General features: G+C 69.9%; 41 protein-coding genes (1 of these 41 running past the window's edge). 12 read left to right on the forward strand and 29 right to left on the reverse strand.

What is annotated here, in order from left to right:
* Positions 1-95 precede the first annotated feature (95 nt).
* From AC0IYU_RS32240 to AC0IYU_RS32270, 7 genes are all read left to right on the forward strand, one after another.
* A complete protein-coding gene (locus tag AC0IYU_RS32240; protein WP_472125720.1) occupies positions 96-491 on the forward strand; it encodes a hypothetical protein in 396 nt (131 codons plus the stop codon).
* Complete coding sequence (locus tag AC0IYU_RS32245) at positions 488-1,702, forward strand: PrsW family intramembrane metalloprotease (RefSeq protein WP_472125723.1); 1,215 nt, start codon at positions 488-490, stop codon at positions 1,700-1,702. The genes AC0IYU_RS32240 and AC0IYU_RS32245 overlap by 4 nt, the downstream gene beginning before the upstream one ends.
* An 18-nt stretch (positions 1,703-1,720) precedes the next feature.
* Positions 1,721-2,941, forward strand: coding sequence for a helix-turn-helix domain-containing protein (locus AC0IYU_RS32250; protein WP_472125726.1), 1,221 nt, complete (start codon positions 1,721-1,723; stop codon positions 2,939-2,941).
* A 68-nt stretch (positions 2,942-3,009) separates the two neighbouring features.
* Positions 3,010-3,693, forward strand: a complete 684-nt coding sequence (locus tag AC0IYU_RS32255) for a Vgb family protein (protein WP_472125820.1) — start codon at positions 3,010-3,012, stop codon at positions 3,691-3,693.
* Positions 3,694-3,744: 51 nt separating this feature from the next.
* Complete coding sequence (locus tag AC0IYU_RS32260) at positions 3,745-4,536, forward strand: DUF899 domain-containing protein (protein WP_472125729.1); 792 nt, start codon at positions 3,745-3,747, stop codon at positions 4,534-4,536.
* A gap of 31 nt (positions 4,537-4,567) precedes the next feature.
* On the forward strand, positions 4,568-5,188 hold the full coding sequence (locus tag AC0IYU_RS32265) for a hypothetical protein (protein WP_472125732.1): 621 nt from the start codon (positions 4,568-4,570) through the stop codon (positions 5,186-5,188).
* Positions 5,189-5,448: 260 nt separating this feature from the next.
* Positions 5,449-8,463 carry an autotransporter outer membrane beta-barrel domain-containing protein gene (locus tag AC0IYU_RS32270; protein WP_472125735.1) on the forward strand — a complete coding sequence of 1,005 codons (3,015 nt, stop codon included), beginning with the start codon at positions 5,449-5,451 and terminating at the stop codon, positions 8,461-8,463.
* 88 nt (positions 8,464-8,551) lie between these two features.
* Here AC0IYU_RS32270 and AC0IYU_RS32275 read toward each other — a convergent pair whose 3' ends face one another.
* Both AC0IYU_RS32275 and AC0IYU_RS32280 read right to left on the reverse strand, forming a co-directional pair.
* Positions 8,552-9,133 (reverse strand): flavin reductase family protein, encoded by a 582-nt coding sequence (locus AC0IYU_RS32275; RefSeq protein ID WP_472125738.1) that lies wholly within the window; start codon positions 9,131-9,133, stop codon positions 8,552-8,554.
* Positions 9,130-10,395, reverse strand: a complete 1,266-nt coding sequence (locus AC0IYU_RS32280) for an acyl-CoA dehydrogenase family protein (protein WP_472125741.1) — start codon at positions 10,393-10,395, stop codon at positions 9,130-9,132. Before AC0IYU_RS32280 ends, AC0IYU_RS32275 begins: the two co-directional genes overlap by 4 nt.
* A gap of 256 nt (positions 10,396-10,651) precedes the next feature.
* Between AC0IYU_RS32280 and AC0IYU_RS32285 the strand changes: the two genes are divergently transcribed.
* Positions 10,652-11,302, forward strand: coding sequence for a TetR/AcrR family transcriptional regulator (locus AC0IYU_RS32285; protein WP_472125744.1), 651 nt, complete (start codon positions 10,652-10,654; stop codon positions 11,300-11,302).
* Positions 11,303-11,324: 22 nt separating this feature from the next.
* Here AC0IYU_RS32285 and metC read toward each other — a convergent pair whose 3' ends face one another.
* The 4 genes from metC to AC0IYU_RS32305 form a co-directional block, all read right to left on the reverse strand.
* Positions 11,325-12,527 carry a cystathionine beta-lyase gene (gene metC / locus AC0IYU_RS32290; protein WP_472125747.1) on the reverse strand — a complete coding sequence of 401 codons (1,203 nt, stop codon included), beginning with the start codon at positions 12,525-12,527 and terminating at the stop codon, positions 11,325-11,327.
* A 60-nt stretch (positions 12,528-12,587) separates the two neighbouring features.
* On the reverse strand, positions 12,588-13,541 hold the full coding sequence (locus AC0IYU_RS32295) for a Bug family tripartite tricarboxylate transporter substrate binding protein (protein WP_472125750.1): 954 nt from the start codon (positions 13,539-13,541) through the stop codon (positions 12,588-12,590).
* 152 nt (positions 13,542-13,693) lie between these two features.
* A complete protein-coding gene (locus AC0IYU_RS32300) occupies positions 13,694-15,274 on the reverse strand; it encodes a rhodanese-like domain-containing protein (protein ID WP_472125752.1) in 1,581 nt (526 codons plus the stop codon).
* A 90-nt stretch (positions 15,275-15,364) separates the two neighbouring features.
* Positions 15,365-15,955: a cysteine dioxygenase family protein gene (locus AC0IYU_RS32305; protein ID WP_472125755.1), complete on the reverse strand. Its 591-nt coding sequence runs from the start codon at positions 15,953-15,955 to the stop codon at positions 15,365-15,367.
* Between the two features lie 106 nt (positions 15,956-16,061).
* Here AC0IYU_RS32305 and AC0IYU_RS32310 point away from each other — a divergent pair, with 106 nt between their 5' ends.
* The gene (locus tag AC0IYU_RS32310; protein WP_472125758.1) at positions 16,062-16,940 is read left to right on the forward strand and encodes a LysR substrate-binding domain-containing protein; all 879 of its coding nucleotides are present in this window, start codon (positions 16,062-16,064) and stop codon (positions 16,938-16,940) included.
* 140 nt (positions 16,941-17,080) lie between these two features.
* On the opposite strand, the gene AC0IYU_RS32315 is transcribed toward AC0IYU_RS32310, so the two are convergent.
* The 4 genes from AC0IYU_RS32315 to AC0IYU_RS32330 all read right to left on the reverse strand — a co-directional run bounded on the left by AC0IYU_RS32315 (position 17,081) and on the right by AC0IYU_RS32330 (position 31,613).
* A complete protein-coding gene (locus AC0IYU_RS32315; protein WP_472125761.1) occupies positions 17,081-19,066 on the reverse strand; it encodes a sensor histidine kinase in 1,986 nt (661 codons plus the stop codon).
* Positions 19,032-19,718: a response regulator gene (locus AC0IYU_RS32320; RefSeq protein ID WP_472125764.1), complete on the reverse strand. Its 687-nt coding sequence runs from the start codon at positions 19,716-19,718 to the stop codon at positions 19,032-19,034. Before AC0IYU_RS32320 ends, AC0IYU_RS32315 begins: the two co-directional genes overlap by 35 nt.
* Before the next feature lie 92 nt (positions 19,719-19,810).
* Positions 19,811-29,860: a two-partner secretion domain-containing protein gene (locus AC0IYU_RS32325; RefSeq protein ID WP_472125766.1), complete on the reverse strand. Its 10,050-nt coding sequence runs from the start codon at positions 29,858-29,860 to the stop codon at positions 19,811-19,813.
* 10 nt (positions 29,861-29,870) lie between these two features.
* A complete protein-coding gene (locus AC0IYU_RS32330; RefSeq protein WP_472125768.1) occupies positions 29,871-31,613 on the reverse strand; it encodes a ShlB/FhaC/HecB family hemolysin secretion/activation protein in 1,743 nt (580 codons plus the stop codon).
* A 347-nt stretch (positions 31,614-31,960) separates the two neighbouring features.
* On the opposite strand from AC0IYU_RS32330, the gene AC0IYU_RS32335 reads away from it, so the two are divergent.
* The gene (locus AC0IYU_RS32335) at positions 31,961-32,803 is read left to right on the forward strand and encodes a dienelactone hydrolase family protein (protein WP_472125771.1); all 843 of its coding nucleotides are present in this window, start codon (positions 31,961-31,963) and stop codon (positions 32,801-32,803) included.
* Positions 32,804-32,849: 46 nt separating this feature from the next.
* Here the strand turns inward: AC0IYU_RS32335 and AC0IYU_RS32340 are convergent, their stop codons facing one another.
* Complete coding sequence (locus AC0IYU_RS32340) at positions 32,850-34,076, reverse strand: PQQ-dependent sugar dehydrogenase (protein ID WP_472125774.1); 1,227 nt, start codon at positions 34,074-34,076, stop codon at positions 32,850-32,852.
* Between the two features lie 153 nt (positions 34,077-34,229).
* On the opposite strand from AC0IYU_RS32340, the gene AC0IYU_RS32345 reads away from it, so the two are divergent.
* On the forward strand, positions 34,230-35,141 hold the full coding sequence (locus AC0IYU_RS32345; protein ID WP_472125776.1) for an SMP-30/gluconolactonase/LRE family protein: 912 nt from the start codon (positions 34,230-34,232) through the stop codon (positions 35,139-35,141).
* On the opposite strand, the gene AC0IYU_RS32350 is transcribed toward AC0IYU_RS32345, so the two are convergent.
* From AC0IYU_RS32350 to AC0IYU_RS32365, 4 genes are all read right to left on the reverse strand, one after another.
* On the reverse strand, positions 35,138-35,860 hold the full coding sequence (locus AC0IYU_RS32350; RefSeq protein ID WP_435440441.1) for an ABC transporter ATP-binding protein: 723 nt from the start codon (positions 35,858-35,860) through the stop codon (positions 35,138-35,140). The two genes, AC0IYU_RS32345 and AC0IYU_RS32350, sit on opposite strands and share 4 nt — an antisense overlap.
* A 49-nt stretch (positions 35,861-35,909) precedes the next feature.
* Positions 35,910-37,835 carry a branched-chain amino acid ABC transporter ATP-binding protein/permease gene (locus tag AC0IYU_RS32355; RefSeq protein WP_472125779.1) on the reverse strand — a complete coding sequence of 642 codons (1,926 nt, stop codon included), beginning with the start codon at positions 37,833-37,835 and terminating at the stop codon, positions 35,910-35,912.
* Between the two features lie 34 nt (positions 37,836-37,869).
* Positions 37,870-38,745 carry a branched-chain amino acid ABC transporter permease gene (locus tag AC0IYU_RS32360; protein WP_435440440.1) on the reverse strand — a complete coding sequence of 292 codons (876 nt, stop codon included), beginning with the start codon at positions 38,743-38,745 and terminating at the stop codon, positions 37,870-37,872.
* Positions 38,746-38,828: 83 nt separating this feature from the next.
* Positions 38,829-40,058 (reverse strand): ABC transporter substrate-binding protein, encoded by a 1,230-nt coding sequence (locus AC0IYU_RS32365; protein ID WP_472125782.1) that lies wholly within the window; start codon positions 40,056-40,058, stop codon positions 38,829-38,831.
* A gap of 209 nt (positions 40,059-40,267) precedes the next feature.
* On the opposite strand from AC0IYU_RS32365, the gene AC0IYU_RS32370 reads away from it, so the two are divergent.
* Positions 40,268-42,355: a TonB-dependent receptor gene (locus AC0IYU_RS32370; RefSeq protein WP_472125784.1), complete on the forward strand. Its 2,088-nt coding sequence runs from the start codon at positions 40,268-40,270 to the stop codon at positions 42,353-42,355.
* Here the strand turns inward: AC0IYU_RS32370 and lplT are convergent.
* From lplT to AC0IYU_RS32440, 14 genes are all read right to left on the reverse strand, one after another.
* Positions 42,343-43,569 carry a lysophospholipid transporter LplT gene (lplT, locus tag AC0IYU_RS32375; protein ID WP_472125786.1) on the reverse strand — a complete coding sequence of 409 codons (1,227 nt, stop codon included), beginning with the start codon at positions 43,567-43,569 and terminating at the stop codon, positions 42,343-42,345. The genes AC0IYU_RS32370 and lplT overlap by 13 nt on opposite strands.
* On the reverse strand, positions 43,566-44,348 hold the full coding sequence (locus AC0IYU_RS32380; protein WP_472125788.1) for a GNAT family N-acetyltransferase: 783 nt from the start codon (positions 44,346-44,348) through the stop codon (positions 43,566-43,568). Before AC0IYU_RS32380 ends, lplT begins: the two co-directional genes overlap by 4 nt.
* Positions 44,349-44,356: 8 nt before the next feature.
* The gene (locus AC0IYU_RS32385) at positions 44,357-45,472 is read right to left on the reverse strand and encodes a hypothetical protein (protein ID WP_472125791.1); all 1,116 of its coding nucleotides are present in this window, start codon (positions 45,470-45,472) and stop codon (positions 44,357-44,359) included.
* Positions 45,472-46,416, reverse strand: a complete 945-nt coding sequence (locus tag AC0IYU_RS32390; RefSeq protein WP_472125793.1) for a methyltransferase — start codon at positions 46,414-46,416, stop codon at positions 45,472-45,474. The genes AC0IYU_RS32385 and AC0IYU_RS32390 overlap by 1 nt, the downstream gene beginning before the upstream one ends.
* A complete protein-coding gene (locus AC0IYU_RS32395; RefSeq protein WP_472125796.1) occupies positions 46,410-47,333 on the reverse strand; it encodes an iron-containing redox enzyme family protein in 924 nt (307 codons plus the stop codon). The genes AC0IYU_RS32390 and AC0IYU_RS32395 overlap by 7 nt, the downstream gene beginning before the upstream one ends.
* Positions 47,334-47,430: 97 nt before the next feature.
* Positions 47,431-49,872 carry a catalase gene (locus AC0IYU_RS32400; RefSeq protein ID WP_472125798.1) on the reverse strand — a complete coding sequence of 814 codons (2,442 nt, stop codon included), beginning with the start codon at positions 49,870-49,872 and terminating at the stop codon, positions 47,431-47,433.
* Positions 49,873-50,031: 159 nt separating this feature from the next.
* Positions 50,032-52,029, reverse strand: coding sequence for a hybrid sensor histidine kinase/response regulator (locus AC0IYU_RS32405; protein ID WP_472125801.1), 1,998 nt, complete (start codon positions 52,027-52,029; stop codon positions 50,032-50,034).
* Entirely contained in the window at positions 52,026-52,904 is an 879-nt protein-coding gene (locus AC0IYU_RS32410) for a sensor histidine kinase (RefSeq protein ID WP_472125803.1), read from the reverse strand. Before AC0IYU_RS32410 ends, AC0IYU_RS32405 begins: the two co-directional genes overlap by 4 nt.
* Complete coding sequence (locus tag AC0IYU_RS32415) at positions 52,901-53,977, reverse strand: SpoIIE family protein phosphatase (RefSeq protein WP_472125806.1); 1,077 nt, start codon at positions 53,975-53,977, stop codon at positions 52,901-52,903. Before AC0IYU_RS32415 ends, AC0IYU_RS32410 begins: the two co-directional genes overlap by 4 nt.
* Entirely contained in the window at positions 53,968-54,372 is a 405-nt protein-coding gene (locus AC0IYU_RS32420; protein ID WP_472125809.1) for an anti-sigma regulatory factor, read from the reverse strand. The genes AC0IYU_RS32415 and AC0IYU_RS32420 overlap by 10 nt, the downstream gene beginning before the upstream one ends.
* Positions 54,362-54,736 carry an STAS domain-containing protein gene (locus AC0IYU_RS32425; RefSeq protein ID WP_435441540.1) on the reverse strand — a complete coding sequence of 125 codons (375 nt, stop codon included), beginning with the start codon at positions 54,734-54,736 and terminating at the stop codon, positions 54,362-54,364. The genes AC0IYU_RS32420 and AC0IYU_RS32425 overlap by 11 nt, the downstream gene beginning before the upstream one ends.
* 12 nt (positions 54,737-54,748) lie before the next feature.
* Positions 54,749-55,603: an STAS domain-containing protein gene (locus AC0IYU_RS32430; RefSeq protein WP_472125811.1), complete on the reverse strand. Its 855-nt coding sequence runs from the start codon at positions 55,601-55,603 to the stop codon at positions 54,749-54,751.
* Between the two features lie 258 nt (positions 55,604-55,861).
* Positions 55,862-57,058 carry a HupE/UreJ family protein gene (locus tag AC0IYU_RS32435; protein ID WP_472125814.1) on the reverse strand — a complete coding sequence of 399 codons (1,197 nt, stop codon included), beginning with the start codon at positions 57,056-57,058 and terminating at the stop codon, positions 55,862-55,864.
* Positions 57,059-57,092: 34 nt separating this feature from the next.
* Positions 57,093-57,671, reverse strand: the 3' portion of a protein-coding gene (locus AC0IYU_RS32440; protein ID WP_472125815.1) for a hypothetical protein. Its footprint extends 627 nt past the window's final position; the window shows 579 of its 1,206 coding nt (coding positions 628-1,206); its start codon lies beyond the right edge, outside the window — the gene reads right to left on this strand; it ends in the stop codon at positions 57,093-57,095.

Genomic DNA, 57,671 nt, shown 5'->3' on the forward strand with positions numbered 1-57,671 from the left:
TTTAATGATACGGCGACCACCGAGATCTACACGTGTGGCGCTTCGTCGGCAGCGTCAGATGTGTATAAGAGACAGGCGTCGGCCAGGCCCGGTTCGTGCCCGCCGACGGATGGCAGATGGACGTCTCGCGCTCCAGGGCCGGCCGGTCGCTGATGCTGTTCAAGGGCGCCCACAAGTTCCGGGTGACCACGGGCCAGTGGGAGGGCGGGCCCGACGGGCCGTTGGTGCGGCAGCAGCGGCTCATGGAGCGCGGCCAGGGCCTGACCATCGACGGCGACGTGTCCGACTTCGTCACGTCCTGGGGCCTGCAGGGCAAGACCTTCGCCTACTACGGCGCGAAGCTGGCCGGGCGCTTCTGGCAGGTGGTCGACCTGCCGCGCAAGTCGCTCGTGCAGATCGACTTCTACGGCGCCAACGACGGCCTGGAGGAAGCGCAGGCCGACGCCCGGCGCATGCTCGACTCGATGGACCTGGAGGCGCAGCCGCAGTGAACACGCCCGTCTTCGCGCATGCGCATGCGCAGGCCCTGGACCAAGGTGTCTGGCCGGTCGGCACCGACTCCTTCTTCCAGCCCCGTCGCGCGGCCTTCTGGGTGCTGGCGGCGCTGATCGTCAACGGCCTGTTCTACACGGTCCACATGTTCTCCATGGGGTTTCGCGTGGTGCCGATCACCGCCTTCCTGGGGCTGCTGGCGTGGAGCTTGTACACGCTGCTTTTCTTTCTCGCCTTTCGCACGCTGGACCTGCTGGAACAGCATCCGCCGGAGGGCTACATCCTGGCCTTTGCGTGGGGCGGCATGGGCGCGTTGTACTTTGCGGCGCCGGCCAACATCGCCATCCAGAGCCTGTGCGCCAAGCTGGTGTCGCCGGAGTTCGCGGCCGTGTGGGGCCCGGCCATCGCGGGGCCGATCACGGAAGAGTTCCTGAAGATCGCCGGCGTCATGCTGCTGGTGCTGGTGGCGCGCAACCAGTTCGAGACCTACCTGTCCGTGCTCATCGTCGGCGCCATGGCGGGCCTGGGTTTCCAGGTGATCGAGAACCTGAGCTACACCGTCAACGCCTCGATGCACTTTCCGCTCGAGAACCAGGTGTATCCGGTGCTGCTCAACCTGCTGACGCGCGGCCTGATGAGCGGGCTGTGGAGCCATGCGGCCTACACCACCATCGCCTCCTTCGGCGTCGCCTGGTACCTGCTGCACCCGGAACGCCCGAGGGCGGTGCGCATCGCCGTGGCCTTGCTGTGCTTCGCGCTCGCGTGGGCCATGCACTTCGTCTGGAACTCGCCGTTCCTGGAAGACCTGTTCGACGAAGGCTACGGCGAGATGGCCGTCCTGCTGGCCGTGAAGGGCATCCCCGTGGTGGTGGCGGCCGGCATCTTCTGGCGCGTGGCCGCGCGCGAGAACGGCGCCTACCTGCATGCCTTGGCGGCGTACTTCGTGCCGGAACGCGAGCTGATCCGCGACGACGAGTGGGTGCGCCTGGGCGACCCGCTGGCGCGCTACAAGGTGCGCCGCGAAATGGGCTGGACCTTCGGCCTTCGGGCCCGGCGCCTGAAGGCGCAGCTGCAGCGCGAGCAGATGCGGCTGATCCGCAAGGCCGCGACCTACGGGCGCGGCGCGCAGACGCTGCGCCACGAGGTCGCGGTGCGGCGCCTGCGCGCCCAGCTGGAGCCGCTCATCGCCGCGGCACCCGCGCAGGCCTGAGCCGAACGAACCGCCCGCATGGACTCGCTGATCGCCGCTTCCGCCCGCGCACTGGCCGCGGGCGATGCGCTCGGCGCGCTCAAGCGGATCGCGCTGCGCGACGATCCGCCGGCGCTGGCGTTGCGCGGCATCGCGATGGCCCAGCTCGGCGAACACCCGCGCGCCCGAGCCCTGTTGCGGCGCGCCGCCAGCGGCTTCGGCGCGCACGAAGAACTGGCGCGCGCGCGCTGCGTCGTCGCCGAGGCCGAGGTGGCGCTGGCCATGCGCGACCTCGGCGGCTCGCCGCGCGCGCTGGCCGCGGCGGCACACGCGCTCGAGGCGCGCGCCGATCACGCGAATGCGCTGCAGGCACGGCTGATCGCCGCGCGCCGGCTCCTGCTGCTCGGGCGCCTCGACGAGGCATCGGCCGCGCTGGCACTGCTCGACGCGCGCGGCCTGCCGCCTGCGTTGGCCGCGGTGGCCGAACTCAGCGCCGCCGAACTGGCGCTGCGCTCGCTGCACATCGACACCGCGCGCACGGCCCTCGCGCGCGCCCACGCCGCGGCCGAGCGCGCACGCGTGCCGGCGCTGCTGGCCGAGGTGGCGGAGGCACGGGCGGTGCTCGAGCGTCCCGCCGCGCGGCGCCTGGTCGACGGCGGCGAGCAGGCGCTGCGGCTCGACGAGGTCGCGGCCCTGCTGGCGTCCGAGGCGCTGGTGGTCGAAGCCTGCCGTCGCGGGGTGGGTGCGAGTGGCGCCTGGCAGCCGCTTGCACGACGGCCGGTGCTGTTCGCGCTGGCGCGCGCGCTGGCCGCGGCGTGGCCCGGCGATGTCGATCGCGAAACCCTGATCGCCGACGCGTTTCGCACCCGCCGGCCCGACGAAACGCACCGCGCACGGCTGCGCGTCGAGATCGGCCGGCTGCGCGCGCTCCTGAAGGCCATGGCGCGGATCGAGGCGACGCCGCGCGGCTTCGTGCTCAAGCCGCAGGGCGAACGCGCCGTGGTCCTGCTGGCGCCGCCCATCGACGGCGAGCAGGCCGCGCTGGTGGCGCTGCTCAGCGATGGCGCGGCCTGGTCGACCTCGGCGCTTGCGCTGGCCCTGGGGGCCAGCCAGCGCACGGTGCAGCGCGCGCTGGCCGAGCTCGAGGCCGAGGGGCGCGTGCGCGCGATCGGGCAGGCGCGGTCACGGCGCTGGCTGGCGCCGCCGCTGGCCGGATTCACGACGATCTTGTTACTCCCCGCCGCGCTGCCGATTGAATAGAGTTGTCTCCAGGGCGTCGATCCACGGCGCACCACCACAAGGAGCCGACGATGACCCGCAATGCAAGCATGGCCGATTCCCGGGACAGTTCCCGAGCCAAGGCCAGGCCCGACGTGCAGCCCGCCGAGATCGTGCGCGAGTACGGTCCCTTCCCCGGCAGCGACAAGGTGGCCGGCGTGACCCATGACGGCCAGCGCGTCTGGGCCGCGCTGGGGGCGCAGCTGATCGCCTTCGATCCGCACAGCGGCGAGCCCACGCGCACGCTCGACGTCGCCTGCGACGCGGGCACCGCCTTCGACGGCAAGCACCTCTACCAGATCGCCGATTCGCGCATCGACAAGATCGACCCCGCCACGGGCGAAGTGATGGCCTCGATTCCGGCGCCGGGCCACGGCTCCGACTCCGGGCTCACCTGGGCCGAGGGCAGCCTGTGGGTGGGCCAGTACCGCGACCGGAAGATCCGCCAGATCAACCCCGAGACCGGCGCGGTCGTGCGCACCATCGAGTCGAACCGCTTCGTCACCGGCGTGACCTGGGTCGACGGCGAGCTGTGGCACGGCACCTGGGAAGGCGACCAGAGCGACATCCGCCGCATCGACCCGCAAAGCGGCGCCGTGCTCGAACGCCTCGAGATGCCGAGCGGCGTGGGCGTGAGCGGGCTGGAGTCCGACGGGGCCGATCTCTTCTATTGCGGCGGCGGGAACAGCGGCAAGGTGCGCGCCGTGCGCCGCCCGAAGGCCGCGCGGGCCTGAACCGATCCGACCCGACCCGACCGCGCATTCATTCGTCACAAGGAGCCTTCCATGAACACGACCGTGACCGAAGCAAGCACCGCGAACCACGCCGTGGTGGCTGGCGATCGGTGGCTGACCGAACGCAAGGCGCTGCTCTCGCGCGAAAAGGAGCTGATGCGCCTGCACGACCAGGTGGCCCGCGAGCGCCGTGCGTTGCCGTGGGAGCGCGTCGACAAGCCCTACGTGTTCTACACGCCGCAGGGCCGGCGCACGCTCGCCGAACTGTTCGACGGCCGCCGCCAGCTGCTGGTGCAGCACTTCATGCTGGGGCCGGACTGGGCGCAGGGGTGCCCAAGCTGTTCCTTCATGGCGGACCACGCCGACGGCATGAACGTGCACCTGGCGCAGCGCGACATCAGCTTCGTCGCCGTCTCGCGCGCGCCGCTGGCTCAGATCCAGCGCTTTCGCGAACGCATGGGCTGGCGCTTCGACTGGGTCTCGTCGCACGGCAGCGACTTCAACCACGACTTCGGCGTGAGCTTCACGCCCGAAGAATTGGCCTCCGGCCAGGTGGACTACAACTACCGCATGCAGCCCTTCCCGGCGGAAGAGGCGCCCGGCGTCAGCGTGTTCTACAGGGACGACGCGGGCGATGTCTTCCACACCTACTCGACCTACGGCCGCGGCGTGGAAGTGATGATGGGTGCGTACCCGATGATGGACCTCGTGCCCCGGGGCCGCGGCGAGCGCGACGTGCCCCACAAGATGGCGTGGGTGCGCCACCACGACCGCTACGAGCCGGTGCAGGCCGCGAAATCGACCGCCGCGGGCGGTTCGTGCTGCAGCGGCGCGCACGCCTGAAGCGCTGCCGGCCCGGACACGCGAGAGCGTCATGGCAAGCCTGTGGCCTTGGCTGGCGGTCGCCGGGGCCGGTGCGCTGCACGGGCTGAACCCCGCCACCGGATGGATGTTCGCCGCCGCCTGGGGACTGCGGTCGAGCGACCGGGCGCAGGCGTTGCGGGCGCTGGTGCCCATTGCCCTCGGGCATGCCGCGTCGGTCGCGCTGGTGGCTGCCTCGGTGGCGCTCGGGCAGTCGCTGTACCGCGTGCTGCTGCAGGTTCTGGCGGGCGTGCTGCTTGCCGTCGCGGCGGCGGTGCACCCGGCGGGGCGCAAAGGCAGGCGGCGGGTTTGCGCACCCCGCGTCGGCCCCGTCGGCCATGCCGGGCTGGCGCTCTGGTCTTTCATGATGTCTACCGCGCACGGCGCCGGCCTGATGCTCGTGCCGGCATGGGTGCCGCTGTGCATGGGCGGCGCACCGGCGGCACCAGAGTTCGCCGCACCTGGCCCGCTGCTGCTGGCGCTCGCGGCGGTTGGCGTTCACACCGCTGCCATGCTCGCAGTGACGGGCCTGATCGCCACGGGAGTGTGCCGCGGCGTCGGCGCGGGGGCGGGATGGCTTCGTAATTTCCGGCGCAAGGCCTCGTCGGCACCGCCTTCAACTGGGTACTTTTGAACCCATCAAGAAACATTGGTTACTCCTTGATGCATTTCAGGGTAGGCCGCGACCCATGGCGGTCCGTGAGACGCAGCGCGCGGTCAAAACCGGCATTCCGGTGCACAAGGGGGTACCCGGTTTCAGGCATATCGCCGCTTGGTACGCGTGCTTACATTTTTGACTTGTATTTCGAAATCGACAGCGTGTGGAGGGGGGCAAGCAATTGCTGCTGCTGCATGCGGGCGCCTGCCCGATCAGGTAACGAACAAGTTGAAACCATGAACAAGATCTTTCGGACGCTTTGGAATCCAACGCTCGCTACCTGGGTCGCCGCACCCGAAACCTCGCGCGGCCATGCGCGGTCTTCCCGTTCGGGCACCGGCACGGCGGTGGCCGTGGCGGTCGTGCTCCTGTGTTCCGGGCCGGCACTGGCGGCCGGCGGCGCAGGCGGACAGCCCGTGGGCAACCCGACGCTGAACGCCGGTGCCGGCGGCAGCAACGGCACCGGCGGCAATGGCGGGCTCAACGACACCACGGTCAACGCGAGCGGCGGCGCCGGCGGGTCGTCGACGCCCACGGGCGTCACGGCCGGGTCTGCGGCCAACATCGGCACGTTCGTCGGCGCCACCGCGGGCACGGGTGGGGCGGCGGGCACCACCAGCAACGTCGTCGGCCCGGGCGCGCTGCAGGGCGACAACGGCGGTGCCGGCCAGGCGCAGACCGGCGACGCACTCAACGGCAACGGCTACGGCGGCGGCGGCGGGGGCGGCTTCCAGGGTTCGTCGATCGCCAACAGCGTCACCTCGTCCACCAACAGCTACACCGGCGGCAACGGCGGTGCGGGGGGCAACGGCTACTGGGCCGCCGGCGGCGGCGGCGCCGGCGGGTACGGCTCGATCCTGAGCGCGCCCCTGGGCAGCTACACGGCCACCGGCGCGTCCATCGGCGGCGCGGGCGGCAACGGCGGCGACGCGTTTTCGCAGGCCGGCGGCGGTGGCAGCGGCGGCGGCGGTTTTTACCTGAACACCACAACGCCAGGGCTCACTTTCACCAACACCGGCACCATCGCTGCGGGCACCGGCGGTGCCGGCGGGACCAACCTGCTGCCCAGCCAGCTCAACGCCTCGGGCGGCGGCGGCGGCGCGGGCGGCATCGGTGCCACGCTGGCCGGCAGCGCCGTCACCGTGGTCAACACCGGCCAGATCACGGGCGGCGCAGGGGGTGCCGGCGGTGCGGGCGGCGGTGGCGCGACCGGCACCGGCGCGCCGGGCGCAGGCGGCGATGGCGGCATCGGCCTGTCGTCCACCGGCACCGCGGCCACCATCACCAACACCGGCACCATCGCGGGCGGTGCCGGCGGGGCAGGCGGTGTCAACAACAACGGCGGGCCCAACGGCGCGAACGGCGTGGGGGGCGTGGGCGTGGCGGGCGCCAACCTCGCCCTCGCCAACAGCGGCACCATCACCGGCGGGCTGGGTGGCGACGGCGTGACCCGTGCCTCGGCCGTGGAATTCACCGGCGGCAGCAACAGCCTCACGCTGAACTCCGGCTCGGCGATGTCGGGCGCCATTGCCATCGACACCGGCGCCACCGCCAGCGTGATCGCCGGCGCCGACGGCCTGGTCGTGGGCAATGCCTTGCTGCTGGGCGGCACGGGCACCGTCGACACCAACGGCCGCAGCCTGAGCTGGACAGGCCCCATTTCGGGCACCAGCGGCCTGGTGAAGGCCGGCGCGGGCGTGTTGACGCTGAGCGGCGCCAACACCTATGCCGGCGCCACCAACGTCGCGGCCGGCACCTTGCGCGCCGCCGCGGCCAACACGCTCAGCAGCGCCAGCGCCTTCACGGTGGCCTCGGGCGCCACGCTGGACCTGGCCGGCAACAGTCAGGCCGTGGCGTCCGTCGCCAACAGCGGCGTCGTGTCGCTGGTGGGCAGCGCGCCCGGCACCACCCTCACGGTCAACGGCCCCTGGGCGGGCAACGGCGGCACGCTGCGCCTGGGCACGGCGCTGGGCGGCAGCGCCAGCGCGAGCGACCGGCTCATCCTGAACGGCAGCACCGCGATTGCCAGCGGCACGACCAGCGTGCAGATCGTCAACCTGGGCGGCCTGGGTGCGCTGACCACCGGCAGCGGCATCGAGATCATCAGCGCCCTGAACGGCGCCACCACCACCGCGCAAACCACCAAGAGCGCCTTCAGCCTCGCCGGCGGCCACGTTGATGCGGGCGCCTACCAGTACCGGCTGTACGCCGCCGACGCGAGCGGCGCGGGCGAGAACTGGTACCTGCGCTCCAGCACCACGGCCAACGGCGCGGTCGTGCCCACCTATCGCACCGAAGTGCCCCTGTATGCGGCGCTGCCCGAACAGCTGCGCCAGGCCAACCTGTCGATGCTGGGCAACCTGCACCAGCGCGTGGGCGACGACGGCCCGAACGGCGCCAACACCGCCTCGCCGGAGCAGGGCTACCGCCAGGCGTGGGCCCGCATCATCAGCACCGACCGCACCATCTCGCAGGCCGGCACCGTCAGCCCCACCAGCGACGGGCGCCTCACCGGCTTCCAGGCCGGCACCGACCTGTGGGCCGACCCGAACTGGCGCGTGGGTGTGTACGTCGGCCAGCTCGACGGCGACATGCGCGTGACGGGCTTCGCCAACGGCCTGCAGAACTATGCGAGCGGCTCCAACGACCTGCGCAACCAGTACCTGGGCGCCTACGCCACCTGGAAGAACGAGGGCGGCCTGTACGTCGACGGCGTGCTGCAGGCCGGGCGCCACCGCTACACCGTGTCGCCCACGCTGGGCTTCGGCAGCTCGGGCAAGGGCGACAGCCTGCTGGCCTCCGTCGAGGTCGGCCAGGCCTTCGCCATCGCGCCGAACTGGACCATCGAGCCGCAGCTGCAGCTGGTGCACCAGCGCGTGAGCCTGGACGACACCGGCATCGCCGGCGCCCTGGTGCAGCAGAACAGCCACAACGGCTGGCTGGTGCGCGCTGGGGTGCGGGTCAAGGGCGAGATCGCGACGGGCGTTGGCCTGCTGCAGCCCTATGTGCGCTTCAACGTCTATCGCAGCGGCAGCGGCACGGACATCACCCGGTTCGTCGGCCCCGCTGCGTACACCGACATCGCCACGCGCACGGGTGGCACCAGCACCGAACTGGCAGGCGGCGCCACGCTGCAGCTCACCGAAAGCACCAGCGTCTATGCGGAGCTGGGCAAGCTGTGGGCTTCGGGCGGGGACACGCGCACGAAGGGCAGCGTGCAGGCGAGCCTGGGCGTGAAGGTGCGCTGGTGATGGTGAGCATGCGCTGATCGAAGCGCCCCGGCGCTGGCCGCCGGGACCACGTGCTGCCATGCGCGCATGTGCACACATGCCGCGCTTTTCACTGCGCGGGCACCTGGATGAACCGCCCTCCCGCGTACACCAGCAAGCTGCCGGCCTGCTGCCGCGCGCTGACCACCTCGCCGAAGATCACCGTGTGCGAGGCGACGGCCGTGGCCGTCGACACCCGGCAATCGAACGCGGCTGCCCGGTTGCTCAGCACGGGTACGCCCGAATGCAGCGTCGTCCAGCCGTCGTCCCAGAAGCGGTCGGGCACGGCGTTCATGCCGGCGAAATCGCGCGCCATCTGCTCGTCCCCCGCCGACAGCACGCTCACGCCGAAGAACCCCGCGCGAATGACGGCGGCGTGCGTTCGCGATGCCTGGTTGAGGCAGACCAGCAGCGTGGGCGGCTCGGCCGACACCGAGGTGACCGCCGTGGCCGTGCAGCCCAGGAAGCGGCCCTCGTCGACGGTGGTGATCACGCATACACCGGCCGCGAGCCTTCGCATGCCCGCCTTGAAATCGTGGCCGAGTGCTTCGCGCGCCACGGGGGACGCGCGCTCGATCGTCCGGGCGAACAGCGGCCGCGTGGCATGCAGTGCCGAAGGCGGCGTGGCCGCGACCTGCGCTGCGCGGCTCACAGCGCCACCAGGGGAATGCCGCCGTCCGCCCCCAGCAGCAACCGGCCGTAGGCCTCCTTGCCCACTTCGGTCGTGACGTAGGCATGCCGACCGGCGATCTCGCTGTCGCGCCAGAGCTTGTTCATGATGTTCGGTTCCGCGAACGCGCCCGCGCCGTTGGCCGTCATCAGGATGTCGAAGGCCTCTTTCACGAGCGCGAAGATGTGCCCGGTGTCGTTGCGCACGCGCCCGCGCTGCAGCAGCGACATCACCTCGCCGCGCGCCGCCGCGCCGTCGATGTCCGCGCAGGCGCGCTGCATCAGCAGGTAGGCCAGATCGATCTTGGTGTCGGCCGAGGCCACGGCGAGCTGATGCGTGGGCGAGTTCTTCGACTGCGCATAGGTGGTGTACGCCACCGGCTTGTTCGGCAGCCGCTCCAGCGTCAGGTCCATCATGGCCCGCCCCAGGCCGAGTTGCGCGCCCACCAGCACCAGCGCCGCAACCGGCACGAACACCATGTTGGCCAGCGGCTCGGTGTCCTGGTGCGGGGTGGCGAATCTGGCCTCCATCAGGTCGGCGAAGGTCTGGATGCGATGGTCGGGCACGAAGTGATCGACCACCACGATGGTGTTGCTGCCCGAGCCCTTCATGCCGGTGACGAACCAGGTGTCCTCGATCGTCCATGCGGACGCCGGAATGAGGCCCAGCGCCGGCGTGAAGCCGCCTTCGGCACCACCCTCCGGATTTGGCAGGAACATCCCCAGCGTGCCCCAGTCGGCCGCGAACGAACCCGACGCGTAGGCCCACCGGCCGCTGACCATGTAGCCGCCTTCCACGCGCTCGGCCTTGGTCCCCGGCGTGAAGATGCCGCAGCACTTGGCGTTCGGGTTCTCGCCGAAGACCTCGTCCTGGGCGCGCTGAGAGTAGGTGGTGGCGAACCAGGTGCACACGTTGAGCAGCGCGACTGCCCACGACGTGGAACCGTCGCCGCGCCCGACCTCGGCCACCGTTTCCATCATGGTGCGCAGGTTGGTGCCGAGACCGCCATAGCGCTTGGGCACCAGCAGCCTGAATAGGCCCGCCTGCTCGATGGCCTGCATGACGGCGGGCGCGACCTGGCGGTCTTCGGACGTTCTTGCCGCGTGCTCGCGGATCAGCGGCACGAGGCGGGTGGCGCGCTCGATGATTTCGCGGTTCGGTCGCACCCATTCGTCGACGTTGACCGCCGGCTGCTTGCGGGAAACAGAGCTTGCGGCGACAGGGGGCGTGGCAGTGGTGAGCATGTGGATTCCTCGAATGACGTGATGTACCCCGGGGCAAGGCGGCATGCCCTGCCCGGCTTCGTGAAATCGATGCGCATCGATGCGTTGAATCTAGCGCCGGGCCCGCATGCCAGCCACATCCGTTTCCCTACGTGCAAATGACGATTCGTCATCCTGACGGAGTGTCCGATCGGGTGCATGCCGATGGTGCGACAGCACAACCGAACCTATATTCGGCGACCCGGATTCACCCGAAAAAAGAAGCAGGAACGCACCGATGGCGGACACCTTCGATCACCGTCCCGAAGTGGCCGAGAAGCGCCGCGCGCTCATGCGGGCGCGGATTCTCGAGGCGACGGCGCGCACATTCACCGAACGGGTGAGCGCCATTCCGGGCATCGAGGACGTGGCGCGCGAGGCGGGGATTTCGCGCGGCACTTTCTATCGCTACTTCGAGTCGCTGGACGCCGCGGTCGTGGCCGCCGGCATCGCGATGAGCGACGCTCTCATGACCGACATCCTGCCCGTCTACGACTTCCTGAGAGAACCCTGGCAGCGCTTTTCCGTCGGCTTCCGGCTGTACCTCGTGCGCTCGCTGCAGGACCCCAAGCACACCGAGTTCCTGATTCGCATGGACGTGTGGCCGCACGGCTCGCTGGTGGACCGGTACATGTCCGCCGACCTGGCCATGGGGCGCGACCGCGGGCAGTTCGAGGTGGAAAACGTCGAGGCCGCGACAGACTTTCTGAAGGGTGCTTCGGCTGGCACCATCCAGGCGGTGCGACGCGGCGTGGTCGAACCCGAGGGCTACATTGACGCGGCCGTCCACATGGGGCTGCGCAGCCTGGGGTGCGACCTTGCGATGTGCCGCAAGGGGGTGGAATTTTCTCGCGCGCACGTGGCGAGCCTGCCTGTGCGCGAAGGATGAAAGGGCGCGTCGAACCGGCCCTTCATCGCATGGCCGCGAACCCACGCGCCAGGTCGGCCATCAGGTCCACGGGCGCCTCCAGCCCGACATGCAGCCGCACCACCGCCCCGCGCCCGCTCCAGTCCGTCACGCTGCGCGCCGCGCGCATGTGGGTCCAGGCCACCAGGCTTTCGTAGCCGCCCCAGGACGAGCCGCGCCCGAACAGCGTGAGCGCATCGACGAAGCGTTCGACCGCGGCACTCTCGATGCCCGGCTGCAGTTCGATCGACAGCAGCCCGTTGGTGCCGCTGCAATCGCGCTGCCAGATCGCATGCCCCGGATGCTGCGGCAGCGCCGGACAGAACACGGTGGCCACTTCAGGCCGCTGCTCCAGCCAGTGCGCCACCTCCAGCGCGTGGCGCTCGTGCATCTGCAGCCGTGCCGACAGCGTGCGGATGCCGCGCAGCACCAGCCACGCGTCGTCGGGGCTCACCGTCATGCCGAACGCGTCGCAGCGTTCGTTCAGCGGCCGCCATGCGGCCTCTGTCGTGGCCACGGTGCCCATCATCACGTCGGAGTGGCCCGACAGGTACTTGGTCGCGGCCATGGTCGAGATGTCCGCGCCCAGCGCGAGCGGGCGGTACTGCAGGCCCGAACCCCAGGTGTTGTCGGCCGCCAGCAGCGCGCCGCGCGCATGCGCGAGTTCGGCCAGCCGGGGCAGGTCGCACATCTCGTAGACCAGCGAGCCGGGGCACTCGGCATACACCAGCCGCGTGGTCGGTTCGAACAGGTCCTCGATGCCGCTGCCGTCCGCCGCGAAGAAGGTGCTGCGAATGCCGTAGGGCTCCAGGAACGAATGCACCAGGTTGCGCGTGGGCTCGTACACGCTGTCGGACATGAGCACGTGGTCGCCCGGCTTCAGGTACGACAGCAGCACCATGCCGATGGCCGCCAGGCCCGTGGGGAACAGCCGCGTGCGGTGCGCGCCTTCGAGCTCGCTCACCGCGTCCTCGAGCGCGAAGGTGGTCGGCGTGCCGCGCGCGCCGTAGCTGAAGATGCGCTCGTCGTCGCGCCGCGCGCGTGCGTCGCGCATGGCGGCCACGCTGTCGAACAGCACGGTGCTCGCGCGCACCAGCGGCGTGTTGACGGGCGAGCCGCCGGCATACGACGGGCTCTTGCCCGTGCGCGTGAGTCGCGTGCCGGGTGCGAGGTCTGGGGGCGCGTTGTGCGGGTCGGGCGTGGTCATGGGTCGCGTGGGGTGGGTTCGCGGGGAGGGGTCAGGCCGCCATGTTGCTTCAATCCGCGGTCAATCCGCACGGGCACCGGAGAGTTTGACGATGCGCGACCAGCGTTCGATGTCCTGGCGCATCTGCGCGGCAAAGGCTTCCGGCGAATTGGCGACCACCTCGCTGCCGCCGTCCGTCACCAGCTTGGTCACCTCGGGCAGGTGCAGCGTGCGCACGATGGCTTCGTTCAGGTAGGCCACGCGTTCGGGCGGCGTGCCGGCCGGTGCGAAGAAACCGTACCAGTCCTCGAAGCGCGCGCCGGCGTAGCCCAGCTCCTCGAGCGTCGGCACCTTGGCGAACACGCCGATGCGCCGCGGGCTGGTCACGGCCAGCACGCGCAGCTTGCCGTTCTGCACCAGCCCCGACACCGAGGCGGTGGAGGTGACCAGCACGTCGACCTGGCCGCCGAGCAGGTCGGTCAGCGCGGGGCCGGCGCCCTTGTAGGGCACGTGCGTCATCTCCACGCCCTTGTCCTTCGCCAGCACCACGCCGACCAGGTGCGACAGCGTGCCGTTGCCCGGCGTCGCATAGGTCACCTTGCCGGGGCTCGCCTTGGCCTTGGCGGCCAGGTCGGCAAAGCTCTTGAGCGGCGAGTTGGCATCGACCACCAGCGCGAGCGGCGCGGCATTGATCTGCGTGATGGGAATGAAGTTCTTGACCGGGTCGAAGCCGGCCTGCGCATACAGCGTGGGGTTGACGGCCATGATCGACACCTGCGAGGTGAGCAGGGTGTAGCCGTCGGGCTTCGCGTCGGCCACGGCCTTGGCGCCGATGTTGCCGCCCGCGCCGCCCCGGTTGTCGACCACGGCGGCCTGTCCCATGATTTCGGGCAGCCGCGTGGTCACCAGGCGCGCGGTCGCGTCGTTGCCGCCGCCGGGCGGGAAGGGCGAGATGAACTTCACCGTCTGCGACGGGAAGCCGTTGCGGGCGGGCAGCGGCTGCGCGCTGGCGGGCTGCAGGGCGAGTGCGGCCATCCATGCGGCAATTGCTAGACGGGCAAGGCGAACAAGCGGTGAGGTGCGGCTGACAGACGACATGACAGGACTCCTGAAATAGGAACGGACAAGGACGAACAGAAACTGCGGTGCGTTGAACTCGGGTTGCGGGTGCGGCAGCACCCGCGCGCTCATGCGTGCGATGCGCCTGCGGGCAATCGAAACGCGGCCTTCTCCTGCGCATCGAGCTGCGCGACAAGGCCCGTCTCCCATGCCAGGTAGCGGCGCGCGGCTTCCTTGTTGCCGTCGTGCCGGTCGTGCACGAAGAACAGGTAGTCGATGCAGTCGCTGTCGGCGGGCAGCGCGGGCGTGGCCTCGACCGGCAGGCCGGCGGCGCGCCACGCGGCCATGCCGCCCTTCAGCAGCAGCGGCGCAGGGGCGCCGGCCAGCTCGGAGGCCGCCGTCCATGCCGCGAGCGCCGCGTCGTCGGCCACCAGCACCAGCTGGCGCGTCTCGTTCTTCACGTCGGCGGCCAGGCGCGGACGGATCGACCAGCGCGCCTGCGGAATGTGGCCCGCGCGAAACGGCATGCTGCCGCGCAGGTCGACCAGCGCCACGTCGTTCTTCTCCAGGCGCGCGGCCAGTGCCTGCGCGTCGATGGTGGCCAGCGCGGGGGCGGCCGGCGGCGCCGCTGGCGCCAGCGCCAGCCCGCTGGCCAGCCCGCCTTCGAGCACGCTCGCGTCATGGCCCATCTGCCGCAGCCAGCTCGCGATGGTGGGCGCGCGCACACCGTCGTCGTCCAGCAGCACCAGCCGCGCACCGCGCACGCCGAAGTACTGGTCGCCCGCCTGCATCAGCTGCCCGCCCGGCGTGTGCTGCGCCCCCGGCAGGCTGCCGGCCGCGAACTCCTCCGGCGTGCGCACGTCGCACAGGAACAGGCTGCGGCCTGCGTCGGCGGCCCACTGCTGCACCGTCTGCGCATTCACCACCGGCACGCCGAAGCGCGCGGCCAGTGCCTGCGCGGCGGGGCGCAGCTCGGCGTTGCCGCTGTCGTCTGCATAGCGGCGCGTGCCGCCGTGCTCCAGCACGTGGTCGTTCAGGTACCAGCCCTGCGTGCCGTTCTCCAGCGCGTACACCGGGTTGGGCAGCCCCAGGTTGATGAGCGTCTGCGCGCCGATGATGCTGCGCGTGCGCCCCGCGCAATTGATGACGATGGGCGTGGTGGTGTCGGGCACCAGCTGGCGCACGCGGTAGGCCAGCTCGCCGTTGGGGCAGCAGGTGGCGCTCGGGATGTTCATCTTGTGGAACTCGCTCACCGGCCGGCCATCGAGCACGACCACGCGGTCGTTGCGCGCCAGCATCTCGGCGAGCTGGTCGGCGCTGACGCGGGGCGTGTGATAGACCTCCTCGGCCAGTTCGCCGAAGGTCTTCGAGGGCAGGTTCACGCCCGCGAAGAGCACGTAGCCCGCGGCCTGCCAGGCCTGCGCGCCGCCTTGCAGCACATGCACGTCGGTGTAGCCCAGCGCGGCCAGCTGCGCGGCGGCGCGCTGCGCCACGTTGTCTTCCGCGCCTTCGTCGTAAGCCACCACACGCGTGCTGCGTCGCGGCACCAGCCGCGGCGCATCGAGCTCCAGCCGGCTGAAGGGCAGGGGAATGCCGTAGAACAGGTGCGCCTCGCCGTACTGGCCGTGCTCGCGCACGTCGAGCAGCGCAATCTCCGCGCCGTCGTGCAGCCAGGCCTTGAGGGTCTTCGGGTCGATGAAAGAGGTCATGAGAGCGAGTCGGTGGAACGAACGGTGTCCTGCGCGGCCGCGCAGCGCGCGACCCGCATGAAGAAAAAGAACGTGAAAAAGAGAAGCGGACTAGCGGCGCGTCTGCACGCCGATGCCCATGGTCTGGTACGTGCCCGCGGCCATGTCGTATGCGGTGCGCCGGTTCAGCGTTTCGAGCGCACGGCCGTACATGTGCAGGTGGCGAATGACCTGCTCGCCCTGGATCTCGACCGAGTGGATGTCCTCGGGCATCAGCGCAATGCCCGTTCCCGGTGCCACGACGACCAGCGCCGTTTCCTTCAGCGTGCCCACGCCCGGCACGCTGGCGTCGTCGGTGCGCTCGTACACGCGGTTGTGCTCGGTGCCTTCCACGGCCGCGATGCAGGCCCAGGTCGTGTGGTTGTGCGGCACGATCTTCTTGCCCGGGCGCATCACGTTCAGGTAGAGCGCATAGCTCTGGTCCGCGTCTTCGGCAATGAGGTAGCGCGCCTGGTGCTCGCCGGCCTCGGGCGGCGGGAAGTCGGCGGCGCCCCAGTAGGCGGTGTGCGCGGCCAGGCCTTCGAGCGCAGCGAGCACGGTCTTCAGGTGCTCGCGGGTCGCTTCAGCGCCGCCGATGGCTTTCTTCATCTCGCCGATGGATGCCGCGACCGCCTGCTGGCGTTGCTCGGAAGGGGTGCTCATGCGTGTTCTCCAGTGGGGTTGCCTGTTCGGTATGCATTCACTGTAGTGACGGCGGCGTGACGCAACAATCCAAGCAGCGCACGAAACACATCAATAAAATTAATGTATGGCCACCCTTGATCTTGAACTGCTGCGCTCCTTTGCCGCCGTCGTCAGCCACCAGAGCTTTGCGGCGGCGGCCGTGCACCTGGAGCGCACGCAGTCGGCCATCACGCAGCAGATGCAGCGGCTCGAAGAGCAGATCGGCCATCCGCTGTTCGCCAAGCAGGGCCGGCAGAAGCGCCTGACCGAGCACGGCGAACGCCTGCTCACCTATGCGCACCACATGCTCGCGCTGAACGACGAGGCGCTGCGCAGCCTGCGCCAGGGCCAGCTCGAAGGCAACCTGCGCATCGGCGCGCCGCACGACGTGGCCGAGACCATGCTGCCACTGCTGCTGACCGAGGTGGCGCGCACCTCGCCGCTGCTGCAGCTGGACATTCACATCGGCCGCAGCCCCTACCTGATGACCTCGCTCAAGAGCGGCGAGGTCGACATGATCATCTCCAACCGCGCCGACGCGCAGTCGCAGTTCGAAGGCGTGGTGCTGCGCAACTCGCCCACCGTGTGGCTGTGCGCCGCGAGCTACGTGCACGACCCGGCCAAGCCCGTGCCGCTCATCATGGCCGACGGCCCCAGCATCTTCCGGCGCATCGGCCACGAGGCGCTCGACGCGGCGGGCGTGGCCTGGACGCCGCGCTACACCTCGTCGAGCCTGATCGGCATCAAGGCGGCGCTGCGCGCGGGGCTCGGTGTGACCGCGCGCGGCGTGGAGCAGCTCGACGCGGGGCTGCGCGTGCTGGGCGCCGGCGACGGCATGCCGCGGCTGCCCGACCTGGCCTACCACCTGTATGTGCGCAGCCACGTGGTGAACCCGGTCACGCGCCAGGTGTTCGAGACGTTGAAGACGCAGCTCAGGTTGCCGCGCACCGACGTGCTGGCGTAGCGCCTGCGCGCTTGAGCGAGGGGCTTCTGGTTGTCAGCGGGCAGCTATCGCGTCGCGGACGGCGAGCAACGGCGGCCCGGGCCCATTGCTGGCGCTCGCCTCTCCCTCAAGACCCACGACAGCTTGCTGGACCTTCACGCCTAGGCCAGCGAAGCCGGCTCGGAGTCCGCGCCCTTCGTCAGCGGCCCTGGATGCGGCGCCTTCAAGGGAAGCCACAGTCGAAAGCGCGTCCCGCCCTGCGCTGCCTCCCACGTCACCGTCCCTCCAATGGCACGTGCCCGGCGCCGCATGTTCGAGAGTCCGTGTCCGGTGGGGCCCTCGGGCTGCGCAGAGAAGCCACGGCCGTTGTCGAGCAGGACCACCGCCACGCCGTCCGCCTCCCGCGCTGTCGCCACACGCAGCTCGGTCGCGCCGGCGTGCTGCATCACGTTCGAGATCCCCTCCTGCAGGATGCGCAGGATGTGAAGCGCACTGCGCGGATCGAGCCATTCGAGCGGCGGCACGTCGATGACTTCCCAGCGCAGGCTCAGGCTCGAATCGCGCAGCCGCGGCAGCAGCCGGTAACGCAGTGTCGCGAGCAACAGCAGCAGGTCGGCCTCGACGGGTTCGAGCGAATCGACCGTGAGCTTCAGGTCGTCGATGCATTCCCGCAGCACCAGCGCCATCTGCGGCTCGCTGAGCTTGCCGGCCTCGGCCACCTTCAACGCGCTGATCAACTGCGAGCCCATGCCATCGTGGATGTCCTGCATCAGCCGCTGGCGTTCGCGGCTCAGGGTTTCGCGCTGCTGCACTTCGCGCAACTGCGCGTAGTTGACGGCCAGTTCGGCCTCGCGTTCCCGCAGGCGTTCGGCCAGGTGCGCGTTGGCCTGTTCCACGTCGTCGACCGCGCCGACGTAGCGCCGCAGGATGATGTAGATGAACATCAGCAGGCGCGCCGTGGTCGACACCGGCCAGAGGTAGATGTCCTCCGGGCTCACGAAGTAGTTCTGCATCAGCCAGTCGTGGATGGCCACCGGCAGATCGATGATGCCGACGAACGAGGCCAGGATGCCCTCGCGCGAGCCTTGCCGCCAGGCGGCCCACGCAATGAGCAGCACGGCCGGGATGCCCGCCAGGATCGTCAGCAGGTAGGAGAGCGGCGCCAATGCATCCATGCCGGGCAGCACCTGCAGCAGCGGCATCGTCACCGTCCACGACAGCGCCAGCAGCACCAGCAGCGCGCGCCCCACCCAGCGCGGCGCGCGCGGCACCAGTGTCGCGACGAAGAAATACCAGGTCACCAGCAGCGCGTTGACCGAATTGACCGTGATCCACCCGAACCACGCCGACGGAATCGGCAGTGGTTCCAGTCCCGTGTAGTAGTGCAACCCGCGCAGTACCATGAACAGTGTGTACAGCGCGAACAGCAGGTAGATGCTCTCGCGGCGGCGCAGGAGCCAGACGGAAAAAGCGAACAGCCCCAGGCCCATCACCGCGATGCTCATGACCTCGGAGATGCCCGATTGCAGCGCGCGGCGCCATCGAAAGCGCGGCTCCAGGTCAGCCTTCGGGCCGACCCACGCCGTGGAGACCGCGCCGCCGGCGCTCCTGAGGCTGTCGATGCGGATGCGCAAGGTGCGCGGCGCGCCGGTTTCCCGGCCCTCGTCGCCAGCAGCCGGCATCCACAGCGGGAAGTTGAAGCTGTTCCATACCGTGTCGCCGGACGACGTGTAGATCAGCCGGTCGTCCGCATAGACCGCGACGCGCCCGATGGTCTGCCAGCGCGGCAGGTAGAGAAATGCGTCCTGTGCCTGCACGCCGCGCAGGTCGAGTTCGATCCAGGTGCGCAGCCACTCCTGGGCGCTGCTTGCCGGCACGACCGCACGCGGCCAGGTGTAGGGCAAGGTGACCTGCTTCCATTCGCCCGTCGGCGCAGCTGCGTCGGGCTGCCGCGGCAGCGGGTCGGAGGGAGCGTCGATGGGCTGCGTCAGTACGCGCGCCTGGGTGAAGTGCTGTGCGCGCGGCGCGTTCGCGTCCGCCAGCGCAGTGGCGACGGACGGCCCCGCGACAAACGCGGCGGCGGCCAGCAGCAGCAAGCCCGCGAAGGCTGGCCTAAGGCGCGAGAAGACCCTGGCTGCGGGCTTCATGGATGGCTTCGACCTGCGAGCGCACTTCCAGCTTGGCGTAGATGCGCCGCACGAAGCTCAGCACGGTGTTGCGCGTCACGCCCATCAACCCGGCGATCTCTTCGTAGCTGAAGCCCTTGGTGATGTACTCCAGCACTTGCCGCTCGCGTGGCGACAGCTGTGCCTGTTCTGCGGCGGGCACTTCGGCCGCAGGGCTTGCGGGGGGGCGCGCCTGCTTGAAGCGCGTGAGCAGCTGGCGCGCGATGAGCGGGCTGATCGGGCTGCCGCCGGCTTGCGCGGCGCGGATCTCTTCGACGATGTGGCGCGGCGAACTGTCCTTGAGCAAATAGCCCGTGGCGCCGGCCTCCAGGCTCTGCATCACGAGCGCCTCGTCGCCGAAAGACGTGCTGACCACCACGGCGCAGTCGGGCCACGCCACCTGCGCCGCGCGGATCACCTCGACGCCCGAGCCGTCGGGGAGGCCCAGGTCGACCACCAGCACCTGCGCGGCCGACAGGTCCAGCATCGCGCGCGCCTCGCGCACGCTGCGGGCCATGCCGTGCAGTTGCAGGCCGTCGGCGCTGCGAATCGCCGTCGCCAGCGCCTCGGCGATCTCCGGATCGTCTTCGACGAAGGCGACCTGGATCGTTGGCGAGGCGGGGGGATTCGGCATGGCGGGCGGCTTTGGGGGTGCCGGATTGTCACCGAATGTGAATCCTCGCGCTCACCGGAATGACGCGTTCGGCGCAGGCCGCCCGTGCACTTCTACTTGACCGACATCGTCAACGGCGTGTGTGCGACAGACCCGTTCGACTGCGGCACGTTCACGATCACCTGGATGTCGCCCTTGAAGCCCGCAGGCGGCGTGCCCGTGACCTTGCCGGTCTTCGCGTCGAAGCTGAGCCACGACGGCAGCGGCTTGCCATCGGTCATGGTGGCCGTGGCGCGCGTGCCCTTGGGCAGCTGGCTCGGCAGCGGCACCTGGGCGGTCACGTTCGCCGCCCCGCTCCGGGTGTTGGAGACGACCGTCATCGCGCCCAGGTTGGTCTGCTGCCTGCTCTTGTCGTTCTGCACGTCGACGTTGAAGGTGCCGGAGCCGTTGCCGCCGGTGAGTTGCTGGTTGGTGATGGTCTTCTCCGTCTCGGGCGGCAGGGGGGCGCCGGCCACGGGGGGCGTCGAGGCCGCCGGTGCGCCGGCGGGCGCGGGTGCCGCAGACGCGGTGCTGGCAGCGGTCGCGGCGGGCTTGGGCGCCGGGACCGGCGTGGTTGCCGGCGTTGTGGCTGGCGTGGTCGGCGTGGTCGGCTTGGTCGTCGTGGCCGTCGTTGTCGTCGTGGTAGCTGGCGTTGCCACCGGTGCTGCCGGTGCCGCCGGTGCTGCCGTACCGCCGTCGGTCTTCGGCCGCGTGCCCTTCTTCTCCGTGTCCTCGCTCGCGCCGGCCGCGGCGAACTGCGCGCCGAAGGCAAAGCCCTTGGTCGTGCTGACCGCGTCCTTCATGACGACATTGCCGCCAGCCTCCACCGACGTCGGTGCCACCCCGCTGGCCTGCGTACCCGTCATCGTGGTGTCGCCGCCCGAGCTGAAGCCGACCTTGCCGCCCTTGCTGTCGAAGGTGGCGCCAGTGGCGGTGTCGCTCTTGGACATCTCCACGCCGCCCGAGGCCGACGCGCCGCCGCCGACGCCCTGGGCGCCGCCGCCGACCGTGGCCGCCACCGACACCTGGACCGCGCTGCTGTCGGTCTTGCCGCTCGCGGCCTGGATGTCCAGGTTGCCGCCGGCCGCCACCTTGATGTCGCCGCCCGCGGTCACCTGCGTGCCGACCAGCGTGGTGTCGCCGCCGGATTTCAGCGTCACGCCCTGGCCGCTGGCGATGGCGGCAACCCGGTCGCGCCGGCCCGAGGTGTTCGACTGCCCGTAGTCGAGGCTGGCGCTCGCGCTGACCTGGTCGGCGCCGGCGGTCGCGGAAGCCGTTGCGCCGGCGGAACGGGTGCCGGTCTCGAAGGTGTCGCGCGCGGCATCGATCTTCAGTGCCCCGCCCGCGGCGATGTTCACCGGTCCCGAGGCCGAGATCGTCGTGCCTTCCATGCGCGTGTCGTTGCGCGTCACGATGTTGACGCCGCCCGTGCCCGCCTGGATGCTGCCTGCCACTGCCGTGTTGGTCTTGGCGCCCGACTGGTTGTAGTTGCCGTAACCGCTCGCGGTGCCGGTCGAGTTCACGAGGTCGACGCTGAACGCGCCGCCGGCGCCGGCGGCCATGCTGTCGTTGCGGGTGGCATTGCTGGCAGCCTTGAAGTCGAGCGAGCCGGCCTCGATGTTCACGCCCTTGCCCGCCTCGATCTTCGTGCCTTCGAACACGGTCTCGTTGTTCGACTTGCTGTTGACGCTGCCGCCGACCTGGATGGTGCCCCGGCGCGCGGTGCTGCTCGACGAAGCGTCGTTCGCCGTGCCCACATCGAGCGTCATCGTGATGCCCGCGCCGGCCATGGCACCCGCGCCCAGTCCGGAATTGCCCTTGCTCACCTGGTTGGCGGAGCCGGTGTCCGACGGCGCTGCGCCCGGCGCCGCCGGCGCGGCGGCGGGGGCGGCCGCGGCTGCGGTGGCGCCGGCGCCGGTTGCGGCGGTCGGCACTGCGCCCGTACCGGCGGTGCCGGCAGTCCCTGCAGTCCCGGTGGTTCCGGCTGTCCCGGCACCCGTACCGGGAACGGTCGTGCCCGGCTTGACCGTGGGTTTGGCCGGCGTATTCGCATCGGGGTCCAGCTTGGTCGTCGCCTGGCCCTTTTGCTCCGCGCGGCCCTGGGCCTGCGCGTTCGCGCTCGACTCGGCGTAGAAGCCGGTCTTGGTCTCGAAGGTCGTGCTGCCGGCGCTGCTGCTGTGCGTGTCCCGGGCGGCGCTGCTCAGGATCTTGTCGGCCGACTGGTTCAGGTCGCCCTTCACCAGGATGTCGGTCCCGACGTCGGCGATGGTGTCGCGCGCGGTGCGCATCAGGTTGCCGCCCGCTTCGATCTTCGACACGCTGGCCCGGGTGTCCGTCGTCGCGCTGTTCGACAGCACGATGTTGGTGTACGAGCCGACCTCGCCGTGCACACCCGCGGCGGCCGTCGATCCCACGGCCGTGCCGGCGCCGGTCGCCGCGCTGGTCTGCGTGTCGGCGCTGCCGCCGGCGCTGGCGTAGAAGCCGCTGGCGGTCTGCATGCTGTCGACCTTCGTCTCGCGCACGTCCTCGGCCGCCCGGGTGATGAGGTTGCCGGCCTTCAGCACCATGTCGCCGCCGGAGGCCACGCGCGAGCCTTCCACCGTCATCGTGTCGTTGACCTTGGCCTGCAGGCCCTTGCCCGCCGTGAGGTTCGAGCCGACGTGCACGACCTCGCGCGTCTTCGTGTCGACGATGGACTGCTCCATGTAGCTCACGCGGTTGTCGGTCGACGCGCCCAGGTTGGCGTCTGTACTCGCGTTGCCGCCCGGCATGCCCTGGCCCGATGCCGAGGCGTTCGCCGTGGCGCCGCCCGAGCCCTGGTTGCCGGTGCTGCTCATGAGCCCGACGTTGCTGGTGTTGACGTTGGTGTGCGAGCTTCGGGTGTCCTGCCCGGCCAGCACGTCGAGCCGGTTCGCGTTGACGACGAGGTTGCCGTCCGACGCCACGTTGGAGCCCTTGAGCGTCACCGTGCCGCTGGCGTCGATCTGCCCGTTGCCGCCGATGTGGATCACCGAGGCGAGGTTGCGCGTGTCGCTGGTGTCCGTGACCTTGATCTCGTGCGAGACCGCCGCCACGCCGGCCGAGGCATTGGCGCCGCCGCCGGCACCCGCACCCGCGTTGGCCTGCGCGGCGCCCTTGCCGGCGCCGGCTGCGGCCACCGTGCCCGCATCGGTGCTGGTGCCGGTCGAAGGCCCGCCGACGCTGCCGCCGGCCTGGTTGGAGCCGACGATCTTGCCGATGCCGGTGGTCACGTCGCGCCGGTGCGATGTATCGCTGTTGGTGCCGGCCAGCACGTTGACGTTGGTGCCCGCCACGTAGCCGTCCTTGGCGATGGCCAGCACCGAGCCCTGCAGCGTCACGTCGCGGCCGGCCACCACAGCGCCGTCGCCGCCGACTTCCATGCTGCCGCCGTTGTTGCGGGTCGAGGTGTTGTTGATGGTCGTCTTCTGCACGCCGAAGGCAGCGCCACCCACGCCGATGCCCGAGCGCTTCCTGCTGATGTCGGTGGTCGTGGTGTTGTCCCGCGAGACGATGTCGACGTTGTTGCCGGCCTGCAGCACGGCATTGCCGGCCACCTTCGCCTGGCTGCCCGCGATCGTGATGTCGCGGCCCGCGGCCATCGCAAGATCGCCGCCCACCTCCAGCTGCGATCCGACCTGCTTCACGGTGGTGACGGTGGTGGTCTTCTTGCTGGAACCGAAGATGCTCGACGAGCGCTTGACCGTGGTGTTGCTGCTCTTGTCCTGGATGGTGTCGAAGGCGATGTTGCCGCCGGCCGCCAGCACCGCGTCGCCGCCGGCCGAGACCTTGGCGCCGGTCACCAGAATGTCGCGCTTGGCGCTCAGCACCAGTGAATCGGTGGCCTCGATGGTGGCGGTCTTGCCGATCTGCGTGCTGCTGTTCTTCGCATTGCCGCTGGTCACCGCCGTGGTGCGGTTGACGATGTTGCCGGCCGTCGAGGCCAGCGCCACGTTCGCGGCCTTGATGGTGCCCGACACGTTCTGGATGTCGCCCACCGCGACCACCTTCAGCGTGTTCGACGCAACGATGGTGCCGCCGGTGTTGGTGAGCGCGGTGAGGTTCAGGTTGGCGTCCTTCACCGAGATCACGCTGCCCTGGAGCACGCTGTTCTTCGTCGCGGCCGACAGGTACACCACGGGCGCGAGCACGACCTTGCCGCTGATCTCGGTCGCCACCATCCACACCATGTCGTGCTTGAGCGATGCCTGCTGCTCCGGCGTGAGGGCCACGCCGTAGGTGAGCTTCAGGTCGGTGCTCTGCTGGGCGGCGCTGTCCATCAGGCCCTGCATCTGGGCGCCGGCGTTCTGGTAGCCGTCGAGCACGTCCTCGCCGGTGCGCGCGATCAGCTGCTGCTTGACCAGGAAGGCCTCGTAGCTCGCGTCGCCCAGGCGCAGCACGGTCTGGTCGGGGCTGAAGCCGAGCAGGCCTGCGAGGTAGTCGGAGCCGAGCGTCGTGGGCGCGACCTGGAACAGCGGGTTGCTCTGCACCAGGTAGCGCGCATCCGGATCCCGCGCGATCACGAAGAAGCCGTTGGGGTTGGTCGGCAGCGTGATGCGGATGCCCCCGAACGAGGTGCCCGAGACACCGTTGGCCGCGTTGGCGGCCAGCGTGCCGGCCGTCACCGGCCGGATGGTGGCGGTGCCGCCGGCGGCCACGGTGCCGGAGGCGGGCGCGCGGCCGCTGGCGGTGCTCGCGCCGCCGGTGGGGGCGGCGGCCTGGCCGGTGGCAACGGTGCCGCCGCTCACCGAGGTGGACGAGCCGGTGCCCACGGCGACCGCGGTCGTCGTGGGCGCCTGCTTGGTGGTCACCGCATTCGCCGGGCCGGCCGTCATCGCCTTCAGGTTCTGCGCGGTCGGCGCGGGCGTGCTCAGGCCGTTGTTGATGAGCTCGAAGCCGCTGCCGGTGAGGGTGTCGGCGTAGACACCGCCGCCCACGGCGATGCCGCTCGGGGGCGTGGCCGGCAGTATCCGGCCGTTGAACATGGCCTCTTCCTTCGTGGCCCAGGCTTTCGTCCCCGGGAAGGCACAAAGCGTCAGGCATCCGGAGAACCATTGTCCGTTGGACTGGTAGTAGTAGGTCGAGCCGTTCGAAGCGGCGGGCAACGCGAGCGCGTCATTGGTGAATGCCGCCGCCGCGCCCTGGCCCGTCAGGCTCAGGTTGTTGGCCGACAGCACCGCCCCGAGGTTGAAGAACTTGTTGAACCGCGCCACGACCGAGCCCGCGGTGATCTGCGCCTTGATGCCCGGCGTCGTCGCATAGCCCGGCGCCGACGACCACACCGTCCGATAGACGGCCGGCAGCACGTTGGGTTGGGAGATGAGCACCTCCTGGCCGTAGGTCAGGTTGGTCTGCCGCGTGTCACCGCCCAGCACCTCGTTGCGGATCGTCGTGGCCGTTAGGCTGACGGTGCCCGGCGTGCTGATGGTGCTGTTGTTGACGATGGTCTTCGCGCTCAGCGCGATGCCGGTGCCCGCGTCCATCGTGCCCAGGTACTGGGTCGTCGTGGCCGCGTTGGTGATCGTGCCGGCGGCGGCCTGGCCGTAGAGCGTGCCGCCCGCATACAGGGCGCCCTGGTTCAGCAGGTTGCCCGTGGTGGCGTTGACGGTCAGGTCGCCCAGCGCCGCGATGCCGCCGGTGCTGGTGTTCGTGATCGAGGTTCCGCTCAGGCTGAAATTGCTGGCCGAGAAGATCAGCCCGATGTTGTTGAAGCCGCCCGGGCCGGTCACGGACAGGCCGCTGTAGTTCAGCGCGCCGGTCTCCAGGCTGCCCATCGAGGCCATGATCCGGCTCGTGCTGTCCGCCTGCGTCAGCGTTTCGGTGCTGATGCCCATCGCGCCGCTGGTCTGCAGCACGGCGCCCTTGCCGAGCGTGAGGCTGTGCAGGCTGAAGTCCATCGCATTGGCGGCCAGTTGCTGGCCGTCGCCGAGCAGGAGGTTCGCGCCGACGAGCTTGAAGGTGCCCGCGGCGTAGAGCTTTCCTTCGGGTGTGTAGTCGAAAAAGTCGCCACCGGCGCGGGTGACGATCGACAGATCGCCCTCGCTCACGATGCTGCCGTTGCCGTGCACGCCGGCGACGCCGACACGCAGCCCCAGGTCGCCGGCCGATTGCAGCGTGCCGCTGTTGTCGATGCGCGCGCCCGAGAGTTCCGCGTAGCCGGAAGGCGCCGTGCCGAATGTGATCGTGCCGGAGTTGGTGATGTTGCCGACCGCGAACACGCTGCCCGATGCCGAACTGCCGTTCTGGATCGTGCCTTCGTTCTGCAGTGTGTTGCGCGACTCGAGATCCAGCCGGTCGCCCAGCATCAGGCTGGCGGCGCCGCTGTTGCGCATGCCGCCCAGCGAGTCGGCCTTGAGCGTGCCGCCGGCCTGCAGGGTGCCGGCATTGACGAAGCTGTCCGCCGCGCCGGTGTCGGCATTGGCGCTGAGGGTCAGGTTGCCGCCCGCGACGATCGTCGCGTTGCCGGCCGGGTCGCCCGCGCGCTGCGCGTTCTCGACCGTGCCCACGCCGAAGGCGGCATGGCCCACGGTCTGGATGTCGCGCGTGTTGGTCAGCGCGCCGGTGAGCGTGACGTAGGAGTACGAGCTCGCGTCCCTGGAGCCGAGCAGCCACACGCCGTCGTTGCGCAGGCTCGCGCCGGTGATCGTGGTGCCCCTGGCCGACTCGATGCGCCCGCCGGCCGCATTGCCCAGCGCCGCGCCCTGCAGGGTCAGGGTGTTGTCGCTGTAGATGGCGCCGCTGTTGTCCAGCGACTCGCTGGCGGTGCCGGCGCGGTCGGCAATGTCGACCAGCTGCTTGCCGTAGATGGTGCCGCTGTTGGCGATGGTGCCGTTCACGCGCAGCGTGACGCCGCCGTCCCGCGCGTTGACGGTGCCCTGGTTGACCAGCCCGTTGGGCTCGAAGGCCGTGCCGCTGGAGCTCAGCGCCACGCTGTTGCCGGCGATCGAGGCGCCCACGCCGTTCCTCAGGCTGCCGCTGCTCGCCAGGCTCAGCGCCTGGCCGGCCTGGATCGTGGCGCCGGCCTGGTTGTCGATCGCGCCGGCGGGTGCGTTGACGCTCAGCTTGCCGACGGCGGAGACCGTGCCGCTGTTCGTCAGGTTGCCGCTCATGCCGAGGTTGCGCTCGCTCTGCAGCGTGCCGCTGTTGTTCGTGTTCGCGCCGATGGCCAGCGCGTCGTCGACGGCGCCTGCCTGTGTGGACAGCAGCCAGGTGCCGGCGTTGTCGACGAAGTTGCCTGTCACCGTGCTGCCGTCGGTGGCCTGGATCCAGGCCTTGCCGGCATTGGTCACGCTGTTGCTGGCAATCGTCATGCGGCCGCCGGCCAGCAGGCTGCCGGTGCCAGCGTTCAGGAGCTGGTTCGCCGCGCCCGCGCCTGAACCGGCGATGGCGAGGTCTTGCGCAGCGCTGACCGTGCCTTCGTTCTGCACGGTGTTCTGGCTGCGCAGCGTGACGTTTCCTGTGTTGGCCGCGAGGGTGCCGCCGTTGTAGAGCGTGTCCCGGGTCTCGAGCGCGACGGCGCCCTGGTCGCTCACGATGTTGCCCCGGTTGGTGAGCGCGCGCGCCTGCGCGCCCAGGTCCTGCTGCGCCGCGAGGTCGCCGTTGTTGACAAGCGTGTCGCCCGCGTCGAGCGAGAGCCGGCCCGCGCGCGCCGCGACCACGCCGTCGTTGGCAAGCGTGCCGGTGCTGGCCAGCGCCACGTTGCCGTTCGTGCTGACGAGGTTGCCGCTCGCCGTGTTGGCGATGCTGCCCGCCCGCGCGCCCAGATTCAGCGCGGCCGTGACGAAGCTGTTGTTGGTCAGCGCGCCGGTCGCATCGAGCTGCACCGCGCCGTTGGTGGCGACGATCTCGCCGTCGTTGGCGAGCGCGCCGGTCGAGCCGAGGGCGACGGTGCCGCTGTCGCTGACCACATAGCCGGTGGCGGTGTTGACCAGGCCGCCGGCCTGCACCGTCAACGCCTGCTTCGCGGCAAGGTTGCCGCTGTTGGTGAGCAGGCCGCCGGCCGTGAGCGTCGCGCCGCCCGTCTCGGCCAGCACGGTGCCGGCGTTGTCGAGCGTCTTGGCGGTGGTGAGGATCACCGCGCCCTGGCCGCTGCCGATGTCGGCGCCGGCCCGGTTCGCGATGCTGTCGGCCTGGACACGGGCGGTCTGCGCGGCGCCCACGTAGCCGCTGTTGTCGAGCGTGCCGGCGAGCGTCATGCCCAGCGACCCGGCCACGGCATAGATTGCACCCGCGCCGCGGTTCGTCACGTCCGTCGCGGCGACGCTGTTGTCGCCCGCCGTGGCCTGCAGGTAGCCGCTGTTGTCGATGCTGCCTGCCTGAATGCCGAGGCCGGCGCCCCCGATGACCTTGGCGCTGTTGTCCAGCAGGCCGACGGCCAGGGTCTGCGTGCCGCCGGACTGCATCACGTTGCTGTTGGTCAGCGTCGACGCCTGCGCATTCAGCGCCTGGCCGGCGAGCATGAGGCCGGTGTTGTCGACGCTCTGGCTTGCGCCGCCCGAGGCATCGGCCAGCGAGAGATCGCGGCCGGCATGGAGCGTGCCGCTGTTGGTGAGGGCGATGCCGGCGCGCACCGCGAGGCTGCCCGCGTCGGCGGTGACGATGCCCGCGTTGTCGAGGACCCGGCCCGCGTTGATGGCGATGTCGCCGCTGATGCTTTCCACGCCGCCATTGCTGCTGGCCGCGATCCGCGTCGCGCCGGCGCTGTCGAGCCGGATGCCGTTGGTGGCCACGATGGCGGCAGTGCCCAGGCCGAGGTCGCCCACCGTCGCGCGCGCGGCCAGCGCGTTGCCGGCCTGCAGCACCACGCCGTCGCCCAGCGCGACGGTGCCCGCGCCCGCGTCGAGGTTGTTGCCGGCCTGGACACTGCTGCGCGTGAGCAGCGCGTTGCCCAGTCCGCCGGAGACGATCGCATCGCGCGTCGCGCCGAGTCGGCTGTCGCTGAGCGCCAGCGTGAGCGCGCGCGGGTCGGTGGCCGCGGTGGTCACGCGCAGGTCCTGGCCGGCGACGAGCTGGCTGCTGTCGATGGCGATCGCCCCTTGCTCGGCCGCGACCGCAATGTCGCGGTTGGCCGTGAGGCTGCCACCCGACAGCGCGATCGTCGACGCGGCCGCCCCGGTGGCGGCGATCGCGATGTCGCGCTGCGCCGAGATGCGATTCACCAGTTCGATGCGGCCCGCCGCCGTGAGCGTGAAGTCGTCGGCCGTGGCCGCCGCTTCGCCCAGCATGCGCACGCCGACACCGGCTTCGGTGGCGTCGATGCGGATGCGGTTGGCGTACATGCCGCCCAGCGCGGTGCTGTCGATGGCGTAGCTGCCGGCGCCGCCCGCAGCGCCCGCGTTGCCGGTGACGGCACGGCTGGCGTAGTCCCATTGGTTGGTGCCGGCAGTGATGCCCAGGTCGCCGGTGCGCACCGCGCCATCGATGCGCACCGTGCGTGCCACCAGGTCGAGGATCTGCTGCGCCGTCGCGTTGAGCCCGCCTCCGTTGACGAGGATGTCGCCTTGCTGGACCGAGAAGCCGCGCAGGCTGCCGTCCGCGTTGAGCGTCGGCAGCCCGGTGGTGAGCGTCACGCGGTCGGTGTTGAGGAAGCCGCAGCCCGAGCAGGTGATGCCGTAGGGATTGGCCAGCACCACGTCGGCGCGGCCGCCGAGCACTTCGGTGAAGCCGGCGAGCGTGCTGCGGTTGTTCGAGGTCACCTCGTTGAGGATGATGCGCGCCGCCGCGCCGAGGTTCGGGTTGGCCGCCACCTGCCCGTTGGCCAGCACCGAGGCCCAGGCAGCCTGCGCCGCGTTGCCGTTGTTGAGCACCAGGCCGGCGGCGTTGACGTTGAAGCTCTGGTACTGGTTGTGCGAGAGCCCGGCCGCATTGGCCGCGTTGATGTTGACCACGGTCGCGCCGTTGGGCGCGAGAAAGGCGCGCAATGCGCCGCCCGCGGGCACGGCCGAGGGCTGCGCCTGTGCGTGGGCGAGCGCCGGCAGCAGCAGGCCGGCGGCGGCGGCGCTCAGCATCGCGGTGCTCGCGCTCTTTCCCTTGCCGCGGGCAGTCTCGCAGGCCGCTGTCCACAGGCCCAGGCCTGCATTCCAGACAACGCGATAGATGTGATTCATGGCAAGCACCTCAGAGGGAATAGGAAAGACGCAAGCCGACTTGCGTGGACTCGCGGCGCATGCCGGTGGGCAACCGGATGGCGCGCGAGACGAACAGGTCCACGCTCGCGCCCGCCGCCTGCAACGACACACCGACGGTCGCGCCCGACATCGAGCCCGAGGGCACGCCCGCGGCGCGATTGCTCACGCGCCCCACGTCCAGGCCGATGTAGCCGCGTCCCACCACCGGCACGTCGCCGACTTTCTGCGCGAAGGGCACGCCGAGTTCGTTGCGCCACAGCACGCCGTTGTCGCCGCTCAGCGTGTTGACGAGCGAACCGCGCACGCTGCCCGGACCGCCGATCAGGAATTGCTGCGAGCCATAGAGCGTGTCGAAAGCCCGCTGGGCGCTGAACTGGCTGGACCAGGCGAAGGTGGTATCGGCCAGCTTGAAGCGGCGGTCGAAGCCCAGGTCGACATTGAGCTTGTCGAACTGCGCATGCGGCTGGTCGCGCGCCAGGCCCGCGGGGTCGTGCAGTGCGCCCAGGCCCTTCAGGCCATGCGCCCAGGCCAGGCGGCCATTCAGCACGCCGCCGCCCAGCGCGACAAAGCCGCTCAGGCTCAGGTCCGACATGGCGAGCTTGCGGCTGGCGACTCCCAACAGCTCGCCGCCGACGTAGCTGGTCGTGTCCTGTGTGCCGATGCGCGCGCTCGCACTGAGGCGGCTGCCGGCATTGCGCAACAGCACCCTGTCGACCGTCAGGCCGACAGTGTCGGTGCGGCCCTCGGCGAGCAGGGTGTTGCCGCTGGCTTGCGTGATGCGGTTGCCGTAGCTGGTGCGACTCAGGTCGGCGCCGACGTTCCAGTAGCCCCACGGCACCGACAGCAGCAGGGCCGTGGCCCTGGAGCGGTGGTCCGCGTCGTGAGGCACCGAGTTGCGCTGCGTGATCGCAATGAGTTCGTTCAGGCCGAGCAGGCTGTCCAGGCTCAACGTGCCCGTCAGGCTGTCGCGGCCGGTGGCCGGCGTGCCCAGGTTGTCAGCCGACAGGAACAGTCGAGCCGGCAAACGCGAGGGGTTGCGCACGACGACGACGCTTTCGCCAGGCTGCTGGCCGGGGCGCACATCGAGCGTGGCGCTGTTCGAGCCGAGGCGGTTGAGTTGATCGGTGCCCTGTTCGAGATCGCGAAGGTTCAGCAGTTCGCCGGGCGCCGCCGGAAAGGCGCCGGACAGCGAAACGCCGCCCGGACGCGTGGCGTCCAGCTCGTATTTCTCGATCCGCCCCTCCACCACGCGGATCGTCAGCGTCCCTGTGCGCAGGTCCTGCGCCGGCAGGTACGCGCGGCTGGTGATCAGGCCCTGGTCGATGTAGCTCTTGGTGATGAGGGCGAGAATGTTCTCGAGCTTCTTGGAGTCGAGACACTGGCCGGCATGGTCGGTGTCGATCTGCTGGCGCAGCGCCGCGGGAAGTTGCGTTGCACCTTCGATCGCGATGCGCTGAATGTCGCGGCAGCCGCCGAGATCGGGCACGGTGGTGCGCGGCGCCTCGGTCTGCGGCTCTGTGTTCGGACGCGCCGGCACGGCATTGCGGGCCCGGTCCTGTTCTTCGCGCAGACGGTCCTCGAGCTGGCGTTGCACGGTGTCGTTCTGCCGGAGCACTGCGGGTGGGACGCCCTGCGCCAAGGCTGCGGGCGCGGTCAGCGTGCAGACCAGTGCGGCAAGGCCGATGGCAGATGCGCGGGGGAACCCCGTCGCCGATGGCTGCGGCTTCTTCATGAGCGTCTCACAGATGAATCGAGAGCCCACTTGCAAAGGCGGACAACCAGCGCACGGGCGTGCGGGGTCGGTGGACTGCTTAGCGATAAGTTCTAAATTGTGAGAATTTGTTGACAGCGTGTATGTCGCTATCCATAGCTACACCGGACGGCAGGCATTTGCGTCGTCCGCCGTCCGCGAGCGTTCGGCCGTGGACGTTCCTGGCGTTATCAGATCTGCCGCCGCTTTGGGGCTCCCTGAATGCCTTTCAGGCGCCGGGCGTCAGGGGAAAACCTGCCTGCTTGCTAGCAGCCCCGATTCATGGCAAAAGCTGACGTTTGACGTCAATCAAATAAGGTAAACCCATCGTGTGTGATCTGAACGACCAGGAAGAGCTCAAGAAGTACACCCGCCGCGACTTCGGTGCCTTGGCCGCATCCGCCGGCCTGCTGACCGCGTTGCCCAGCGTGGCCAACGCGGTGGCCGTGGCCGAGCGCGAGGTGATCATCACCACCGCAGATGGCAGCTGCGACGCATACTTTGTCGCGCCCACATCGGGCCCGGCACCCGGCGTGCTGGTATGGCCCGACATCTTCGGCCTTCGCCCTGCTTTCAGGCAGATGGGTCGGCGGCTGGCCGAGTCGGGGTACAGCGTGCTGGTGGTGAACCCCTTCTACAGGCAGAAGAAAGCGCCCACCGCGGCGCAGGGCGGCCAGACGCCCATCGCCGAGGTGATGCCGCTGATGCAGGCCCTCACGCCGGCCATGCACCTGAGCGACGGCAAAGCCTTCGTGGCCTGGCTCGATGCCCAACGCGAGGTGGACAAGGCGCGCAAGCTGGGCACGACCGGCTATTGCATGGGCGGCCCGATCGCGGTGCGCACTGCCTCCGTGGCGCCCGGCCGCGTGGGCGCGGTCGGAACCTTCCACGGCGCCGCCATGGTGACCGCGGCGCCCGACAGCCCCCATCGCCTGGTGGCCCAGACGCAGGCGCGCTACCTGATTGCAGTGGCCGAGAACGACGACACCAAAGACCCCGAAGCCAAGGTCACGCTTCGCGCGGCGTTCGACGCCGCGAAGCTGCCAGCCGAGGTGGAGGTGTACCCGGCGGCCCACGGCTGGTGCCCGCCCGACACACAGGTCTACAACGCGGCCCAATCCGAACGCGCCTGGACGCGCCTGCTGGCCACATTCGGCACGGCGCTGGCCTGATCGCGGCAAGCCCACCCACAAGGTGGGCTTGACGACCTCGACGTGACTACTTCGGCGTGAGCCGATACAAGCCGCCCTCGTGGTCGTCCTCGATCAACCACAGCGCGCCGTCCGGCGCCTGCTCGACGTCGCGAACGCGAAAGCCCACCGTCCAGTGCTCTGCCGGCGTCGCGGTCGCGCCGCGCACCTCGATCCGGTGCAGGGCACGGCTGGCGAGACCGGGCGCGAACGCCGAGCCCTTCCACTGCGGAAACATCGCGCCGCTGTAGAACATCAGGTTGCCGGGCGCGAGGACAGGCGTCCAGTAGATTGCCGGCTTGGCCAGGTCGGGGCGCGTGTCGGGGCTTGCAATGGGCACGCCGTCGTAGTTCACCGCATAGGAGACGAGCGGCCAACCGTAGTTCTTGCCCGGCTCGATCAGGTTGAGTTCGTCGCCGCCGCGCGGCCCATGCTCGAGCTCCCAAAGGCGGCCATCGGGCGCGAACGCGAGGCCGTAGGGCGTGCGATGGCCCGAGGTCCACGTTTCGGACGGCGTCAGGTTCGGGCCGTCGAAAACATGGGTGCGCACCACAGGCGCGGTTTTGGCGGCCTCCGTGTCTCTTGGCGGATCGATCACCGGCACTGACCGTGCGCCGGTCTTGCCCTCCATCGGGTTGCCGGGTGCGGGCTTGCCGTCCAGGGTCAGCCGCAGGATCTTGCCGGCCGGTTGGTTCGGGTCTTGGGCGGGGCTGAAGCGCTGCCGGTCGCCGGCCGTGAGGAAGAGAAATTTCTGGTCCGGCGAAAAGGCCACGGCCGCGCCGACCTGGCCCCCCTTGCCCTTGATCGGGTCGTGCCAGACGACCTTCAGGTCCTCGAGCGAGGCGGTGCCGGCGCCAATCCTGAGCGTCGCGCGGGCGAGCGCCAGGCTCGAGGTGCCCGGGTCCTGCCCGGGCTCCGAATAGGTCAGGTAGATCGCCCCGTCGCTCGAATAAGACGGGGCCAGGTACACGCCGAGCAGGCCGTTCTGGCCCTGGGACAGCACCGGCGGCACGCCAGCGACTTCGAGCTTCTGCCCGGACGGGGTCGTGAGGTAGAGCCTGCCGGTCTTCTCGGTGACGAGCATGCGTCCGTCCGGCAGGAAGGCGATGCGCCATGGCAGATCGAACTGCGCGACCTTCGTGAGCTTGAACGGCGGCGATGGGGTGGGGGGCAGCGTTCCGGCGTTGATCTGCGCAACCACGGGCGCTGCACCGAGGAGCAGCCCAGGGATGAGTCCGAATTTCGGGAATTGCATGCTTCGCTCTTCAGTGGGTAGTCCGAGGAGTATCTGGCGACCTGGAAAGCAGTGCCGAGCACCGGGCCATCGCGCAGGAGGGGCAAATCCCGAGCGAGCCTGGGCGCAGCGGATGTAGATTGGTTGGCAAACACAACCAAGGAGACATCGTCGATGACCGCGCTCACCCCTTCTGCCCCTTCTGCCCCGTTTGCCACACTGGTTTCCGGCTACAGCTATTTCGAGGCGCCCCGTTGGCATGAAGGCCGGCTGTGGGTGTCCGACTTCTACACGCACCAGGTCATCGCCGTCGGCCTGGACGGCCAGGTCGAGAAAATCGCCGACGTGCCGCAACAGCCCTCGGGCCTGGGCTGGCTGCCCGACGGACGCCTGCTGATCGTGTCCATGCGCGATCGCAAGCTGCTGCGACGCGAGGCCGACGGCAGGCTGGCCGTTCACGCCGACCTGTCGGAGGTCGCGGGCGGCCACGTCAACGACATGGCGGTGGACGCGCAAGGCCGCGCCTACGTCGGCAACTTCGGCTTCGACCTGATGGGCGGTGCGCCGGTGCAGACGGCGCAGCTGGCCCGCGTCGACCCCGACGGCCGCGTGACCGTGGTCGCCAAGGACATGCACTTCGCCAACGGCGCGATGTGCACGCCGGACGGCAAGACGCTGCTCGTGAACGAAACCTTCGGCAACAGGATTTCGGCCTTCGACATCCAGCCCGACGGCATGCTGGGGCCGCGCCGCGACTGGGCCACGTTCGGCGCCCTGCCGGACGGGCACGACCTCGAATCGATCATCCCGCAGCTGAAGGTGGCACCCGACGGCGCCGCGCTCGATGCGCAGGGTGCCGCCTGGATCGCCGACGCGGTGGGCCACCGCGTGCTGCGCGTGGCCGAAGGCGGGCGTGTGCTGCAGGAAATATCGACCGGCGAGATGGGCGTCTTTGCCTGCGCGCTGGGCGGTGCGGAGGGCAGGACGCTGTTCCTGTGCGTGGCGCCCGACTTCCTGGAGCACATGAGAAAAGACGCCCGCGAGGCCGCCATCTGGCACACGCAGGTCAGCGTGCCGGGCGCCTAATGCCCGCCGCCCAGGTAGGCGGCCTTGACGGCCGGGTCGCTGCGCAGCTTCTCGGCCGGTCCATGCAGTGAGATGCGCCCGTTCTCCAGCACATAGCCGTAGTCGGCCACGCCGAGCGCGGCGGCGGCGAACTGTTCCACCAGCAGCATCGTCACGCCCTCGCTCTTGAGCCGCTCGATGATGCGGAACACCTCGGCCACCAGGATCGGCGCCAGGCCCATCGACGGTTCGTCGAGCAGCACCACCTCGGGGTTCAGCATCACGGCGCGCGCCATGGCGAGCATCTGCTGCTCGCCGCCCGACAGCGTTCCGGCCAACTGCGTGCGGCGCTCCTTCAGGCGCGGAAAGAGTTCGAGCGCGCGCTCCAGGTCGCCCGCCACGTCGCCGCGCGGGCGGCTGCCGGTCAGGCGCGGGAAGGCGCCCAGCGTGAGGTTGTCGGTGACGGTCATGGTCGCGAACACGCGCCGTCCCTCGGGCGAATGCGCCAGGCCCAGCTTGGCGATGTGGTACGACTCCAGGCCCTCGATGCGCTTGCCGTTGAGCGTGATCTCGCCGGCGGTGGGCGCGATCATTCCGGAGACGGCCCGCATGGTGGTGGTCTTGCCGGCGCCGTTGGAGCCTATGAGCGTCACGACCTTGCCCTTGGGCACGTCGATCGAGATGCCGTGCAGCACCTGCACCTTGCCGTAGCCCGCAAAGAGATTCTGAATGCTCAGCATGATGGGTTTCCTGCGCTTGCGCTTGCTGCACGTGTGATTTCGGCGCGTGTCATGCGGTGCCGCCCAGGTAGGCCTCGATCACCTTCTCGTCGGCCTGCACGCGGGCTGGCTCCCCCTCGGCGATCTTCTGCCCGAAGTCGAGCACCGAGACGGTGTCGCACATGCTCATCACCACGTCCATGTGGTGCTCGATCAGGATCACGGTCACGCCGTGCTCGCGGATCTTGCGGATGATGGCGAGCAGCTCCTTGATGTCGGGCGCGGTCAGCCCGGCGGCCGGCTCGTCGAGCAGCAGCAGCTGCGGATCGAGCGCCAGCGCACGCGCGATCTCCAGCAGGCGCTGCTTGCCGTAGGGCAGGTTGCGCGCCTCCTCGGTGGCGAGCGCCTCGAGGCCGACGAACTTCAGAAGCCCCAGCCCGCGCTGCACAGCGGCCGCGCTCTCGCGCCGGTAGCGCGGCGTGTGCACCGCCACGTCGAGCAGGTTGCTCGCAAAGCTGTGGTGCAGGCCGACCTGCACGTTCTGCAGCGCGGTCATTTCGCCGAACAGCTGCACGTTCTGGAAGGTGCGCGCAATGCCCGACAGCGCGATGTCGGCCGAGGTGCGCCCGACCAGCGAACGGCCGCCGAAGGAGATGGCGCCGGCCGTGGGCACGTAGATGCCGGTCAGCACGTTCATCATGGTGCTCTTGCCGGAGCCGTTGGGTCCGATCAGGCCGTGGATGGTGCCGCGCTTGATGCGCAGGTCGACGTTGTTGAGCGCTTTCAGGCCGCCGAACTGCATCAGCACGCCGGAGGCCTCGAGCACGTCTTCGGTGCCGCCGGCATGGGCGGCGATGGACACCGCGTCGGCCGGTGCCGCAACGACGTCGGCTGCCGCGAGCGATGCCACCGGCCGGCGCATGTTGAAGGCCTTGCGCACGAAGCCGACGATGCCGTCCTGCAGGTAGTACACGACGAACAGCATGATCACGCCGAAGATCGACAGCCGCCAGTCGGTCATGGCGTCGAGCCAGAAGGCCAGGCCCGCCAGCGCGATGCTGCCGACCACGGGAATGGCCATCTGCACGGGGGAGGCGCGCTGCCGCCGGACCGCGACCACCGCGGAGACCAGCACCAGCACGGCCAGCGCCACCGACACGTAGCGAAACAGCACCACGTCGTCCAGCAGCTTGGGCAGCAGCACGATGATGGTGGCGCCGAGCATGGCCCCGATGCGGCTCTTGCGTCCCCCCATGATCACCGCCAGCAGGAACAGCACGGTGAGCTCGAAGTTGTAGGAGTTGGGCGAGATGTACTGCTCGGAGTAGGCATAGAGGCAGCCCGCGAGCCCGGCGAAGCCGGCGCTGATGACGAAGGCGTAGACCTTGTAGCGATAGACCGACACGCCCATGCAGTCGGAGGCCACCGGGCTGCCGCGCAGCGCCTCGAAGGCACGCCCCAGGTGCGAACGCAGGATGCGGTGCACCACCACCAGCGCCAGCACCATCAGCACCGCCACCACCCAGTAGTACTCGCGGTCGTCGAGCTTGTGGCCGAACAGCGCGGGCTTCTCGAGCTTGATGCCCATCGGGCCGTTGGTCAGGAAATCCATCTCGTTGATGAGGATCTGGATGATGGTGCCGAAGGCCAGCGTGACCATGGCGAGGTAAGGCCCCGACACGCGCAGCGCCGGCAAGGCCAGCAGCGCGCCGAAGCCGGCCGTGACCAGGATGGCCACCGGCACCGTGATCCAGAACGGCATCGCAAGCTTGAACACGAGCACGCCGGCGGCATAGGCGCCCAGGCCGAACAGCCCGGCATGCCCCAGCGAGACCTGGCCGGTGTAGCCCACCACGATGTCGAGCCCGAACAGCAGGATCGCGTAGATCATGATGGTCTCGAGCAGGTGGATGTAGTACGGGTTGTCGATGCCGATCGGGAACAGCAGCAGCGCAGCCACGCCGGTGACCGCAAGAAGCAGATGGCTGGTTTTCATTTTTTCGGAATTCATGGCGAGGCGCTTGTGTTGCTCAGACCTTCTTGATGGCGGCCTTGCCGAACAGCCCCGAGGGGCGCACGGCGAGCACGATCAGCAGCAGCACCAGCCCGGGCACGTCCTTGTAGCCGGTGCTCAGGTAGAAGCCGGTGGTGGTCTCGGCAATGCCGAGAATGATCCCGCCCACCACGATGCCCATGCCGCTGGTGAGCCCGCCGATGATGGCGACCGCGAAGGCCTTCAGGCCGAGCACCGCGCCCATCGAGGCGCCGGTCAGGGTGAGCGGCGCGATCAGCACGCCGGCGAAGGCCGCCGTCATGGACGACAACGCATACGAGAAGGTGATGACCAGGCCGGTGTTGATGCCCATGAGCTTGGCGGCGTCGCGGTCGTTGAAGGTCGCGACCACGGCCTTGCCGTAGATCGAGCGGCGGTTGAACAGCTCCACCGCCAGCATCATGAGCAGCGCGCCGATGACCACCAGGATTTCCATCGGCAGCACGTTGGCGCCCAGGAAGTGCAGCGGCGACTCGGGCAGCGGCGACGGAAACTTCAGGTCGTCGCGCCCCCACACGTTCTCCGCCACGTTGGTGAAGATGATGCCCAGCGCGATGGTGGACATGATCCAGCCGAACTCGGACTTGATCTTGATGGCCGGGCGCACCGCGATGCGCTCCACCACCGTGCCCTGGAAGGCGCCGAACAGGCACACCAGCGGAATCATCAGCCAGTAGTTCAGCCCCATGTTCACCAGCGTGAGGCCGACCATGGCCCCGAGCATCAGGGCGTTGCCCTGGCCGAAGTTCAGGGTGTCCGACGTGGCGAAGGTGAGCTGGTAGCCGAACGCGATGACGGCATAGATCATGCCCAGCGCAATGCCGCTGAAGATGAGTTGGGTGAGGATTTGCATGGCGGCTCGAGGAAAGCGATGGACCAAAAAATGCGCCGCCGCGGGAACAGGCCCCGGGGCGGCGCCGGCGCTCGCGCCGGTGCTTACTTCTTCAGCAGGGCGTCGTTGGCCGCCACGTCCTTCATGCGCACGGTGCCGGCGCTCTTCTGGTCGTCGGCGCTGGCAAAGACCACGCGGCCGCCCTTGACCTCGCCGAACACTGGAATGTTGGCGGTGATGGCGTCGTGATCGGTCTTGGTGAAGGGCTTGTTGTAGGTGGTCACCACGCCTTCGACCGGCGCCTGCAGGTCTTCGAGCGCCGCCTTGATCTTCGGGCCGTCGGTGCTGCCGGCCTGCTTGATCGCGGCGGCCAGCAGGTAGATGGAGTCGTAGCCCTGCGCCGCCGACACCGGCGAATCCATGCGGTTGTTCTTGGGCTTGAACTTGGCAAGGAAGGCTTCGATGAAGGCCTTGCGCTTGGGCGTGGTCGGCTCCTGGATGAAGGTCTGCGGCATGCGCGCACCGTCGCCGCCGGGGCCGGCGTTGTCGATGAAGTTGGCCATGGCCAGCGTCCAGCTGCCGATGATCGGCACCTTCCAGCCCAGCTTGGTCATGCCGTTGGCGATCTGGGCCAGCTCGGGGCCGATGCCGTAGGTGAGCACGGCCTCGGCGCCGGCTTCCTTCGACTTGAGCAGCTGGGCAGTCATGTCGACGTCCTTGATGTTGAACTTCTCGACCGCCACGGGCGTGATGCCCTTGTTCTTGAGCGCGCGCTCCAGATCTTCGCGGCCGAGCTGGCCGTAGTTGGTGGAGTCGGCCAGGATCGCGACCTTCTTGTAGCCGCGGCGCACGATGGCTTCTTCCACGATCATCGGCGCCTGGATGCTGTCGTGCGCGGCGTTGCGAAAGACGTAGTTCTCGGGGTCCTTGTCGAACTGGTGCGTGATGACCGAGCCGGTGGCCACGTTGTTGAGCACCGGAATCTTCGCGTCCTGGAAGAAGCGCTGCGAGGCCAGCGCCACGCCGGTGTTGATGTAGCCCACGGCCGCCACCACCTTTTCCTTGTTGACGAATTCCTGGGCGATCTGCACGCCGCGTTCGTTCTTGGCTTCGTCGTCGCGTTCGATCAGCTGGATCTGGCGGCCCAGCACACCGCCGGCCTTGTTGATTTCCTCCGCGGCCAGGCGCACGCCGTCGCGCATGCTCACGCCCATCGAGGACGAGCCGCCGGTGTAGGGGCCGTCCACGCCGATCTTGATCGGATCGGCCGCGAAGGCGGCGGCCGAAAGGGCGAGAGCGCTGCTCAGGGCCAGCAGCTTGAATCGGAATTGCATGGAAAGGTCTCCAACGGTGTTGTGAAAGTCTGGGTCGGAACGACAGGGACGACGCGCAAGCACGAAGCCTGCAAAACATAGTCGATAACCCTTCAGCGCCAGAGAGTGACAACCCTAGCCGGGCCCACCACATCCGTCCGGCGGTTCCCCGCGTAAGCGCTGTACCCGCCCCGCGCGGCACCCCGACAAACGCAGGAGACACCCGCCCCATGAACCTTCCGTCCCGCACGGCCACGCGGCCCTGGCTGCTCGGCGCCCTGTTCGGCAGCGCCGCCGCCTGCGCCCAGCAGAATCATTTGCCCGAGATCCAGGTCGTCGGCCCGCGCGACACCGCCATCGGCACGGCCGACAGCGCCAGCGAAGGGGCGGTGGAGCGCGAGTCGTACCAGTCGCGGCCCAAGCTGCGGCCCGGCGACATCGTCGAGGCCGTGCCCGGCGTGGTGGCCACGCAGCACTCGGGCGACGGCAAGGCCAACCAGTACTTCCTGCGCGGCTTCAACCTCGACCACGGCACCGACTTCGCGGTGACGGTGGACGGCATGCCGGTCAACATGCCCTCGCACGGCCACGGGCAGGGCTATGCCGACCTCAACTTCCTGATGCCCGAGCTGGTGTCGGGCGTGCGCTACCGCAAGGGCCCGTACTTTGCGCAAAGCGGCGACTTCTCCCTGGCGGGCAGCGCGTCGCTCGACTACTTCAGCGCGCTGGAGGCGCCCTTTGCCGAGCTCACGGTGGGCTCGCACGACTTCAAGCGGCTGCTGGCCGCGGGCTCGCGCACGGTGGACGACCAGACCTGGCTCGGCGCCGTCGAGCTCGAAGGCAACAACGGCCCGTGGAACGTGCCCGAGAACCTGAAGAAGGCCAACGCCGTGCTGCGCTACTCGCAGGGCTCGCCCACGCGCGGCTTCAGCCTCACAGGCATGGCCTACAAGAGCAGCTGGACCTCGACCGACCAGGTGCCCGAGCGGCTCGTCGACAGTGGCGCGCTGCCGCGCTTCGGCAGCCTGAACCCCACCGACGGCGGCAAGACGCAACGCATCAGCCTGTCGGGCAAATGGTTCGACAAGGGACCCGACGGCGACACCGAGTTCAGCGCCTACGCCATCGACTACCGCTTCGACCTGTTCTCCGACTTCACCTACTTCCTGAACAACCCCGTCAACGGCGACCAGTTCGAGCAGACCGACCGCCGCCGCATCTTCGGCGCGCAGGGCTCGCATTCGATGGGCAACAAGATCGCGGGGCTCGACGGCCTGCTGAGCTTCGGCGCGCAGTGGCGCGGCGACCGCATCGCCGAGGTGGGGCTCTACGACACCGAGGCGCGCCAGCGCCTGGGCACGGTGCGCAACGACAGGGTGTCGCAGGACCTGTTCTCGGTGTACGGCCAGCAGCTGGTGAACTTCAGCGAGCGCTGGCGCGCCTACGTGGGCCTGCGCGGCGACGCGCTGCGCTACGACGTGCAGGGCCGAGAGCCGGTGTATGGGCCGCTCAACAGCGGCAAGGGGCACGACGCGCAGCTGAGCCCCAAGTTCGGCCTGGCCTTCGCGCCCACGCCGGCGCACGAGTTCTATTTCAACGCGGGCGTGGGTTTTCACAGCAACGACGTGCGCGGCGCCACCATCACCACCGACCCGCGCAGCGGCCTGCCGGCCGACCGCGTGCCCGCACTGGTGAAGGGGCGCGGCGCCGAAGTCGGCTGGCGCTTCCAGCCGAACGAAGACCTCACGGCCACGGTGGCGCTGTGGCAGCTCGGCCTGGCTTCCGAGCTGGTCTACGTCGGCGACGCCGGCACCACCGAACCCGGCCGCGCCAGCACGCGGCGCGGCATCGAGGCCACGCTGCGCTGGAAGTTCGACCGCGCCTGGCGGCTCGAGGTGGACGGCGCGCTGTCGCGTGCGCGCTTCAAGGGCGCGGCACCGCAGGGTGAAGGCAACCACGTGGACAACGCTGTCGAGCGCGTGGTCGCGGCCGGCATCACCTACATCGAGGGCCCGCTGACCGCGTCGCTGCGGCTGCGCTACATGGGGCCGCGTGCGCTGGACACGCTCGACACGGTGCGCTCGCGCGCCACCACGCTGCTGAACTTCGGCGCACGCTATGCGGTGAACCGTCAGCTCACGCTGGGCCTGGACGTGTTCAACCTGGCGGGCCGCAAGGGCAACGACATCGAGTACTACTACGCCTCGTGCACGGCCGGCGAGGTGGCCGGTGGCAGCTGCAACGGCGGCGTGAACGACCGCCATGTGCACCCCATGGAGCCACGCACGGTGCGGGTGAGCGCGCGCTACACCTTCTGAACGGCGAGCGCCTCGCGTGAGGCCCCGAGCCGGCGCGACCACAGAAAGATCGCGCCCATCGCCAGCACCAGGAAGCCGCCGAAGCCCGCGAGCGTGGGCAGCAGCGGGGCGTCGAGCCAGACCAGCGCGCCGTACACGGCGAGCATGGCCAGCGAGGCGGTGCTCTCGTTGGCGTTCTGCACCGCGATCGACTGGCCCGGATGCATGCGCAGCAGCCCGCGGCTTTGCAGCAAGGCGTTCATCGGCACCAGCAGCAGGCCGGCCAGCGCACCGATCACCACCAGCATCACGGAGGCCAGCACGGTTTGCGTGACCAGCGTCATCGCCATGACCACGGCGCCCAGCGCCACGCCCAGCGGCAGCGCGCGCATGGCGCGCTGCAACGGGAACCAGCGCGCCGCGCCCATGGCGCCGGCCACCATGCCCACCGCCACCGCAATCTGCAGCAGCGCGCCTTGCGACAGCGTGAGCCCCAGGCGCTCGGCGCCCCATCGCAGCACCAGGAACTGCAGCGTGGCCGAAGCCGCCCAGAACAGGCTGGTCACGGCCAGCGAAATGCGTGCATCGGCATCGCGCCACAGCAGCCGCAGCGAGTGCCCGAAATCGCGCACCAGCTCGCCCGGATGCGCCAGCGCCGCGCGGTTGCGCGCCGGGCTGTGCGGAATGGAGAGCGTGCACAGGGCCGCGAGCAGGTACACCGCGCCAATGGCCGGCAGTGCATGGCCCTTGTTCGCCAGCGCGCCGCCCAGTGCCACGCCGAACAGGATCGACACCACCGTGCTCGCCTCGACCCAGCCGTTGGCCCGGACCAGTTCGTCCTGCGGCAGCAGCTCCGGAAGGATGCCGTACTTGGCCGGCGAATAGGCCGCCGCGCCCAGGCCGACCAGGGCATAGGCCACCAGCGGCTGCACATGCCACACCAGCAGCGCGCAGCCGCCCAGCTTCACCAGGTTGGAGACCATCAGCACGCGGCCCTTGGGCGCGGCGTCGGCCACCGCGCCCGCGAAGGCGGCCAGCAGCACATAGGAAAGATAGAAGAACACGCGCAGGGCCGGGGTCATCCAGCCCGGCGCGTGGCGTTGCATGAGCAGGCCGATGGCAACGATCAGCAGCGCGTTGTCCCCCAGCGAGCTGAAGAACTGCGCCGCCACCACCGAGCGCAGCGCGCGCCGCGAGCGCGCCGACGCCTGCACCGGTTGCACGGGTTCGGTCACGCGGCCACGCCGAAGAAGTGCTGCCGGTAGCGCGGCGACAGCTCGCCGATGCGCAGCATCAGCGGCAGGTCGGCGGTGTTGAACGCGACGTCGAGCGCGGGCGGGCCGAGCAGCCGGGCGCCGCAGCGCAGATAGCCCTTGATGAGCGGCGGTGGTGCGGGGGGCGCGGTGTCGCCGTGGTCGTCGGGGTGAGCCTCGGCGTCCAGCGGCAGCGCGATGCGGGGCTCGACGCGCCAGCGCTCCTCGACCAGGTGCGTGCGGCACAGCCGGTGCCACAGCCGCGCCGCGCTCAGGCCCTGTTCGTCCAGGCCGATGCTGGCGCAGCCGATCATGGTGTCGAGCCGGTGCTCGACCATGTACTGCCCCAGCGCGGTCCACAGCGCCATGATCACGCTGCCCGTGCGCCACTGCGCGTCCACGCACGAGCGGCCCAGTTCCAGCGCGCGGCCGCGCAGCGGCGCGAGCGGGGACAGGTCGAACTCGGTGTCGGTGTAGAAGCCGCCCGCGCGCCGCGCCGCCTCGGGTGTCAGCACGCGGTAGGTGCCGATGAGCGGACCGGGGCCATGCACCGGGTCCACCGCGCGCACCAGCAGGTGGTCGCAGAAGGCATCGAAGCGGTCGGCATCGAGCCCGCTCGGCGTGCCCTCGGGCGGCGTCAGGCGGGCGCCCATCTCCTGCGCGAACACGCGGTAGCGCAGGCGTTGCGCGTCGCGCACGTCGTCTTCGCAAGCGGCCCAGCGGGTTTCCAGCACGGGCGTGGCAGAGGTGTCCGTGTGCATGCGGCAACTCAGTTGGAGGGCGGGTAGCGCTCGACCAGGCGGTTCTGCCGCCGGTTGAGCCGCGCGAGCGCCATCAGGCCGATGGGCCGCACGCCGGCCTTGCGCTGCGCGGCGCCGATGGCGAACAGCAGCCGCTGCTTGGCGAAGACCATGCGAAAGCCCTGCAGCACGCCGGTGTCGGGGTCCCAGGCCTCGATGGCCTCGGAGCCCGCGCCGTTGATTTCCATGATGGTGAAGCCGCGCCCTGCACCCAGTTCGCGCAGGCTGTCGTAGCGCACGTCGAAGCGCCCGAAATGAAAGTCGGGCATGTCGCGCGCGACCGCATCGATGGCGCGCACCAGCTCGGGGGTGATCAGCGCCGCGCCGTCCCGGTACAGCCCGCCGACGCGGGTCGAGCCGATGGTGGCGAGCCGCACCTGCTGCCCGGCGGCGGGCACGCTGTGGTGCGGCACGCTGCACTCGTGGCGCGGCGAGCGCGCGATGCGGCGCGCCCGCGCGTCGGCCGCCACCAGCTGGGCCACGGTGCTGCGGCCGTCGCCCGTCACCCGCGGAAAGTAGCGCAGCGCCAGGCCGATGATGCGGCCCTGGCACGTGACAGGGTCGCGTGCGTAGAAGATGCCGGCCTCGCCTTCCTGCGGCAGGTAGCGTTGCAGCACCACCGTTTCACGGAGGGGGAACGCGGCCAGGTAGGCCTGCAGCGCCGCCATGTCCTGCACCAGGCGCACGCCGTAGCCGCACAGGCCGAGGTCGGGCTTGGCGACCACGGGAAAGGCGAGGCCGCTGCGTTCCATCGCCTGCTGCAGCGCCTGCGCCGTGGCCGCGCCGTCGTTGAACACCGCGCAGTGCGCGGCCGTGACCGAGCGCGCCAGCGGTCCCATGCCGCGAAAGTACTCCAGCTTGCCTTCGCCCACCAGCCCGCCCGAGGTCAGGTGCGGGTTGGCCGCCGACGGCACCGTCGGCCCGCCGTAGCGCAGCGACAGCCACAGCCACTGCACGACCAGCGGCACGCAGATGAGCCACTTGGGCATGCGCTCCAGCACGCTGCAGTCGCGCACCGTGGCCAGGCTTGCGCCGTCCAGCGTGTCCGCACCGAGGTCGAGGTCAAGGTCGAGCCTGGCCGCCATCACGCGCGCTCCTGCGGCCGCGTCACGACCAGCCCGACAGCCGCGATGCGGTCGATGTGCGCGTACACCGAGCGTTCCAGCTCTTCGCCGAACACGTCGGGGTCGATCTCCGCATATGACCACTCGCAGCCCGAGCCTTCCAGCAGGGGCCGCATCTCGGCCAGGAACGGGTCTTCGCCGTCGACCATCGCCACGCCGGTGTACAGCAGCAGCTGCCCGCCCGGTGCCAGCCGCTTGAGCGATTCGGTCGCGATGCGCGCGCTGAGCGCCCGCCCGAGCCGGGTGCCTCCGTGGCGGTAGGCGCGCTGCGCGGCGTCGTCGAGGTAGGGCGGGTTCGACACGATGAGGTCGAAGTCGCCGTCCACGGCCGAGAGCGCGTCGCCCTGCGCCAGCGTCACCGGCACGCCGGCCGCCTCGGCGTTGACCGCCGCGTACTGCAGCGCCAGCGGGTTGATGTCGTTCATGACCACGAGCGCCGGCGTGCCCGTGGCGGCCAGCGCCCGCGCCACCGCCACGCCGCCCGCGCCGCTGCCGCAGCCCACGTCCAGCACGCGTGCGCGCTGCTGCGCCTTGCGCTCGGCGAGCGCCTGAAGAATGAAGCGCGCAAAGCGGCTGGTGTCGGGCCCGAAGAACACCGCGTTCTCTTCCACCGTCGGGTAGGCCGAATGAAAGAACAGGTCGTTGCCCAGGCTGGCGATGCGCACCGTGCTGCGCAGCAGCGTGCCCGTGCGCCGCACGAGGCCGGCGTGTTCCATGTCGGCCAGCAGGGCCGGCGGCAGCGCATTCGCTTCGAACGGCAGGTTCCAGCCGAAGACGTCCCGCAGCGTGTTGCCCGGCTCGCGTCCGCGCCGCGCGAGCACGCGCTGGTGGGTGAGCGGCGTGACGGTCGTGAATCGGTAGCCGGTGGCCGCCACCTGGCGCAGCACGGCGGCTGCGTTCAGCATGCGACGGCCTCTTCTGCGTGCGGTTCTTGCAGCTCCGCGGTGTAGCGGTCGAAACAGCGCGCGCCGCACGCGAGCCGCATCAGCGCGCCTTCGGCGATGAACTGCCCGCAGGCTGGGTCCTCGTCGACCAGCGGGTGGATCACCTCGCGCAGCCAGGCGCGCGCGTGCGACACATCCAGTGCGCCGTGCAGATCGAAGTAGGCGCGTGCCCGCCCGCTCAAGCCCAGGCGGCGCATGCCGGCGGCCACCTGCTTCACGCGCCCGGGGGCCGTGAGCTCGATCACGCCGAGCGCGCCGATGGCGTGGTACGCGTAGCGGCGCGTGGTCGCCAGGCCCACCATGGTGTTGGCCAGCGCAAGCGATTCCCACACGGTGGTGTCGATGGCCGGGTGCAGGTCGAGTTCGCGCACCATGTGCGCGAGCATCTCGCCGTGCATGGCGCTTTGCTTGCCGTGGCCCATCTCGTCCCAGAAGTTGCGCGCGCACTCCAGTTTGGGTTGCGGCGGCAGCTTGACCTGGGTGTAGGCCAGCAGGTCTTCGAAGCCCGCTTCGCCTGCGGCCTCCTGCGTGAGGAACCAGCGCATCTGCGGCAAGGTGGCCTCCCGTGCCAGCCAGTCGAACAGCGCATGCGCCTGGCCGGGGCCGGTGTGCGCGAGCGATTCGAACCAGTGGACGAAGTGGCCCGCATTGCCGGCCGACACGCAAGCCGCCGAGCGCACCGTGGCACGCAGCTCTTCGAGGAACCGGCCTTCCAGCACGCGGTGCTCGTGCTCGCGTGCAAGGTCGTCCTGCCATTGCAACGATGGCTGTCCCGGGTTCAGGCGCGTGGCGTTGAAGCGGGCCAGGCGCCGGTGGAGTTTCGCGGGCGGCGGCAGCGGCGGATGCAGGCCGGGGTCCTTGATGTCGTGTGCGGACATGGTCGGTCCTTCTCGTCCAGTGGAGCAAAAAACCGAGCGTGCGCCTTTGTGCAGCCGCTGTCCGTCAGACAGCGGCTACAAATCCCCCGTGGCGAGCTCAGACCCGGGGCGGGTCGCAGTCGCGCGAGGGGTGACGGTGCAGGCCCACGGCCGCAATGAACTCGGCCGCCACCGTCTTGGCCTGCGAGGCGTCCGACAGCAGCAGGCCCGGGTCCGCCGAGCCGTCGGGCAGGGTGAGCGGAATGCCCGCGTCGCCCAGCAATGCCTGCGATGCGCCCAGCGCCAGGATGGTCTTGCAATGGCGGTACTGGTCCTTGATGAAATCCATCGTGTGGCCATCCGCCGCGAGCGCTTCGGCCGCGGGTGCGCCGTCGGGCAGCACGAGGGCATCGAACAGGAAACCGGGGCTGTTCTCCATCGTCGCATCGGGTTCCAGCGTCTCGCCGCCGGCGGCGGTCACCGGCCCCAACCTTGCGGCGACCAGGCGCGGCACCGCGCCCGCACCGAACAGCGCGGCCTGCAGCGCCGCGATGGACGCGCCGTCCACGCCGTCGGCCACCAGCAGCGCGATCTTGCGCGAGCGAATGCCGCCGTCGCCGGGCCGTGCCATCAGCGAGAGCGCGGGCGACGCCGACACCTCGGGCGAGACCGGCGTCTGCAGTGCGCGGGGCAGGGGGTCGGGCACGGTCTTCATGCCCAGCCCGGCAGCCACCTTGGCGGCCAGCTCGGGTGAGGCGTTGACCAGGCTCGCCACGATGCGCTCGCGCACCGCCGGCACCGTCACCTTCGACAGCTCGAAGCGGAACGCGGCCGCAATGTGCGCCTGTTCCGTGGGCGTCTGGCTCTCGAAGAACAGGGCCGCCTGCGTGTAGTGGTCGGCGAACTTCTCGGGCTTGCCGCGCACCTTGTCGCTGGACTCCTGCACGTCGATGCGGCGCGCCACGCTCTGGAAGCCCTGCGCCGCCCCGGCCTGGAACGGGCAGCCGCCGGCCAGCGAGTTGGGCTCGTAGGCCACGCGGCCCCGGTGAATGGCCTGTCGGTGCATGCCGTCGCGCTGGTTGTTGTGCACCGGCGCAATGGGCGCGTTGATCGGCAGCTCATGGAAGTTGGGGCCGCCCAGGCGCGAGATCTGCGTGTCGACGTACGAGTGGATGCGCCCGGCCAGCAGCGGGTCGTTCGTGAAATCGATACCCGGCACCACGTGCGCGGTGCAGAAGGCCACCTGCTCGGTCTCGGCGAAGAAGTTGTCGGGGTTGCGGTTGAGCACCATGCGCCCGACGACCTGCACCGGCACCAGTTCCTCGGGCACCAGCTTGGTCGCGTCGAGCACGTCGAAGCTGAAGGCCGCGGCCTGCTCCTCGGTGAAGATCTGCAGGCCCAGCTCCCACTCGGGGTACTCGCCCGCGTCGATGGCTTCCCACAGGTCGCGGCGATGAAAGTCGGGGTCGGCGCCCGATATCTTCACCGCCTCGTCCCACACCAGCGAATGCGTGCCCAGCTTGGGCTGCCAGTGGAACTTCACGAACACCGACTCGCCCGCCTCGTTCACCAGCCGGAAGGTGTGCACGCCGAAGCCCTGCATCATGCGGTAGCTGCGCGGGATGGCGCGGTCGCTCATCTGCCACATCAGCATGTGGGTCGACTCGGGCATCAGGCCGGCGAAGTCCCAGAAGGTGTCGTGCGCCGAGGCGGCCTGCGGCATGCCGTGGTGCGGCTCGGGCTTCACCGCGTGAATGAGGTCGGGGAACTTGATCGCATCCTGGATGAAGAACACCGGCATGTTGTTGCCCACCAGGTCCCAGTTGCCCGCGTCGGTGTAGAACTTGACGGCGAAGCCGCGCACGTCGCGCGCGGTGTCCTTGGAGCCGCGCTCGCCGGCCACGGTGGAGAAGCGCACGAACACCGGCGTGATCTTGCCGGCCTCCTGGAAGGGGGCGGCCATGGTGTGCTTGGTGAGCGGCTCGTAGCACTCGAAGAAGCCGTGCGCGCCCGATCCGCGCGCATGCACGATGCGCTCGGGAATGCGCTCGTGGTCGAAGTGCGTGATCTTCTCGCGCAGGATGAAGTCTTCGAGCAGCACCGGGCCGCGCAGGCCGGCCTTCAGCGAATTCTGGTTGTCGGCGACCGGCACGCCCTGGTTGGTGGTGAGCACCTGGCCGGCCGAGTCGACGCGCACCCGGTCCAGCGAGCCGATGGTCGCGTTCACGCCTTCGCCCGCCACGCCGCCGAGCTTGGCCGAGCTGTTGCTTTCGCTGAGCGAGCTGCCGCCGGGCAGGCGCGAGGCTGGCTCGGCCGTGAGCCCCTTGGGCGGTGCCATGGCGTTGTCCAGGCCGTGCTCCAGCGGCTTGTTGTCGTTGGCCGGCATGGCGGCCACCAGCGCCTGCGTGTCGGCGGCACGCTGCGTGGGCAGGTCGCCCGCGACGGCGGGGCCGGGATGGGCGGGCGCGCTGTCGGTGTTGCGCGCGGCGGCCTGGGTGGCGATGGCGGCAGCGGGGGGAGTGCCGGTGGGTTTGCTGTTCTTGGGCGCGCGCGTGGCCATGTGAGGTGCTCCTGGGGGTGTGTATCGCGGGGTAGGGATGCGAACAGTAGGGAGCAGCCCGGGCGGCCCATGTAGGACCGTGCCGCGCGAACATTGAAACCGGGTAACCAGGCGTTGCCCCGCAACGAAGACGCGGCTTCGTCGCAGGACGTGGCCCGTTTACGCCGCCGCGGGCCGTCCGCCGATCAGCGCCAGCAGCGCATGCGGCTGCAGCGGCTTGCCCAGATGCGCATCGAACCCCGCCTCGGTCGCCTTGGCGTGGTCCTGCGGCCGGGTGAAGGCCGTGTGAGCCACCGAGAACAGCCGCGGCTTGCCGAGGGCCCGCTCGCGCTGGCGCACCTCGCGGATGAGGTCGTAGCCGTCGCGCCCCGGCAGGCCGATGTCGCTGATCAGCACGTCGGGCCATTTCTGCTCGAACAGCTGCAGCGCGCTGTCGAAGTCGGCGCCCATCCGCACCGTGGCGCCGGCGTCGCCCAGCACCACCGTCATGATCTCGCTCGCATCGGCGTTGTCTTCCACCACCAGCACATCGAGGCCGGCGAGGATGCGGCCGCTGGCCGCCGCGGGGCGCGTGTCCAGGGCGTCCAGCAGCACGATGGGTGCGTCGCCGGACGGCACCACGCCGAGCACCACGCGCAACGTGGCGCCCCGGCCTTCGCCTTCGCTGTGCGCCGACACACCGCCGCCGTGCAGCTCCGCCAGGTTCTTGACGATCGACAGCCCCAGCCCCAGGCCGCCGTGGAAGCGGTTGTCCGGCGAGTCGCTTTGCGAAAACCGGTCGAACAGGTGCAGGAGAAACTCGGGGCTGATGCCGCGGCCGAAGTCCTGTACCGACAGGTCGAGCACGTCGCCGTCCCGGTGCAGCTCGATGACGATGCGCCCGCCCTCCGCGGAAAACTTGATGGCGTTGGACAGCAGGTTCCACACGATCTGCTGGAACCGCGTGGCGTCCAGCCAGGCCGGTGCGTCCGCCGGCGCCTGGTCGAACACGATGGCCAGGCGCTTGGCCGCCGCCGGCGCGGCCAGCGCCTCGATGGCGGAGCTGACCAGCCCGCGCGGCTCGATCCATTCGCGGTGCAGGCGCAGCTTGCCGGAACTGATGCGCGACACGTCCAGGATGTCGGCGATCAGCCGCGTCTGCGCCTTCACGCTGCGGTCGATGGCGTTCAGGCCCTTTTCCATCTGCTCGGGCGTGCGGTTGCCCACCTTGAGCACGTGCACCCAGCCGCCGATGGCGTTGAGCGGGTTGCGCAGCTCGTGCGAGAGCACGGCCACGAAGTCGTCCTTGGTGCGGCTCTGTCGCTCGGCCGAGGCGCGCGCGGCCTGCTCGCGCTCGAGCACCTCGCGCCGGCGCCCCTCGAGCTCGAAGCGCTCCGACACGTCCAGCGCAATGCCCACGCGCAGGCCCGGGTCGATCTGCGCGGACATGGTCCATTCGAGGCGGATCCACGAGCCGTCCTGCCGCAGCAGCGGAAACTCGCCCTTCCACGGCGCCGCGGGCGAGGGCGTGCCCGGCAGGGTGTCTGCCGTGTGGGCTTGCACGAAGGCCGTCCATTCGTCCGGCGCGAAGGCGCTGACCGGCTGGCCGATCAACGCGTCGCGCGACTGCCCGAGCATGGCGACCATGGCCGGGTTGACGTCGGCGAACCGGCCCTCGGCGTTGATCAGCGCCATGCCCGTGGGCGCGTGGTCGTAGATGGCGCGAAAACGCGCTTCGCTGTTGCGCTGCTTTTCCTCGGCCATGCGCGCGCGGATCAGCGCCTGCAGCGTGGCCACCAGCACCGGGGGCTCCACCGGGTGCACCAGGTAGGCGTCGGCGCCGGCGTTCAGGCCTGCCACCTTGTCCTCGTTGCGCACGAAGGTGGCCGACAGGTGCACCACGGGCAGCGTGGAGGTCGCCGGCTTGATGCGCAGTTCGCGGCACACCTCGAAGCCGCTGAAGTCGGGCAGGTGCACATCGAGCACCACGGCGGAAATCTGGTGCGAGGCCAACGCCAGCGCCTCGCCTCCGGTGCCGGCCTCGCGCGTCTCGAAACCCGCGGCGCGGATCACGCGCGAGGTCGTGTAGCGCGTGGTGGGGTTGTCGTCCACCACCAGGATCGTGTGGCGCGACCGGTCGATCGTGGTGTTGATCAGGGGTTCGGGCGGCATGGTCATTCCGGCTGGGCCGGACCCTGGCGCTGCAGCTGCACCGGGAGCGTGACGGAAAACACCGAGCCCTTGCCGAGCTCGCTGGCCAGCTCGACGCGCCCACCCAGCAGCACCGCGAGCTGCCGGCTCAGCGAAAGGCCCAGGCCGGTGCCGCGCAGGCGCTTTTGCACCGGTGAATCCACTTGCGAGAAATCGTCGAAGACCGCGGCGTGGTGTTCGGGCGCGATGCCGATGCCCGTGTCCGAGACCGAGAAGCGGATGGCGTCGTCGCCCACGCGCATCGCGGTGACGCGCACCTCGCCGTGCGGCGTGAACTTGAGCGCGTTGGAGATGAAGTTGCGCAGGATCTGCGAGAGCTTGCGGTCGTCGGTGTAGAGCTTGGGCAGCCCCTCGGGCTCCTCGAAGATCAGCGCGGTGGCCGGGTTGTGCAGCACCGGGCGGAACATGCCGCGCAGCGCCGAGAACAGGTCGACCATTTCGAACCACGCCGGCGAGATGTCGACGCGGCCCGCCTCGATCTTGGCCAGGTCGAGCAGGTCGTCGACCATGTCGGCCAGCTCCGTCGCGGTGGTGTCGACAAAGCCGACCTGCTTTTCCTGTTCGGGCGTGAGCGGTCCGTCCACGCGGTCGCTCAGCAGGCGCGCGATGCTGCGGATCGCGTTGATCGGTGTGCGGAACTCGTGGCTCATGTAGGCCAGGAACCGGCTCTTGAGTTCGGTGGCTTTCTGGAGCTCCTGGGCCTGGGCGTCGAGCTCCGCGTACAAGGCCACCACGCCGCGGTTGGTCTCTTCGAGCTCCTCGCGCAGTTCTTCGACTTCGCGCCGGCTTGCGGCCAGCGCGTCTTCGCGGTCGTCACAGACGGCCGGGCCGTTGCTGTTCATGCGTTTTCCTTTTGGCGGATCACCACGATGGTGGCGTCGTCGCGGTGCCGCGTATGGTCGCGCAAAAGAACCGCCGCTACCAGCGCGGGGTCCCTTTGCAGCAGGGGACGGATGCGCTCGAGGCTCCAGCGACTCTCGATGCCGTCGCTGTGCAGCACCACCAGCGCATGGGCGGGCAGTTCGAGCGAGGTGACCTCGGGCTTCCGGATCTGCAGGCCCGCGGTGCCGTGCTGGGTGACGACGGACTTGTCGAACACGCCCGAGACCACGCGGCCCATGATGTTGCCGGCGCCGGTGTAGGTGACGGTGGCGCTCGCGGTGTCGATGCGCAGCGCGCACATGGCGGCGCCGCGCGTGGTCTGGAGTTCGCGGTGCACGCGCTGCACGGTCTCGCGCAAATCGGCGTCGGGTGCCGTGGCGAAGGCGTCGATCGCAGCCTGCGATGCCTTGGCCGCTTCCGGCCCGTGGCCCAGGCCGTCGGCCACCAGGAAGGTGGTTTGTGTGCCCTCCGGGCCGTGCGTTGCGGCTGCCCACGCGTCCCCGCAGACCGACTCATGGGGCGCGGGCAGTCGAATCGCCCCGATCTGCAATGCCGGCGCAGCCTCGGTCCGTGCGGCGTGCGCCGCGGACGGGCCCGCGGCCGGGCGCACGCGGGCTACGCTCACCGTGCCGTGCGGCACCGACGAATGAATGTCGAAATCGCTCGCCAGCCGGCGCACCGCGCCCAGGCCCGTGCCGGGTGTGGTGCTCGAGGAGTGGCCGTCGCGCATCGCCAGGGCGATGTCGGATATGCCGGGGCCCTCGTCGATGCAGATCATCTCGATCTCGCCGGCCTCGCCGGCCGTGCCGGTCCGTGGGCGCGCCGCGACCAGCAGCTGGCCATTCTTCGCGTGGCGAACGAGGTTGGTGCCGAGTTCGGTCACCACCAGCGCCAGGCGGCCCGCGTCGACGTCGCCCCAACCCATGTCCGCCGCGGCCTGCGCCGCGTGCCGCCGTGCTTCGCCGACGCGGCTGGCGTCGTCCATGGGAAAAGCCCTGTGCGTCCAGCCCTGGATGGTGGCGGCTACTTCCACTTGGTGATACTCACTCGGGTGCCCTGGCCCGGCGCCGACACGATGTCGAAGTCGTTCACCAGCCGCTTGCTTCCGGGCAGGCCCAGGCCCATGCCGCTGCCGCTGGTCCACCCGTCGGTGAGTGCGAGCGCCATGTCGGCAATGCCGGGCCCCTCGTCCTCGAAGTGCAGCAGCAGGCCGCGCCGCCCGTTGCGCTCGACGAATTCCCAGCGCATGCGCCCGCCGCCGCCGTGGATCAGCGTGTTGCGCGAGAGCTCGCTGGCGGCGGTGATCATTTTGGTCTGGTCGACCAGCGAGAGCTTCAGGTCCTGGCACAGGGCGCGCACCATCTGGCGGCTCGCGACGATGTTCTGCTCGGTCAGCAGCGGCAGGGTGCCGGTGAGGTCAATGGCCAAGAACATTCTCCAGCCGGGAACGCCGAAGAAGCTCCATGCCGCGCTCCACGTTGAGCGCCGTCTTCACACCGTCGAGCGACAGCCCGAGCTCGACCAGCGTGATCGCCACCGCGGGCTGCATGCCCACCACCACGGTCGTGGCCGAGAGAATGCGGGCAATGCCCGAGATGCTGGTGAGCATGCGCCCGACGAAGGAGTCGACGATCTCGAGCGCCGAGATGTCGATCATCACGCCCGAGGCGCCGGTCGTGGCGATCCGGTTGGCCAGGTCGTCCTGCAGCGTGAGGGCGGTCTGGTCCTGCATGTCGACCTGGATGGTCACCAGCAGCGTGTCGCCCATGCGGAGAATTGGAATGCGGTCCATGGTGGGTGCCGCTTACTTGTCGAGCGGGCCGCGCGTGACGCGCCAGCCGGTCTGCTGCAGCGCGAGCGCCAGCGCATCGGCCAGCGTGGCCTTGGTGCGCACGCCCTGCAGGTCGATGCCCAGGTGCACGATGGTCTGCGCAATCTGCGGGCGAATGCCGCTGATGATGCAGTCCGCGCCCATGAGGCGGATGGCCGTCACCGTCTTCAGCAGATGCTGCGCCACCAGCGTGTCGACCGTGGGCACGCCGGTGATGTCGATGATGGCCAGCTCGGAGCCGGTTTCCACGATCTTCTCCAGCAGGGCTTCCATCACCATCTGCGTGCGGCTGCTGTCGAGCACGCCGATCATCGGCACCGCGAGCACGCCGTCCCACAGCTTGACGACGGGGGTGGAGAGTTCCAGCAGCTCTTCCTGCTGGCGGCGAATGATCTCTTCTCGCGCTTGCTGGTACGTGCCCGCGGTGTGCTGCGCCAGCCTGTCGATGGTGGTCGACAGCGCCCACAGCGAACTTGCCATGGCAGCCGCGTCGGTCCCCAGGCGGCGCTGGATGGCGGCGAACAGCGGCTTCTTGAGTGCGAGCACGAACAGGCTCGTTTCGGCCACCGACTGGCCCTTGGCCGCGCGGGTCTTCGACAGCGCGCCGAGCGTTTCGCGCAGCCCGGTCCATGCGGGCGCCTCCAGGCGTGCCGGATCGCCGCCGGCCTGCAGCCCGTCGCACAGCTGGCGCAAGATGTCGAAAGCCTCGGCCTGTGCCGCGCGCCGCGCGCCGGGTTCGCTGACCTGGGCTTCCTCGAGCCAGATGTCGACGACGTTGTTTTCTTCGTCGCGCAGGGTGTCCAGCAACGCTTGGTATTCGCTCTTCATGAAGTTCCTCTTGGATTTTTGGCTGCGTCCGCGTGAAACGACCGAAGTGCGAGCACGCGCAATGTCGGCTCGCTGCAATGCGTAGCGTCCGCTGGGCAGATCGTAGCTGTTGCAAACTGTAGTTAACGAAGTTTGCAAACACAGGACGTCGCCATTTTCAGTAGGCCAAGACCTACACGACGGCGCCGCTTTAACGCGCGGGCCGGGGCGATGCAACGTCTTTTGACATGCAGCGCCGGCAGATTCGAACCTGCCGCTTCAGGAAAACGGCAGCACCTTCACGTCGAACACCCGCTCGCCCAGCCAGATGGCCGCCACCAGAACCGCCAGCGCCGAGCCGCCGCGCAGCACCAGCGGCGGGTAGCGCCGCCAGTGGCGCAGCGCCAGCAGCGCGACCAGCACCATGGCCACCACCATGAGCTGGCCCGCTTCCACGCCCAGGTTGAACTGGAGCAGGGCGACGACGAAGTCGCGCAGCGGCAGGTCGAGCTCGGCCAGCGCACCCGCGAAGCCGAAGCCGTGGATCAACCCGAACAGGAAGCTGAAGAGCTTGCGCCGCCCGCGCAGCACCGGGTGGATGTTGTCGATGGCCGCCAGCATGATGGTGATGGCGATGCCCGGCTCGATGATGCGCGGCGAGATGGTCACCACCTTCAGGCCGGCGAGCGCCAGCGTGATCGAGTGCGCGATGGTGAACATGGTGACGATGCCCAGCATCGGCCACACGGCCTCGCGCCAGCCGATGACCGGCTCCCACCCCTCGGGCCGGCGGCGCAGCACGGCGGGCAGCAGCAGGCACACCAGGAACAGGATGTGGTCGTAGCCGATCAGGATGTGGTGGATGCCGTCGCGAAAGAAGCTCGTGTCGGACGACGGAGCCGATGCACCGGCGGAAGCTGCCACGAGCGTGCCAGGCCACGCCACCGCGACCGCGCCGGCCGAGGGATCGAGCGAGCGCACCGTCGGCTGGGCGGCGCCCTCGACTTCCACGCGCAGCAGCCCGCGGTGCGTGGGGTCGACCTCGCGGAACAGCCGGTAGTCGATGTCTAGCGCGCTGCCGGTGGCGATGGCGGCGCACTGGCCGCGCAGCTGCAGCACGAGGTAGGCGCCGTCGATGCGGTCTTCGACGGCGGCGGGTCTGGCTTCGGCCAGCGTGCACCGGCCCTGCTGCAGCCGCAGGCGTGCCAGCGCATAGGCGTGGATGTCGGCCAGGCGCGTGCGCACCTCGCCCCAGCTGAGCTTGCGGTCGGCATTGGTGTCGAGGTCGAGCAGCGCATCGAGGTCGCGCAGCGCGATGTCCCAGCGCAGGTCGATCGTGTCGCCGCTGCGGTGCAGCAGCAGGTAGGCGTCGCTGGCCTTGTGGGCATGCGCCGGGGCGGCTGCGAACAGCAGCGCCAACAGCATCGGCACGGCCCACGCGGTCCACGCGACCCATGTGGCCCTTGCGGCGCACATGGCCCTTGCGGCCCGCACCGCCCGCACCGCGCGTTCAAAGCATCGCATCGACACGCGCATCCTTCAGTCCGATCTGTTGCATCAGGGCCTTCACCTCGCCGCGCGCGGCGTCGTCTTTCGCGGCCGCGGCGGCGCGGGCGAACACCAGCATGTCGATGGGTTCGCGCTGCAGCCTGACGTTCAGGCGCGCGAGTTCGAGCGCACGCCTAGGGTTGTTCTGCACGTCGAGCGCGAACATCGCTTCTTCGCGCGCATGCAGCGCGGCCGTGCCGGGGCGCAGCGCGGAGGCCTCGAAACGCTGGCGCAGCTCGTCGGCCTCGGCCCGGGGCCCCTTGTCGCGTGCGGCCGCAGCGGCAATGGCCAGCCGCAGCAGCACGGCATCGCTGCGAGCTTCCTTGGCGAGCAGGCCTGGAATCTCGGCATGCCGCCCCACGCGCTGCAGGTAGTCGCTGTAGGCCAGCAGCAGGTAGCCCGAGCGCTGCGCCGCCACCGCCTTGCGGTAGGCGGCATCGGCCTGGGCGGAGCGGCCCGCGAGTTCCTCGACCTCGGCCACGCTGGTCAACAGCCACTGGCGCGTGCCCGCCTGTGCCGTGCCGGCCAGCGCCGGGTTGGC

Source organism: Variovorax sp. AC103, from assembly GCF_979254005.1.

Bases quoted from the DNA above. Each gene is read 5' to 3' on its own strand.
- metC (WP_472125747.1), bottom strand. From the start codon at position 12,527: ATGACCACGCCCGACCCGCACAACGCGCCCCCAGACCTCGCACCCGGC.
- AC0IYU_RS32320 (WP_472125764.1), bottom strand. From the start codon at position 19,718: ATGCCGAATCCCCCCGCCTCGCCAACGATCCAGGTCGCCTTCGTCGAA.
- AC0IYU_RS32360 (WP_435440440.1), bottom strand. From the start codon at position 38,745: ATGCAAATCCTCACCCAACTCATCTTCAGCGGCATTGCGCTGGGCATG.
- AC0IYU_RS32365 (WP_472125782.1), bottom strand. From the start codon at position 40,058: ATGCAATTCCGATTCAAGCTGCTGGCCCTGAGCAGCGCTCTCGCCCTT.
- AC0IYU_RS32350 (WP_435440441.1), bottom strand. From the start codon at position 35,860: ATGCTGAGCATTCAGAATCTCTTTGCGGGCTACGGCAAGGTGCAGGTG.
- AC0IYU_RS32395 (WP_472125796.1), bottom strand. From the start codon at position 47,333: ATGTCCGCACACGACATCAAGGACCCCGGCCTGCATCCGCCGCTGCCG.
- AC0IYU_RS32325 (WP_472125766.1), bottom strand. From the start codon at position 29,860: ATGAATCACATCTATCGCGTTGTCTGGAATGCAGGCCTGGGCCTGTGG.
- AC0IYU_RS32435 (WP_472125814.1), bottom strand. From the start codon at position 57,058: ATGTGCGCCGCAAGGGCCACATGGGTCGCGTGGACCGCGTGGGCCGTG.
- AC0IYU_RS32400 (WP_472125798.1), bottom strand. From the start codon at position 49,872: ATGGCCACGCGCGCGCCCAAGAACAGCAAACCCACCGGCACTCCCCCC.
- AC0IYU_RS32370 (WP_472125784.1), top strand. From the start codon at position 40,268: ATGAACCTTCCGTCCCGCACGGCCACGCGGCCCTGGCTGCTCGGCGCC.
- AC0IYU_RS32315 (WP_472125761.1), bottom strand. From the start codon at position 19,066: ATGAAGCCCGCAGCCAGGGTCTTCTCGCGCCTTAGGCCAGCCTTCGCG.
- AC0IYU_RS32305 (WP_472125755.1), bottom strand. From the start codon at position 15,955: ATGAGCACCCCTTCCGAGCAACGCCAGCAGGCGGTCGCGGCATCCATC.
- AC0IYU_RS32340 (WP_472125774.1), bottom strand. From the start codon at position 34,076: ATGCAATTCCCGAAATTCGGACTCATCCCTGGGCTGCTCCTCGGTGCA.
- AC0IYU_RS32410 (WP_472125803.1), bottom strand. From the start codon at position 52,904: ATGAACAGCAACGGCCCGGCCGTCTGTGACGACCGCGAAGACGCGCTG.
- AC0IYU_RS32280 (WP_472125741.1), bottom strand. From the start codon at position 10,395: ATGCTCACCACTGCCACGCCCCCTGTCGCCGCAAGCTCTGTTTCCCGC.
- AC0IYU_RS32345 (WP_472125776.1), top strand. From the start codon at position 34,230: ATGACCGCGCTCACCCCTTCTGCCCCTTCTGCCCCGTTTGCCACACTG.
- AC0IYU_RS32260 (WP_472125729.1), top strand. From the start codon at position 3,745: ATGAACACGACCGTGACCGAAGCAAGCACCGCGAACCACGCCGTGGTG.
- AC0IYU_RS32390 (WP_472125793.1), bottom strand. From the start codon at position 46,416: ATGCTGAACGCAGCCGCCGTGCTGCGCCAGGTGGCGGCCACCGGCTAC.
- AC0IYU_RS32250 (WP_472125726.1), top strand. From the start codon at position 1,721: ATGGACTCGCTGATCGCCGCTTCCGCCCGCGCACTGGCCGCGGGCGAT.
- AC0IYU_RS32285 (WP_472125744.1), top strand. From the start codon at position 10,652: ATGGCGGACACCTTCGATCACCGTCCCGAAGTGGCCGAGAAGCGCCGC.
- AC0IYU_RS32405 (WP_472125801.1), bottom strand. From the start codon at position 52,029: ATGACCATGCCGCCCGAACCCCTGATCAACACCACGATCGACCGGTCG.
- AC0IYU_RS32425 (WP_435441540.1), bottom strand. From the start codon at position 54,736: ATGGACCGCATTCCAATTCTCCGCATGGGCGACACGCTGCTGGTGACC.
- AC0IYU_RS32430 (WP_472125811.1), bottom strand. From the start codon at position 55,603: ATGAAGAGCGAATACCAAGCGTTGCTGGACACCCTGCGCGACGAAGAA.
- AC0IYU_RS32355 (WP_472125779.1), bottom strand. From the start codon at position 37,835: ATGAAAACCAGCCATCTGCTTCTTGCGGTCACCGGCGTGGCTGCGCTG.
- AC0IYU_RS32380 (WP_472125788.1), bottom strand. From the start codon at position 44,348: ATGCACACGGACACCTCTGCCACGCCCGTGCTGGAAACCCGCTGGGCC.
- AC0IYU_RS32330 (WP_472125768.1), bottom strand. From the start codon at position 31,613: ATGAAGAAGCCGCAGCCATCGGCGACGGGGTTCCCCCGCGCATCTGCC.
- AC0IYU_RS32270 (WP_472125735.1), top strand. From the start codon at position 5,449: ATGAACAAGATCTTTCGGACGCTTTGGAATCCAACGCTCGCTACCTGG.
- AC0IYU_RS32265 (WP_472125732.1), top strand. From the start codon at position 4,568: ATGGCAAGCCTGTGGCCTTGGCTGGCGGTCGCCGGGGCCGGTGCGCTG.
- AC0IYU_RS32385 (WP_472125791.1), bottom strand. From the start codon at position 45,472: ATGGCGGCCAGGCTCGACCTTGACCTCGACCTCGGTGCGGACACGCTG.
- AC0IYU_RS32310 (WP_472125758.1), top strand. From the start codon at position 16,062: ATGGCCACCCTTGATCTTGAACTGCTGCGCTCCTTTGCCGCCGTCGTC.
- AC0IYU_RS32255 (WP_472125820.1), top strand. From the start codon at position 3,010: ATGGCCGATTCCCGGGACAGTTCCCGAGCCAAGGCCAGGCCCGACGTG.
- AC0IYU_RS32295 (WP_472125750.1), bottom strand. From the start codon at position 13,541: ATGGCCGCACTCGCCCTGCAGCCCGCCAGCGCGCAGCCGCTGCCCGCC.
- AC0IYU_RS32300 (WP_472125752.1), bottom strand. From the start codon at position 15,274: ATGACCTCTTTCATCGACCCGAAGACCCTCAAGGCCTGGCTGCACGAC.